The sequence below is a fragment of the Streptomyces sp. NPDC048506 genome (assembly GCF_040651315.1).
Classification (GTDB): domain Bacteria; phylum Actinomycetota; class Actinomycetes; order Streptomycetales; family Streptomycetaceae; genus Streptomyces.
Window position 1 is genome coordinate 115343 of sequence record NZ_JBEZIX010000006.1, and the last position, 57671, is coordinate 173013.

Annotated in this window: 44 protein-coding genes and 3 tRNA genes; 41 read left to right on the plus strand and 6 right to left on the minus strand. The window is 71.0% G+C overall.

Annotated features, from left to right (window positions below; genetic code table 11):
- Positions 1 to 130 precede the first annotated feature (130 nt).
- The 5 genes from AB0C96_RS06400 (at position 131) to clpX (ending at position 4924) form a co-directional block, all read left to right on the plus strand.
- Positions 131 to 207: transfer RNA gene (locus AB0C96_RS06400), tRNA-Pro, on the plus strand.
- Between the two features lie 239 nt (positions 208 to 446).
- Entirely contained in the window at positions 447 to 1829 is a 1383-nt protein-coding gene (gene tig / locus AB0C96_RS06405) for a trigger factor (RefSeq protein WP_362914288.1), read from the plus strand.
- A gap of 285 nt (positions 1830 to 2114) precedes the next feature.
- On the plus strand, positions 2115 to 2717 hold the full coding sequence (locus AB0C96_RS06410; protein WP_362914459.1) for an ATP-dependent Clp protease proteolytic subunit: 603 nt from the start codon (positions 2115 to 2117) through the stop codon (positions 2715 to 2717).
- Positions 2718 to 2782: 65 nt separating this feature from the next.
- Positions 2783 to 3460 carry an ATP-dependent Clp protease proteolytic subunit gene (locus AB0C96_RS06415; protein ID WP_362914461.1) on the plus strand — a complete coding sequence of 226 codons (678 nt, stop codon included), beginning with the start codon at positions 2783 to 2785 and terminating at the stop codon, positions 3458 to 3460.
- A gap of 180 nt (positions 3461 to 3640) precedes the next feature.
- The gene (gene clpX, locus AB0C96_RS06420; RefSeq protein ID WP_362914290.1) at positions 3641 to 4924 is read left to right on the plus strand and encodes an ATP-dependent Clp protease ATP-binding subunit ClpX; all 1284 of its coding nucleotides are present in this window, start codon (positions 3641 to 3643) and stop codon (positions 4922 to 4924) included.
- Between the two features lie 555 nt (positions 4925 to 5479).
- Here the strand turns inward: clpX and AB0C96_RS06425 are convergent.
- Positions 5480 to 6445, minus strand: a complete 966-nt coding sequence (locus tag AB0C96_RS06425; protein ID WP_362914292.1) for a hypothetical protein — start codon at positions 6443 to 6445, stop codon at positions 5480 to 5482.
- A 162-nt stretch (positions 6446 to 6607) separates the two neighbouring features.
- Here AB0C96_RS06425 and AB0C96_RS06430 point away from each other — a divergent pair, with 162 nt between their 5' ends.
- Positions 6608 to 9229: a valine--tRNA ligase gene (locus tag AB0C96_RS06430; RefSeq protein ID WP_362914294.1), complete on the plus strand. Its 2622-nt coding sequence runs from the start codon at positions 6608 to 6610 to the stop codon at positions 9227 to 9229.
- On the opposite strand, the gene AB0C96_RS06435 is transcribed toward AB0C96_RS06430, so the two are convergent.
- Entirely contained in the window at positions 9195 to 10394 is a 1200-nt protein-coding gene (locus AB0C96_RS06435; protein ID WP_362914463.1) for a hypothetical protein, read from the minus strand. The two genes, AB0C96_RS06430 and AB0C96_RS06435, sit on opposite strands and share 35 nt — an antisense overlap.
- Before the next feature lie 284 nt (positions 10395 to 10678).
- Between AB0C96_RS06435 and AB0C96_RS06440 the strand changes: the two genes are divergently transcribed.
- From AB0C96_RS06440 to rodA, 9 genes are all read left to right on the plus strand, one after another.
- A complete protein-coding gene (locus tag AB0C96_RS06440; RefSeq protein ID WP_362914296.1) occupies positions 10679 to 12127 on the plus strand; it encodes a penicillin-binding transpeptidase domain-containing protein in 1449 nt (482 codons plus the stop codon).
- Between the two features lie 141 nt (positions 12128 to 12268).
- A complete protein-coding gene (locus AB0C96_RS06445; protein WP_362914298.1) occupies positions 12269 to 13783 on the plus strand; it encodes a folylpolyglutamate synthase/dihydrofolate synthase family protein in 1515 nt (504 codons plus the stop codon).
- Between the two features lie 2 nt (positions 13784 to 13785).
- Positions 13786 to 14133: a DUF4233 domain-containing protein gene (locus AB0C96_RS06450; RefSeq protein ID WP_362914300.1), complete on the plus strand. Its 348-nt coding sequence runs from the start codon at positions 13786 to 13788 to the stop codon at positions 14131 to 14133.
- A 161-nt stretch (positions 14134 to 14294) separates the two neighbouring features.
- Positions 14295 to 14708: a nucleoside-diphosphate kinase gene (gene ndk, locus AB0C96_RS06455; RefSeq protein ID WP_362914302.1), complete on the plus strand. Its 414-nt coding sequence runs from the start codon at positions 14295 to 14297 to the stop codon at positions 14706 to 14708.
- A gap of 294 nt (positions 14709 to 15002) precedes the next feature.
- A complete protein-coding gene (locus tag AB0C96_RS06460) occupies positions 15003 to 16022 on the plus strand; it encodes a rod shape-determining protein (protein WP_003985182.1) in 1020 nt (339 codons plus the stop codon).
- Between the two features lie 297 nt (positions 16023 to 16319).
- Positions 16320 to 17252: a rod shape-determining protein MreC gene (gene mreC, locus AB0C96_RS06465; RefSeq protein WP_362914303.1), complete on the plus strand. Its 933-nt coding sequence runs from the start codon at positions 16320 to 16322 to the stop codon at positions 17250 to 17252.
- Between the two features lie 3 nt (positions 17253 to 17255).
- Positions 17256 to 17972: a rod shape-determining protein MreD gene (mreD, locus tag AB0C96_RS06470; protein WP_362914305.1), complete on the plus strand. Its 717-nt coding sequence runs from the start codon at positions 17256 to 17258 to the stop codon at positions 17970 to 17972.
- Positions 17969 to 20113, plus strand: a complete 2145-nt coding sequence (gene mrdA, locus AB0C96_RS06475; protein WP_362914307.1) for a penicillin-binding protein 2 — start codon at positions 17969 to 17971, stop codon at positions 20111 to 20113. Before mreD ends, mrdA begins: the two co-directional genes overlap by 4 nt.
- A 29-nt stretch (positions 20114 to 20142) precedes the next feature.
- A complete protein-coding gene (gene rodA, locus AB0C96_RS06480) occupies positions 20143 to 21324 on the plus strand; it encodes a rod shape-determining protein RodA (RefSeq protein WP_362914465.1) in 1182 nt (393 codons plus the stop codon).
- 7 nt (positions 21325 to 21331) lie between these two features.
- Here the strand turns inward: rodA and AB0C96_RS06485 are convergent, their stop codons facing one another.
- Complete coding sequence (locus tag AB0C96_RS06485) at positions 21332 to 21793, minus strand: ATP-binding protein (protein WP_362914309.1); 462 nt, start codon at positions 21791 to 21793, stop codon at positions 21332 to 21334.
- A 194-nt stretch (positions 21794 to 21987) separates the two neighbouring features.
- Here AB0C96_RS06485 and AB0C96_RS06490 point away from each other — a divergent pair, with 194 nt between their 5' ends.
- From AB0C96_RS06490 to obgE, 7 genes are all read left to right on the plus strand, one after another.
- On the plus strand, positions 21988 to 23628 hold the full coding sequence (locus AB0C96_RS06490) for a CYTH and CHAD domain-containing protein (RefSeq protein ID WP_362914311.1): 1641 nt from the start codon (positions 21988 to 21990) through the stop codon (positions 23626 to 23628).
- Positions 23629 to 23752: 124 nt separating this feature from the next.
- Positions 23753 to 25678 (plus strand): TIGR03960 family B12-binding radical SAM protein, encoded by a 1926-nt coding sequence (locus AB0C96_RS06495; protein ID WP_362914313.1) that lies wholly within the window; start codon positions 23753 to 23755, stop codon positions 25676 to 25678.
- Positions 25679 to 26107: 429 nt separating this feature from the next.
- The gene (locus tag AB0C96_RS06500; protein ID WP_362914315.1) at positions 26108 to 26908 is read left to right on the plus strand and encodes a TIGR03936 family radical SAM-associated protein; all 801 of its coding nucleotides are present in this window, start codon (positions 26108 to 26110) and stop codon (positions 26906 to 26908) included.
- A gap of 220 nt (positions 26909 to 27128) precedes the next feature.
- Positions 27129 to 30944: an Rne/Rng family ribonuclease gene (locus tag AB0C96_RS06505; RefSeq protein ID WP_362914317.1), complete on the plus strand. Its 3816-nt coding sequence runs from the start codon at positions 27129 to 27131 to the stop codon at positions 30942 to 30944.
- 224 nt (positions 30945 to 31168) lie between these two features.
- A complete protein-coding gene (gene rplU / locus AB0C96_RS06510; protein WP_018538042.1) occupies positions 31169 to 31489 on the plus strand; it encodes a 50S ribosomal protein L21 in 321 nt (106 codons plus the stop codon).
- Between the two features lie 14 nt (positions 31490 to 31503).
- The gene (gene rpmA / locus AB0C96_RS06515; protein WP_362914318.1) at positions 31504 to 31758 is read left to right on the plus strand and encodes a 50S ribosomal protein L27; all 255 of its coding nucleotides are present in this window, start codon (positions 31504 to 31506) and stop codon (positions 31756 to 31758) included.
- Positions 31759 to 31948: 190 nt separating this feature from the next.
- Complete coding sequence (gene obgE / locus AB0C96_RS06520; protein WP_362914320.1) at positions 31949 to 33385, plus strand: GTPase ObgE; 1437 nt, start codon at positions 31949 to 31951, stop codon at positions 33383 to 33385.
- A gap of 209 nt (positions 33386 to 33594) precedes the next feature.
- Here the strand turns inward: obgE and AB0C96_RS06525 are convergent, their stop codons facing one another.
- A complete protein-coding gene (locus tag AB0C96_RS06525) occupies positions 33595 to 35700 on the minus strand; it encodes a hypothetical protein (RefSeq protein ID WP_362914322.1) in 2106 nt (701 codons plus the stop codon).
- A gap of 471 nt (positions 35701 to 36171) precedes the next feature.
- On the opposite strand from AB0C96_RS06525, the gene proB reads away from it, so the two are divergent.
- The 5 genes from proB (at position 36172) to AB0C96_RS06550 (ending at position 41412) form a co-directional block, all read left to right on the plus strand.
- Complete coding sequence (gene proB, locus AB0C96_RS06530) at positions 36172 to 37308, plus strand: glutamate 5-kinase (protein WP_362914324.1); 1137 nt, start codon at positions 36172 to 36174, stop codon at positions 37306 to 37308.
- A gap of 246 nt (positions 37309 to 37554) precedes the next feature.
- Complete coding sequence (locus AB0C96_RS06535; RefSeq protein WP_362914326.1) at positions 37555 to 38052, plus strand: hypothetical protein; 498 nt, start codon at positions 37555 to 37557, stop codon at positions 38050 to 38052.
- Between the two features lie 119 nt (positions 38053 to 38171).
- The gene (locus AB0C96_RS06540; protein ID WP_362914328.1) at positions 38172 to 39440 is read left to right on the plus strand and encodes a glutamate-5-semialdehyde dehydrogenase; all 1269 of its coding nucleotides are present in this window, start codon (positions 38172 to 38174) and stop codon (positions 39438 to 39440) included.
- 74 nt (positions 39441 to 39514) lie between these two features.
- A complete protein-coding gene (locus AB0C96_RS06545) occupies positions 39515 to 40180 on the plus strand; it encodes a hypothetical protein (protein WP_362914330.1) in 666 nt (221 codons plus the stop codon).
- Positions 40181 to 40287: 107 nt separating this feature from the next.
- A complete protein-coding gene (locus AB0C96_RS06550; RefSeq protein WP_362914332.1) occupies positions 40288 to 41412 on the plus strand; it encodes a hypothetical protein in 1125 nt (374 codons plus the stop codon).
- Between the two features lie 133 nt (positions 41413 to 41545).
- Here AB0C96_RS06550 and AB0C96_RS06555 read toward each other — a convergent pair whose 3' ends face one another.
- A complete protein-coding gene (locus AB0C96_RS06555) occupies positions 41546 to 42649 on the minus strand; it encodes a M48 family metallopeptidase (RefSeq protein ID WP_362914333.1) in 1104 nt (367 codons plus the stop codon).
- Between the two features lie 152 nt (positions 42650 to 42801).
- Here AB0C96_RS06555 and AB0C96_RS06560 point away from each other — a divergent pair, with 152 nt between their 5' ends.
- From AB0C96_RS06560 to AB0C96_RS06600, 9 genes are all read left to right on the plus strand, one after another.
- Positions 42802 to 42951, plus strand: coding sequence for a hypothetical protein (locus tag AB0C96_RS06560; protein ID WP_362914334.1), 150 nt, complete (start codon positions 42802 to 42804; stop codon positions 42949 to 42951).
- A gap of 119 nt (positions 42952 to 43070) precedes the next feature.
- The gene (locus AB0C96_RS06565) at positions 43071 to 43232 is read left to right on the plus strand and encodes a hypothetical protein (RefSeq protein ID WP_362914335.1); all 162 of its coding nucleotides are present in this window, start codon (positions 43071 to 43073) and stop codon (positions 43230 to 43232) included.
- A gap of 52 nt (positions 43233 to 43284) precedes the next feature.
- Positions 43285 to 43896: a nicotinate-nucleotide adenylyltransferase gene (gene nadD / locus AB0C96_RS06570; RefSeq protein ID WP_362914336.1), complete on the plus strand. Its 612-nt coding sequence runs from the start codon at positions 43285 to 43287 to the stop codon at positions 43894 to 43896.
- 24 nt (positions 43897 to 43920) lie between these two features.
- Positions 43921 to 45720: a LytR C-terminal domain-containing protein gene (locus AB0C96_RS06575; RefSeq protein ID WP_362914337.1), complete on the plus strand. Its 1800-nt coding sequence runs from the start codon at positions 43921 to 43923 to the stop codon at positions 45718 to 45720.
- 248 nt (positions 45721 to 45968) lie between these two features.
- The gene (gene rsfS, locus AB0C96_RS06580) at positions 45969 to 46403 is read left to right on the plus strand and encodes a ribosome silencing factor (RefSeq protein ID WP_362914339.1); all 435 of its coding nucleotides are present in this window, start codon (positions 45969 to 45971) and stop codon (positions 46401 to 46403) included.
- Positions 46400 to 47053, plus strand: a complete 654-nt coding sequence (locus AB0C96_RS06585) for a histidine phosphatase family protein (RefSeq protein ID WP_362914467.1) — start codon at positions 46400 to 46402, stop codon at positions 47051 to 47053. The genes rsfS and AB0C96_RS06585 overlap by 4 nt, the downstream gene beginning before the upstream one ends.
- A gap of 113 nt (positions 47054 to 47166) precedes the next feature.
- Positions 47167 to 47239 (plus strand) — tRNA-Ala (locus tag AB0C96_RS06590).
- Between the two features lie 353 nt (positions 47240 to 47592).
- Positions 47593 to 47844 carry a hypothetical protein gene (locus AB0C96_RS06595; RefSeq protein ID WP_362914341.1) on the plus strand — a complete coding sequence of 84 codons (252 nt, stop codon included), beginning with the start codon at positions 47593 to 47595 and terminating at the stop codon, positions 47842 to 47844.
- A gap of 3 nt (positions 47845 to 47847) precedes the next feature.
- Positions 47848 to 48081: a hypothetical protein gene (locus AB0C96_RS06600; protein ID WP_030413843.1), complete on the plus strand. Its 234-nt coding sequence runs from the start codon at positions 47848 to 47850 to the stop codon at positions 48079 to 48081.
- Positions 48082 to 48345: 264 nt separating this feature from the next.
- On the opposite strand, the gene AB0C96_RS06605 is transcribed toward AB0C96_RS06600, so the two are convergent.
- Complete coding sequence (locus AB0C96_RS06605) at positions 48346 to 49689, minus strand: glycosyltransferase 87 family protein (RefSeq protein WP_362914343.1); 1344 nt, start codon at positions 49687 to 49689, stop codon at positions 48346 to 48348.
- A 157-nt stretch (positions 49690 to 49846) separates the two neighbouring features.
- Between AB0C96_RS06605 and AB0C96_RS06610 the strand changes: the two genes are divergently transcribed.
- From AB0C96_RS06610 to AB0C96_RS06630, 5 genes are all read left to right on the plus strand, one after another.
- Positions 49847 to 49919: transfer RNA gene (locus AB0C96_RS06610), tRNA-Ala, on the plus strand.
- 360 nt (positions 49920 to 50279) lie between these two features.
- Positions 50280 to 52238, plus strand: a complete 1959-nt coding sequence (locus AB0C96_RS06615; protein ID WP_362914345.1) for a S53 family peptidase — start codon at positions 50280 to 50282, stop codon at positions 52236 to 52238.
- 316 nt (positions 52239 to 52554) lie between these two features.
- Entirely contained in the window at positions 52555 to 55458 is a 2904-nt protein-coding gene (locus tag AB0C96_RS06620) for a class I tRNA ligase family protein (RefSeq protein ID WP_362914347.1), read from the plus strand.
- Positions 55459 to 55656: 198 nt separating this feature from the next.
- A complete protein-coding gene (locus tag AB0C96_RS06625; protein WP_362914349.1) occupies positions 55657 to 56529 on the plus strand; it encodes a hypothetical protein in 873 nt (290 codons plus the stop codon).
- A 197-nt stretch (positions 56530 to 56726) separates the two neighbouring features.
- Positions 56727 to 57572 (plus strand): DegV family protein, encoded by an 846-nt coding sequence (locus AB0C96_RS06630; RefSeq protein ID WP_362914351.1) that lies wholly within the window; start codon positions 56727 to 56729, stop codon positions 57570 to 57572.
- Positions 57573 to 57671: the final 99 nt, after the last annotated feature.

Genomic DNA, 57671 nt, shown 5'->3' on the forward strand with positions numbered 1-57671 from the left:
CCGCACGCCGCGCCCGGACCGTCCGCGCGGACCCCGGCGGACGCTCCCGCTCCGCACGTCGCCCGCACCGGGCATCCGGATAACTGGCAGCCGTTCTGTCCGCAGCCATGTACCCTACGTGTCGCACCGACGGGGTGTGGCGCAGCTTGGTAGCGCGTCCGCTTTGGGAGCGGAAGGTCGTCGGTTCGAATCCGGCCACCCCGACCAGCAGGTCAGCCCGGCAGTAGCCGCCGGGCGTACCCCCGTCCCGAGCCGCCCGCAAGATCGGCGGGGCGTGCGGGGGCATCCAAGATCACGTTGTCGGCGTCATCCTCCTTGCGGTTACTATGCAAGCTACGTGTCCGTGTGTCTGTGTACCGGGCACGATCGGCCGGACCCGGAACAACCGGGTACTGGTGGATCTCGATCAGCAGAACCCCAGAAGTCAGCCCCAAGGAGACCGAACCGTGAAGAGCGCCGTGGAGACCCTGAACCCGACTCGGGTTCGGCTCACTGTCGAGGTGCCCTTCGAGGAGCTCAAGCCCAGCCTCGACGCGGCGTACAAGAAGATCAACCAGCAGGTCACGGTGCCCGGCTTCCGCAAGGGCAAGATCCCGGCCCGCGTCATCGACCAGCGGTTCGGCCGCGGCGCGGTGCTGGAGGAGGCCGTCAACGACGCGCTCCCGAAGTTCTACACCGAGGCGGTCAACGAGGGTGAGCTCAACGTCCTCGGCCAGCCCGAGGTCGACATCACCGAGCTCAAGGACAACGAGCTGTTGGCCTTCACCGCCGAGGTCGACATCCGTCCCGCCCTGGAGATCCCGGACTACTCCGGCATCGAGGTCGAGGTCGACGCCGTCGAGGTGTCGGACGAGGACGTCGACAAGTCCGTCGAGCAGCTCCGTGAGCGCTTCGCCTCGACCAGCCCGGTGGAGCGCGCCGCCCAGGACGGCGACGTCGTGACGATCGACCTGGAGGCCAAGGTCGACGGCGAGGTCCTGGAGGACGGCGTCGCGAAGGACGTCAGCTACACCATCGGGTCCGGCGAGCTGCTCGACGGCATCGACGACGCGGTCAAGGGCCTGGAGGCCGACGGCAGCGCCACCTTCACCTCCGAGCTCAAGGGCGGCTCCGCCCAGGGCAAGGAGGCCGAGGTCACCGTCAAGGTCACCGAGGTCAAGGTCCGCGAACTGCCCGAGCTGGACGACGACTTCGCCCAGCTGGCCAGCGAGTTCGACACCCTCGACGAACTCAAGGCGGACAGCCGCAAGCGCCTCGAGCAGATGAAGAAGTACGACCAGGCCACCCAGGCGCAGGAGAAGGTCCTGGACGAGCTGCTCAAGCTCGTCGAGGTGCCGATGCCGGAGAAGCTGCTCGCGGACGAGATCCAGACCCGCAAGCACAACCTGGAGCACCACCAGCTCGGCCAGATGGGCCTCGACCTCGCGAAGTACCTGGAGATCCAGGGCAAGACCGAGGAGGAGTTCGACGCCGAGACCAAGGAGCAGGCCGAGAAGGGCATCAAGACCCAGTTCATCCTCGACGAGCTGGTCAACAAGGAGAAGCTGAACGTCAGCCAGGAGGAGCTCACCGAGCACCTCATGCGCCGGGCGCAGTCCTCCGGTATGAGCCCCGACCAGTTCGCCCAGGCCGTCGTCGAGGGCGGCCAGGTGCCGATGCTCGTCGGTGAGGTCGCCCGCGGCAAGGCGCTCGCGGTGGTCGTCGAGGCCGCCACGGTCAAGGACACCAACGGCGAGGTCGTCGACATGGCCGACGAGGACGAGGCCGAGGTCGCCGAGGCCGTCGTCGCCGAGGCCGAGGGCGAGGGCGAGGAGAAGACCGAGGCCTGAGCCCCGGTACGATCGCCGATCGACTGATCACGGGCCCGAACACGCACGTCCGCGTGTTCGGGCCCGTGTGTCGTACCGGCCGGTGAGCCTGCGCTCACAGCGAACAGTTCTCGATGCGGGATGGCGTTGTCCGACCTGCGCGTTAGGGTCCGTAGATACGAGGGCAGGGGAGTCCCTGAAACCGCGCCGGGGCAGGATGCGGCGGCGGTCCCCGCGCCCCAGAAGACGACGCTGAGACGGCCCCAGGCCGTCCGACAACGAGCAGGTGGACACGTGACGATCCCGATGCCTTCCGCCGCCGCTGAGCCGACCATCGGTGGCCTCGGCGACCAGGTCTACAACCGGCTGCTCGGCGAGCGGATCATCTTCCTCGGCCAGCCGGTCGACGACGACATCGCCAACAAGATCACGGCGCAGCTGCTTCTCCTCGCCGCGGACCCGGACAAGGACATCTACCTCTACATCAACTCCCCGGGCGGCTCGATCTCGGCCGGCTTGGCGATCTACGACACCATGCAGTACATCAAGAACGACGTGGTGACGATCGCGATGGGCCTGGCCGCCTCCATGGGGCAGTTCCTGCTGAGCGCCGGCACCCCGGGCAAGCGCTTCGCGCTGCCGAACGCGGAGATCCTCATCCACCAGCCCTCCGCGGGCCTGGCCGGCTCCGCCTCGGACATCAAGATCCACGCCGAGCGTCTGCTGCACACCAAGAAGCGGATGGCGGAGCTGACGGCCTTCCACACCGGCCAGACCGTCGAGCGGATCACCCAGGACTCGGACCGCGACCGTTGGTTCTCCGCGGACGAGGCCAAGGAGTACGGCCTGATCGACGATGTGATGACCTCCGCTTCCGGCGTTCCGGGCGGGGGCGGCACCGGGGCCTGAGCCCCGCAGCACTCGCCCCAGCCACCCCAGCCCACTTGATCGCCACCAGGACGGTGAACACCACGATGAACAACTTCCCCGGCAGCGGCCTCTACCAGCGCGCCGAGTCCGAGTTTTCCGGCCCGCGGGCCGAGTCCCGCTACATCGTCCCGCGTTTCGTCGAGCGCACGTCGCAGGGCGTGCGCGAGTACGACCCGTACGCCAAGCTGTTCGAGGAGCGAGTGATCTTCCTCGGCGTGCAGATCGACGACGCCTCGGCCAACGACGTCATGGCGCAGCTGCTGTGCCTGGAGTCGATGGACCCGGACCGTGACATCTCGATCTACATCAACAGCCCCGGCGGCTCCTTCACGGCGCTCACGGCCATCTACGACACGATGCAGTTCGTGAAGCCGGACATCCAGACGGTCTGCATGGGCCAGGCGGCCTCCGCCGCGGCCGTGCTGCTCGCGGCCGGTACCCCCGGCAAGCGGATGGCGCTGCCGAACGCGCGGGTGCTGATCCACCAGCCCTACAGCGAGACGGGCCGCGGTCAGGTCTCCGACCTGGAGATCGCCGCCAACGAGATCCTGCGGATGCGTTCGCAGCTGGAGGACCTGCTGGCCAAGCACTCCTCCACGCCGATCGAGAAGATCCGTGATGACATCGAGCGTGACAAGATTCTGACCGCCGAGGAGTCCCTGGCGTACGGTCTGGTCGACCAGATCGTCTCGACGCGCAAGTCGTCGGTCTCGATCGGTTAGGGATCTGCTCGCGATCTTCGCGAAGTGAGCCGGAGCGTTGCCCCCTTGGACCGGTACGGGATCGAGTGAACCGAGTCGGTCCAAGGGGGGCCCGTACGGGGGGCCCGGCAAGGTACCGTCGATAGGCAAGCACCCGGGTCCGTGGAGCAATGCGGATCCCAGGCGAAGGGGAAGCACCTCGTGGCACGCATCGGTGACGGCGGCGACCTGCTCAAGTGCTCGTTCTGCGGAAAGAGCCAGAAGCAGGTGAAGAAGCTCATCGCGGGACCTGGTGTGTACATCTGCGACGAGTGCATCGACCTCTGCAACGAAATCATCGAGGAGGAGCTCGCCGAGACCTCCGAGGTGCGGTGGGAGGAGCTCCCCAAGCCCCGGGAGATCTACGAGTTCCTGAACGGCTACGTCGTCGGCCAGGATCCCGCGAAGAAGGCGCTCTCGGTCGCCGTCTACAACCACTACAAGCGGGTGCAGGCGGGCGAGAACGGCCCCGGGCGCGGTGACGAGGGCATCGAGCTCGCCAAGTCCAACATCCTGCTGCTCGGCCCGACCGGCTCCGGCAAGACCCTGCTCGCGCAGACCCTCGCCCGGATGCTGAACGTGCCGTTCGCGTTCGCCGACGCCACTGCCCTGACGGAGGCCGGGTACGTCGGCGAGGACGTCGAGAACATCCTCCTCAAGCTCATCCAGGCCGCGGACTTCGACATCAAGAAGGCCGAGACCGGCATCATCTACATCGACGAGATCGACAAGGTCGCCCGCAAGAGCGAGAACCCGTCGATCACCCGGGACGTCTCCGGCGAGGGCGTCCAGCAGGCGCTGCTGAAGATCCTGGAGGGCACCACCGCCTCCGTCCCGCCCCAGGGCGGCCGTAAGCACCCCCACCAGGAATTCATCCAGATCGACACCACGAACGTCCTGTTCATCGTGGGTGGCGCGTTCGCCGGCCTGGAGAAGATCATCGAGGCCCGGTCCGGCGCCAAGGGCATCGGCTTCGGCGCCACGATCCGCTCCAAGCGGGAGATCGAGTCCAAGGACCAGCTCCAGGACGTGATGCCGGAGGACCTGGTGAAGTTCGGGATGATCCCGGAGTTCATCGGCCGTCTCCCCGTCCTCACCTCCGTCCACAACCTCGACCGCGAGGCGCTGCTCCAGATCCTGGTCGAGCCGCGCAACGCCCTGGTCAAGCAGTACAAGCGGCTCTTCGAACTCGACGGCGTGGAGCTGGACTTCGACCGCCCGGCCCTGGAGGCCATCGCCGACCAGGCCATCCTCCGCGGCACCGGCGCCCGCGGCCTGCGCGCCATCATGGAGGAGGTCCTCCAGGCGGTGATGTACGAGATCCCGTCCCGCAAGGACGTCGCCCGCGTCGTCATCACCGCAGACGTCGTTCACTCGAACGTGAACCCGACCCTGGTCCCGCGCACCCGCGGCGACTCGGGCGAGCCGCAGGAGAAGAGCGCGTAGGCGCGCCCGTTCCGGACACACGAGAGCCGCCCGGCAGCTTGGCTGCCGGGCGGCTCTGTGCCACTGCGTATGCCGCTCAGCGATTCAGTTGAAGCGCCCGGCCTGCTGGCAGGCAATGTCTGCGAGGTCCGGCCGGATGTTGAGCGACAGCAATCCCATCAGGCACGCACCGTAGTTCTGCACGGCCCCGCTCCCGATGGAGCAATTGCCGTGGATCTTTGGTCCGACTTTGTACCCGGCTCCGGCGAGAAATGTCTCGCACTGTTTGGTAGTGGCCTGAGCTGGTGTTGTCGCCAAGATGGGAAGTGCGGCTGCCGCTACTAACGTTGCCGTCACCGTCGCCAAGCGGCGTACTGCATTGCGCACGACAATCCCCTCGTTGTTGATCTTTTAGTCGGCATGAACATATCAGCCGAGAGATCCGGCCTTAGGTCGGAAAGGGGTTTCGGTCACTGATTGGCCAGGGTGCGTGGTTTCGTCGACTGACAAAGGAAAGCGCTCGACGAGGGCAGATCCTCGTCGAGCGCTCGGAATCCTCAGGTCGGAGTGGTGCCGCTACTTCTCCTTGCGGACCTCGTTGCGGATCTTTGCGGTCTTCTCCGAGAGCTGCTCGGCGGAGAGCGGATCGCCGCCGGTCTGGATGCCGCCCGAGGCCGACGGCGGGGAGGGCGCCGACTGGACGATGCCGATCGCGCTGCTGTCACCCCAGACGCAGACGGAAACCTTCTGGGACGCGGTGACGCCTCCCATCGACACGGTCGCCTTCTGTTCCTTGCACTTCATGACGGCGCCGTCGAAGTCGCTCGGTGAGAACTCGGTCACCGGCGTCACCGTTTCGATCTTGGCGCCGCTCGCGTTCTTCTGCTGGTTCTCGTCGAGCTTGGCGTACAGCTGGTCCACAGCGCTCTCCGGGTCGTTCACCTTCCCGTAGATGCCCGCCACTCCGAGGACCAGCTTGCTGGCGTTGGTGTATCCCCCCTGCACGACCTTGCCGTCCGTGACCCCCATCGCCCGCAGTTCCTTGTCGTCGGAGAGGTCCTTCGGCGCTGCCGCGGCCGGGTTGCCCGGTGACTTGCTGTACTCGTTGTTGAGCAGCTTCTCCGGCATCGAGATCGTGTAGGGCTTCACGTCCCCGCCCGACCCGAAGACGAAGTACGCGCCCACGCCGATCGCGGCGACGACGGCGACCGCGCCGATGATGAGGCCGATCTTCTTGCCGCTGCCGCCGGTCTCCGGCGCGCCCTGCGGGATCATGCCGTAGGGGGTCTGCTGGCCGCCGTACGGGGCCTGCTGGCCGTAGCCGGGCTGGGCGGGCTGCTGGGGGTAGCCGTAGCCCTGTTGCGGGGGCACCTGGCCGCCTTGCTGGGGGTAGCCGTATCCGGGCTGCGGAGGCACCTGGCCGCCCTGCTGCGGGTAGCCGTAACCGGGCTGCGGAGCCGGCGGCTGCTGCGGCTGGCCGTACGGTCCGGGCTGCTGGGGCTGCTGCCCGTACGGGCCGGGAGGCGGCTGGTTGAAGCTCATGGAGCGGTTCCCCTCGTGACAACTGAGGACAGTTGAGTTCTGCGTGTGAAGTTCTGCGGTGTTTATGCGCTGCCGACATCCTGTACGACGTGGCTGACAGCCGTTGCCCCGGGGGCGAAACCGATTCGAAGCTGGTACATCCCCGCCCGTACACTGTCCGTCGTGACCGAGAACACTCAGCAGAGCAACCACAGCGCCCCCGAATTGCCGACTCAGTACACGCCGGCCGACGTAGAGGGGCCGCTGTACGAGCGCTGGGTAGAGCGTGGTTACTTCGAGGCGGACGAGAAGAGCGACAAGCCGCCGTACACCATCGTCATCCCGCCGCCGAACGTCACCGGCTCGCTGCACCTGGGGCACGCCTTCGAGCACACCCTGATCGATGCGCTCACCCGGCGTAAGCGGATGCAGGGGTTCGAGACGCTCTGGCAGCCGGGCATGGACCACGCGGGTATCGCCACCCAGAACGTGGTCGAGCGGGAACTCGCCAAGGAGGGTGCGTCGCGGCACGACCTGGGGCGCGAGGCGTTCGTCGAGCGCGTCTGGCAGTGGAAGGGCGAGTCCGGCGGGCAGATCTCCGGCCAGATGCGGCGGCTCGGTGACGGCGTCGCATGGTCGCGCGAGCGGTTCACCATGGACGAGGGCCTGTCGAAGGCCGTCCAGACGATCTTCAAGCGGCTCTACGACGACGAGCTGATCTACCGCGCCGAGCGGATCATCAACTGGTGCCCGCGCTGTCTGACCGCCATCTCGGACATCGAGGTGGAGTACCAGGACGACGACGGCGAGCTGGTGTCGATCCGGTACGGGGAGGGCGATGCATCGATCGTCGTCGCCACCACCCGCGCCGAGACGATGCTCGGTGACACCGCCGTGGCCGTCCACCCGGACGACGAGCGGTACGCCCATCTGGTGGGCACCGAGATCGAGTTGCCGTTGACGGGCCGGCGGATCCCGGTCGTCGCGGACGAGCATGTCGACCCGGAGTTCGGCACCGGCGCGGTGAAGGTCACGCCGGCGCACGACCCGAACGACTTCGAGATCGGGCGGCGGCACGACCTGGCCAGCCTGGCCGTCCTCGACGAGCGCGGCATCATCACGGCGCACGGCCCGTTCCAGGGGCTGGACCGCTTCGAGGCCCGTTCGGCGATCGTCGGTGCGCTGCGCGCCGAGGGCCGGATCGTCGCCGAGAAGCGCCCGTACACGCACTCCGTCGGGCACTGCTCGCGCTGCAAGACGACCATCGAGCCGCGGCTGTCGATGCAGTGGTGGGTCAAGGTCGGCCCGCTGGCGAAGGCCGCGGGTGACGCGGTCCGCGAGGGCAAGGTCGCGATCCACCCCAAGGAGATGGAGTCGCGCTACTTCGGCTGGGTGGACAACCTCCACGACTGGTGCATTTCCCGGCAGTTGTGGTGGGGTCACCGCATTCCGGTCTGGTACGGGCCGAACGGTGAGGTCGTCTGCGTCGGTCCGGACGAGGAGCCGCCGAGCGGCGAGGGCTGGCACCAGGACACCGACGTCCTCGACACCTGGTTCTCGTCGGGCCTGTGGCCGTTCTCCACGCTGGGCTGGCCCGAACAGACCCCGAGCGTCGAGAAGTTCTACCCGAACTCGGTGCTGGTCACCGGCTACGACATCCTCTTCTTCTGGGTCGCCCGGATGATGATGTTCGGGCTGTACGCGATGGACGGCACCCCGCCGTTCCACACCATCGCGCTGCACGGCATGGTCCGCGACCAGTTCGGCAAGAAGATGTCCAAGTCCTTCGGGAACGCGGTCAACCCGCTGGACTGGATGGACAAGTACGGCTCCGACGCCGTCCGCTTCACGCTGGCCCGCGGCGCGAACCCGGGCGTGGACGTCCCGATCGGCGAGGACTGGGTCCAGGGTTCCCGCAACTTCGCCAACAAGATCTGGAACGCCACCCGGTTCGCGCTGATGAACGGTGCGACGGTGGAGGGCGACCTCCCGCCGGCCGAGCAGCTGTCGGCGACCGACCGGTGGATCCTCTCACGGCTGAACTCGGTCGTCGCCGAGGTCGACGCGTACTACGACGACTACCAGTTCGCGAAGCTGTCGGACGCGCTCTTCCACTTCGCCTGGGACGAGGTCTTCGACTGGTACGTGGAGCTGTCCAAGACCACGTTCATGGCGGGCGGGCCGGCCGCCGACGCCTCGCGCCGGGTGCTGGGCGAGGTCCTGGACGTCACGCTGCGGCTGCTGCACCCGGTCGTCCCGTTCGTCACGGAGACCCTGTGGACGACGCTGACCGGTGGGGAGTCGCTGGTCATCGCCGACTGGCCCGGCGACTCAGGCTTCCGGGACGAGGCCGCGGAGCGGGAGATCGAGACCGTCCAGCAGGTCGTCACGGAGGTCCGCCGGTTCCGGTCCGACCAGGGGCTCCAGCCCGGCCAGAAGGTCCCGGCGCGGCTGGACCTGTCCGGTACGGCGCTGACGGCGCACGAGGCCGCGATCCGCTCGCTGCTGCGGCTCCAGCCGGCCGGTGACACCTTCAGCGCCACCGCCTCACTGCCGGTCGCGGGCGCCACGGTCGCCCTGGACCTGTCCGGTGCGATCGACGTGGAAGCGGAGCGGAAGCGGCTGACGAAGGACCTGGCGGCCGCCGAGAAGGAGAAGGCGCAGGCCACCGGCAAGCTCGGCAACGAGGCGTTCCTCGCCAAGGCGCCGGAGAAGGTCGTGGACAAGATCCGCGGCCGTCTGGAGGCCGCGGAGGCGGACATCGTCCGGATCACCGCGCAGCTGGCGGCCCTGCCCACGGCGTAGTCCCGGTAGCTCCGGAAGCCTGCGCAGGCCCCTCGTCCGTACGGGCGGGGGGCCTGTGGCGTCCCCGCTCCTGCCCCCTGCCCCTGCCCCGCCGGCCGCGTTCGCGGACCGGCCAGAGCAGGACGTACGCCGTCGAGACGGCCACGAAGGCCAGGCGGATCAGGCCGCGGGCGGAGTCGTCGGGGACGGCGAAGACGCTGCCGTAGAGGATCAGCAGGGCCAGCCAGCTCCACCAGGGGACCAGCCGGCGCTGCCCGATGACGTCCCAGAGCAGGGTGCCCAGCAGGACGGACGCGGTGTAGTACGTGTAGACGCTGGGGTCGAGGACGATCCGCGCGTTGGCGCCCAGCAGGACCACCGCCGCCCAGCGGCCGCGCCAGACGGCGATCGAGCCCAGCGTGAGGCCGAGCGCGGCCTGGGCGGGGCGGTCCCAGCCGGGGGTCTCCGGGTCGCCGACGCCCAGCCAGCGCAGGGCGGACGCCGGATGGTTGGGTATGGCGAACTTCGCGGCGGCGAAGGACTGCGAGTCGCCGACGAAGAACGGCAGCCAGGCCAGCGCCACCAGGCCCGCGCACCACAGGCCGGCCCGCAGCCACCTCTCCCGGGGGAGCGCCAGCAGCAGGGGCAGGAAGGCCAGTGCGGTGGGCTTGGAGTCCATCGCCAGGGCCAGGAAGACACCGGTGTGGGCGGCGTTGCCGCGGGTGACGGCGCGTACCGCGAGGGCGGTGAAGAACAGCGCGAGGACGTCGTCGAGGTGCCCGAAGCGGACCGCGACCTCGATCCACATGGGGATGAAGGCCAGCCCGGCGATCAGCACGCGCTGCCGCAGCCGCTGGTGGTTGGTGCCGGTGCCCAGGAAGTGGTGGGCGGCGCTGCGGCCGGCCAGGACCAGGATGACCAGGCCGAGCAGCGACATCAGGGCCGCGGCGAGGAACTGCCCGGTGGCCTCCGGGAAGGGGTTGAACAGGCCGGCGGTCAGGAAGCTGAGCGGGCCCATCTGGAGCTCGGGGTGGTGCGCGTAGAGGTTGAGGCCGCCGGTGCCGTCGCCCGTGTCCTGGTAGATCAGTTCGCCGCCGGTGCGCAGATAGTGCCAGGAGAATCCGCCGTGCGGTTCGACGAGGGCGAACCACAGCACGGTCCAGGCGGTGAGCAGCACCAGGTGCATCCGCTGACTGATTGCCGGCACGCGTCCTCAGCTCCTGCCTCTCCGTTCGCCGTGTGCGGGCGTCCGCCGGGGCGCACCGCTGCCGGTGGCCTCCGGGTGCGCACGGCCCTTAGTCGAAGAGGGGCACAGGGGGCAGAGGGTTGTTCCGACCGGCGGATTCGGCCGATTCGGCCCGTTCTCATGGCGCTCTCATGAAGCCGGGGCACCGTGGGGCGGAATGGCGGGATCCCGGAATGCCGGACTTCCCGTGGAACCGCACGTCCAGCACCGAGGAGTCGCGCCCGATGAACAAGCCACTGCGACGGGTCTCGGTCTTCTGCCTCGCCCTGGTCCTGGCGTTGATGGGCTGGGCCACCTGGATCCAGGGCGCCAGGGCCAGTGACTACAAGGAGGACCCGCACAACCCGCGGGTCGTGATCGGCAAGTACGCGGCGCCGCTCGGCAACATCCTGGTCGACGGGGAGCCGATCACCGGCTCCGCCCGCACCTCCGCCACGCTGAAGTACAAGCGGACCTACAAGGACGGTCCGCTCTACGCGCCGGTCACCGGCTTCACCTCGCAGATCTTCGGCAGCAACCAGCTGGAGAGCCTCTACGGCGACCTCCTGGACGGCTCCGACAGCCGGTTGCAGAGCCCCGCCGACGCGCTGACCCGTACCCGCGCCAAGGGCGGCGACGTGGCCACCAGCATCGACGCGAAGGTCCAGAAGGCCGGCTATCAGGCGCTGGACGGCAAGAAGGGGGCGGCGGTCGCCATGGACCCGGCCACCGGGCGCATCCTCGGCATGGTCAGCACCCCGTCGTACGCCCCGGGGAGGTTCGCCGGGTCCTCCGCCGCCGACCAGAAGGCCTGGCAGCAGCTGTCCGCCGACCCGGACCACCCGGAGGTCAACCGGGCGTTGCGGCAGCCGCTGCCGCCCGGCTCCACCTTCAAGCTGGTGGTCGCCGCGGCCGCGCTGGAGAACGGCCTGTACTCCTCGGTGGACGAACCCACCGACAGCCCTGACCCGTACACCCTCCCGCACACCCGCACCACGCTGAAGAACGAGAGCGCCTCCGCGCCCTGCAAGAACGCGACCATCCGCACCGCGCTCCAGTACTCCTGCAACACCGTCTTCGCGAAGATGGCCGTCGACCTGGGCAAGGACGAGGTCAAGGCGCAGGCCGAGAAGTTCGGCTTCAACGACCACGCGGTGGACACCCCGGTGCGGGCGGCCACCAGCGTCTACCCCTCGGACATGGACGAGGCGCAGACCGCGCTCTCCGGCATCGGCCAGTTCAACGACCAGGCGACCCCGCTCCAGATGGCGATGGTCGCCTCGGCCATCGCCAACGGCGGTGAGCTCAAGGCCCCGCAGCTGGTCGACGCGCTGACCGACGGGGGCGGCAACACCGTGCAGCAGAACTCCCCGCGGACCTACGGCCGGACCATGTCGGCGCGGACCGCTGAGCAGCTGCGGTCGGCGATGCGCACCGTCGTCGACCAGGGCACCGGCTCCAACGCGAAGATCGACGGGCTGACCGTGGGCGGCAAGACGGGCACCGCACAGCACGGCGTCGACAACAGCGGTACGCCTTACGCGTGGTTCGTGTCGTACGCCGAGGACGGCCACGGGCGCCGGGTGGCGGTCGCCGTGATGGTCGAGGACGGCCATGCGGCCCGCAACGAGGTCTCCGGCAACGGGCTGGCGGCGCCGGTCGCGCGGGCGATGATGAAGGCGGCGCTGGGGTAGTCCGGACCGAGGCGCGGGCGGCGGCCGGCGTGCGGCGCGGCGGTGGCCGACGTGGGGCGGGGCCCGGTGCGGGCGACCGGCGGGTGGCGCGGTGGACGGCGCAGCGCACCGCTGTCAGTGGCGCCTCGTAGACTTGTCGTCGTGAGCGAGCGCCCCGGAAACGACGACCCCGACCCGACCGACGCCTTCGACGAACTGGTCGAGGCGGAGACCGACCGTGACCCCGATCTCGCGGTGATCGAGGCCGGTAGCCGCACCCTGCGCGCGCAGGCCGGACCGCCGCAGGGGGAGCCGGTCCCGGCCCGGCCGACCGACCCCGAGGTCGACCGCGCGCTGCGCGCCGTCGAGGAGGAGCTGGCGGGCCGCTGGGGCGAGACCAAGCTCGACCCGTCGGTCCAGCGCATCGTGGCGCTGCTGGACATCCTGGGCTCCCCGCAGCGGGCCTACCCGTCCATCCACATCACCGGCACGAACGGCAAGACCAGCACGGCCCGGATGATCGAGGCCCTGCTGGGCGCCTTCGAGCTGCGCACCGGTCGCTACACCAGCCCGCACGTCCAGTCGATCACCGAGCGGATCAGCCTGGACGGCAGCCCGATCTCCGCCGAGCGGTTCATCGAGACCTATCAGGACATCGCGCCGTACCTGGAGATGGTCGACGCCCAGCAGCAGTACCGCCTGTCGTTCTTCGAGGTACTGACGGCGATGGCGTTCGCCAGCTTCGCGGACGCGCCGGTGGACGTCGCGGTCGTCGAGGTCGGCATGGGCGGCACCTGGGACGCGACCAACGTGATCGACGGCGACGTCGCCGTGATCACCCCCATCTCGCTGGACCACACCGACCGGCTGGGCGAGACGCCCGAGCAGATCGCCGGTGAGAAGTCCGGGATCATCAAGAAGGACGCCACCGTCGTGCTGGCGCAGCAGCCGGTGGACGCGGCGTCGGTGATGCTCAAGCGCGCGGTCGAGGTGGACGCCACGGTCGCCCGCGAGGGCATGGAGTTCGGCGTGCTCTCCCGCGAGGTCGCGGTCGGCGGCCAGATGCTGACGCTGCGCGGGCTGGGCGGCGAGTACCCGGAGATCTTCCTGCCGCTGTACGGCGCCCACCAGGCGCACAATGCCGCGGTGGCGCTCGCCGCGGTCGAGGCGTTCTTCGGCGTCGGGTCGGAGCAGGCCCGGTCGCTCGACATCGACACCATCCGCTCCGCGTTCGCCGCGGTCACCACGCCCGGCCGGATGGAGGTCGTCCGCCGGAGCCCGACGGTGGTGCTGGACGCGGCGCACAATCCGGCGGGCGCGCAGGCGACGGCCGAGGCGGTCACCGAGGCGTTCGGATTCAGCCGGCTGATCGGCGTCGTCGGCGCCAGCGACGACAAGGACGTCCGGGGCCTGCTGGAGGCGTTCGAGCCGATCTTCGCCGAGGTCGTGGTGACGCGTAATTCCAGCCATCGTGCGATGGATCCCGATGAGCTGGCGGCGGTCGCGGTGGAGGTCTTCGGCGCCGAGCGGGTCCAGGTCGAGCCGCGCCTCGACGACGCGCTGGAGGCGGCGATCACGCTGGCCGAGGAGGAAGGCGAGTTCTCCGGGGCGGGCGTCCTGGTGACCGGTTCGGTGATCACGGTCGGCGAGGCCCGACTGCTGCTGAGGAGGAGCTGACCGTGCGCACGCTGTGTGCCAGCACCCTGATAGGCGAGTTCTTCGTGATCGGCTTCGCCGGTCTGGTCGCGATGCAGATGACCGCTCTCTCGACGGCCGTGATCTGGACGGTCAGCGGGATCGCGATGCTGCTGAGCATCCTGTTGTGCGGGATGCTGGGCCGTCCCGGCGGGGTCCAGCTCGGCTGGGCGCTGCAGATCGCGCTGATCGCCAGCGGGTTCGTGGTGCCGACGATGTTCTTCCTGGGTGTGGTGTTCGCCGCCCTGTGGTGGGCGTCGGTCCACTTCGGCCGCAAGGTCGACGCGGCCAAGGCCCGCTGGGCCGCCGAAGCGTCCGCAGAGCCGGCCTGACCGCTGACCGCTGACCGCGCCGACCGTCCCGCGCCGCGGCCACGGTCGGCGCGCGGCGCCGGCGGCCGACGGGGAACGCAGGGGAGCGGCGCGGTGCTGTACAGGGGCCCTGTAGCCTCAGTGCACCCGCTGACCGTCGTACGTATACAGGGAGCCCCTTCGTGAGCCAGCGCACGCTCGTCCTTCTCAAGCCCGACGCCGTTCGCCGTGGTCTGATCGGCGAGATCATCGGCCGTATCGAGAAGAAGGCCGGCTGGACGATCAGCGCGCTGGAGCTGCGCAGCCTGGACCGCGAGATCCTTGAACAGCACTACGCCGAGCACGTCGGCAAGCCGTTCTACGAGCCGCTGGTGGAGTTCATGTCCTCCGGACCGGTCGTTTCGATGGTCGTCGAGGGTGAGCGGGTGATCGAAGGCGTACGGACGCTGGCCGGTCCGACTGACCCGATTGCCGCGCCAAGTGGGTCCATTCGTGGGGACTTCGGAACGATCACCCGGGAGAATCTGATCCATGCATCGGATTCCGAAGAGTCCGCCGAGCGCGAGATCAAGATTTTCTTCCCTGGGATTTCCTGACGCTTCATCAGCTGTACACCCCTCGTGACCAGGGGCGACCGAAAATTTCCTCGGTCGCCCTTTGGTGTATGCGACACGATCGGGGGAACGCTTCACCGCGACACGACGTCACCATTAAGGGGGGCGGGTGCGTGTACGGCTGACAATGGCGGAACAGCCTCCCGACGTGTTCGAGTGGGCGCACTACGAACTACGATGGAGGCTTCCGCGCCTCACAGCGCATCACCTCCTGCCGACCTCCAGTAAGCATTCGCTCCAGTTGGGAAGGCCAGACGTATCCTCATGGGGAACAACATGTCGTTCATCGGCCGTGACATGGCTGTCGACCTCGGGACCGCCAACACGCTGGTGTACGTCAGGGGCCGCGGAATCGTCCTCAACGAGCCGTCGGTCGTGGCCATCAACACCAACACCGGCGGCATTCTCGCGGTGGGTGCTGAGGCGAAGAAGATGATCGGGCGCACGCCCGGCAACATCGTCGCCGTACGGCCCCTGAAGGACGGCGTGATCGCCGACTTCGAAATCACCGAGCGGATGCTCCGCTACTTCATCCTCAAGATCCACAAGCGGCGCTATCTGGCGCGCCCGCGGGTCGTGGTGTGCGTTCCCTCCGGTATCACCGGAGTTGAGCGCCGCGCGGTCATCGAGGCCTCGACCCAGGCCGGTGCGCGCCAGGTGCACATCATCGAGGAGCCGATGGCGGCCGCGATCGGCTCCGGCCTGCCGGTCCACGAGGCCACCGGCAACATGGTCGTGGACATCGGCGGCGGTACGACCGAGGTCGCGGTCATCTCGCTGGGCGGCATCGTCACCGCCCAGTCCATCCGGGTGGCCGGCGACGAGCTCGACAACGCCATCATCCAGCACATCAAGAAGGAGTACAGCCTTCTGCTGGGCGAGCGCACCGCCGAGAGCATCAAGATCACCATCGGCTCGGCGTACGACCTCGAACAGGACGAGCACACCGAGATCCGCGGCCGCGACCTGGTCTCCGGCCTGCCGAAGACCGTCGTCATCTCGGCCGCCGAGGTGCGCAAGGCCATCGAGGAACCGGTCAACTCCATCGTCGACGCGGTCAAGACGACCCTCGACAAGTGCCCGCCGGAGCTGTCCGGTGACGTCATGGACCGCGGCATCGTGCTCACCGGAGGCGGCGCCCTGCTCCGCGGCCTCGACGAGCGACTGCGCCGCGAGACCGGCATGCCCATCCACATCGCCGAGGACCCGCTCGACTCCGTCGCGCTCGGTTCCGGCAAGTGCGTCGAGGAGTTCGAGGCGCTCCAGCAGGTCCTCGACTCCCAGCCCCGTAGGTAACGACCCCTGGTTCCCGCCCGCGCCGCGGCCGTCGTGTCCGGCGTCCGCGGCGGTCGGGCATCAGGGCGGAAGCAGTCGGTCCGCCCCGTTCCACGGAAAGGGTCCGCGCAGGCGAATCCCCCGATACGGATCGTTGATGCGGATCGTTGATATACAGGCACAACATCTCGACAGACACGGTGTGCTGACGCTCCACCGCTCGGCACCGTCACAGCAAGGCACAACGCTCAACTCCCGAACGAGACCGGCGGGGCCCGCAGCCGGCCGGTCCTACGAGGAAGGACACGGCCGCCGCACGTGAGGGACACACGAGAGAGCCGGCTGCTGCTGGTGCTGCTGGTCGCGATCGCGTTCGCGTTGATCACGGTCGACATCCGCGGCGGCGAACAGTCCCCGCTGGACGGTGCCCGGCAGGCCGCCGCCTCCGCCTTCGGCCCGGTCGAGAGCGGCATCGCCCGCGTCGTCGACCCGGTGGGCAACGCCGTAGGCGCCGTACGGGACTCCGGCCGGCGGCACGGCCGGATCGCCACGCTGGAGCACGAGAACGAGGCGCTCAAGGCCAAGCTCGGCTCCTCCGACCGCAACCGCAGCCGCGCCGCCGAGCTCGACAAGATCCTCAAGATCGCGGGCACCGGTCAGTACGCCATCAAGGGCGCCCAGGTCATCGCCATCGGCTCGGCCCAGGGCTTCTCCTGGACCATCACCATCGACGCCGGCAGCCGCGACGGCATCGCCCGCGACATGACCGTGCTCAACGGCGACGGCCTGGTCGGCCGGGTCACCACCGTTGGCGCCGAGACCTCCACCGTGCTGCTCGCCGCCGACCCGGACTTCACCGTCGGCACCCGCATGGAGAAGACCAACGAGATCGGCTTCGCCAACGGGCAGGGCGTCAACTCGCTGCGCGTTCAGCTCCTCAACGGCCGGGCCGGGGTGAAGAAGGGCGACCGGCTGGTCACCTTCGGCTCCAGCAAGGACAAGCCGTTCGTGCCCGGCGTGCCGGTGGGCCGGGTGGTCAAGGTCGAGCCCTCCAACGGCGATCTGACCCGTACCCTCCAGGTCCGGCCGTTCGTCTCGTTCTCCCAGCTCGACATCGTCGGCGTGGTCGTCCAGCCGCCCCGCGAGGACCCGCGCGACACCGTCCTGCCGCCCAAGCCCGCGAAGCCCAAGCCGGCGCCGACGGTCACCGTCACGGCCACCCCCTCCGCGAGCGCCTCCCCCAGGAGCTGACCGATGCGCATCAACCGGATCCTGCTCTCGGCCCCGCTGGTGGTCGTCGCCCTCGTCATCCAGGTCACCGTCCTCGCGCGGCTCCAACTGCCGGGCGCCGTACCGGACCTGCTGCTGCTCGTCGTCCTCGGGCTCGCCCTGGTCTACGGCCATGTCGCCGGCTCGCTCATCGGCTTCTTCGCCGGGCTGCTGGCCGACCTCGCTCCGCCCTCCGACCACGCCATCGGCCGCTACGCGCTGGTGCTCTGCGTCATCGGCTACATCGCCGGACTGGCCAAGCCGGACACCGGCCAGCACCGCTCGGCGACGCTCCCGCTGATGGTCGTCATCGGCGCCGCCCTCGGCTCGACGCTGATGTACGCCGCGGTCGGCTCCCTGGTCGGCGACACCGCCGCCCGGCACGTCGGCCTCGTCGGACTGTTGCTCAGCGCCACCCTCTACGACCTGCTGCTGGCGCCGTTCACCGTGCCGCTGGTGATGGCGCTGGCCCGCAGAACGGAACACGAATCGGTGATCGGTGACGGTACCGGCAGCCCCAGCGGCACGGCGACCAGCGACTCCGCGTACGGCTGGCTCACCACCGGCACCGGTCTCAAGGCCAGCCGCGGCGCCATGAAGTCCGTGCGCATGGGGGCGCGCATCGGCAGCCAGCGCGGTGGACTGCTCGGCAAGTCGGCCCGCGACAAGGTGGGCCGCATCAAGGGGGTCAAGCGTCTGTGACCAATCTTCCGCAAACCCGGACGTCGCGGGTGACGGTCCGGCTCATCGCGATCCAGATCCTTGTCTTCTCCCTGCTGCTCACCCTCGGCGGCCGGCTCTGGTACCTCCAGATCCGCAACGGCCAGGAGTACGCGAACGAGGCGCGGAGCAACCACGTCCAGCAGGTCATCGACCCCGCAACCCGCGGCTCCATCCTCGACGCCCGCGGGGTGCCGCTGGCCGACAACCAGACCCGCCTGGTCGTCTCCGCCAGCCGTACCGACCTGTTGAAGATGAAGGACGACGGCAGGGCCGTCCTCGGCCGGCTGGCCAAGGTGCTCGGTATGTCGGAGAAGGAGATCCGCAACAAGGTCCGGCTGTGCGACTCCAAGACGCCGCAGCCCTGCTGGAACGGCTCGCCGTACCAGCCGATCCCGATCACCGACGAGGCCACCACCCAGCAGGCCCTCCAGATCCGCGAGCGCTCCGAGGACTTCCCCGGCATCAGCGCCGAGCCCACCGCCGTCCGCCGCTACGCGGCCCCCGGCGACGCCAACACCGCCCAGGTCCTCGGCTACCTCTCCCCGGTCACCGACGAGGAGATCAACAAGGCCAAGAACAGCCGCTCGCCGCTGCTGCGCTCCGACCAGATCGGCCGGTCCGGGCTGGAGCGCCAGTACGACAGCTATCTGCGCGGCAAGGCCGCCGTCACCCGTTACGAGGTCGACAACCTCGGACGGGTCATCGGCCAGGCCAACAGCGACAAGGGCCAGGCCGGCGCCAGCCTGATCACCAGCATCGACGCCCGCGTGCAGGCCATAGCGGAGAAGCAGCTGGACCAGGCGATGAAGGACGCCCGGAAGACGATGGACCGGAACACCGGCACCAACTACAAGGCCGACTCGGGCGCCGTGGTCGTCATGGAGGCGAAGACCGGCCGGGTGGTCGCGATGGCCTCCAACCCCAGCTACGACCCCAACGCCTGGGTCGGCGGGATCTCCGGCAAGGACTACGCCCGCCTGACCGGCAAGTCCTCCAACTACCCGCTGCTCAACCGCGCCATCCAGGGCCAGGCCGCCCCCGGCTCGATCTTCAAGGTCATCTCGACCTCGGCCGCGGTCAACGCCGGCTACGACTTCGACGGCCACTACCCGTGCACCAGCTCGTACAGCATCGGCGGCCAGGTCTTCAGGAACTTCGAGGGCAAGGACAGCGGCGACATCAACCTCGGCCGCGCCCTGGAGGTCTCCTGCGACACCGTCTTCTACCGGCTCGGCCACGAGGAGTGGAAGAAGGACGGCGGGGACAAGCCCAAGAAGAACCCCAACGACTGGTTCTACAAGACCGCGCACCAGTTCGGCCTCGGCAAGGAGACCGGCATCGACCTGCCCAACGAGGTCCGCGGCCGGGTCCCCGACCGCGCGTGGAAGAACGCCTTCTGGAAGGCGAACAAGGGCTCCTGGTGCGAGCAGGCCAAGGCCTGGCCGAAGAACAAGGATTTCACCACCAAGCTCGCCCGTGAGGGCTGCCTCGAAGGCATGAAGCTGCACGCCTACGACTCGATCAACTACGCCATCGGACAGGGCGACACCCTCGTCACCCCGATCCAGATGGCGACCATCTACGCCGCGCTCAGCAACGGCGGCACGCTCTTCAACCCGACCGTCGGCAAGGCGCTCGTCAGCCCCGACGGCAAGCAGATCAAGATGATCAAGCCCACGTCGCACGGCAGGCTGCCCGATACGCCCAAGACGCTCAAGCAGATCGACGCGGCGCTGGCGGGCGTCGCCGAGCGCGGCACCGCCGCCTGGCGCTTCCAGGGCTGGCCGCAGGACAAGATCCCGATGCACGCCAAGACCGGTACCGCCGAGGTCTACGGCAAGCAGACCACCTCGTGGTTCGCGACGTACACCAAGGACTACACGATCGTCATGACGATCTCCCAGGGTGGTACCGGCTCGGGTGCCTCCGGTCCGGCCGTGCGCAACCTCTACAACGCCCTCTACGGCGTCGACGAGAAGGGCGGCATCAACCCCAAGGCCGCGCTGCTCCCGAAGCCGCAGGCCAAGCTCCCCAAGATCGAGAGCGACGGCACGATCGAGGCCCAGCCGATCAAGCCGTACGTCCTGCCGTCGCCGTCACCCTCGGGGAGCCCACAGTGACGACCAGCCACACCTCCCGGGCGTTCTCCATCCGGCGCTACACCCCCGAGCTCGGCACCTGGGGCAAACTGACCGCGCGTGACTCGGTGCTGCGCAAGCTGGACTGGATACTGCTGCTGTCCTGCCTGCTGCTGTCCCTCATGGGCTCGATGCTGGTCTTCTCCGCCACCCGCAACCGCACCGAGCTCAACCACGGCGACGAGTACTACTTCTTCCTGCACCACCTGCTCAACCTCGGCATCGGACTGGCGCTCGCCGCCGGCACGATCTGGCTCGGCCACCGCACCCTGCGCGGCGCCATCCCGGTGCTGTACGTCCTGTCGGTCATCCTGGCGCTGCTGGTGCTGACCCCGCTGGGTGCCACGATCAACGGTTCACGGTCCTGGCTGGCGATCCCCGGCGGATTCTCGCTCCAGCCCGCCGAGTTCGCGAAGATCACCATCTCGCTCGGCATGGCGATGGTCCTGGCGTCCCGGGTCGACGCGGGCGACCGCCCGCAGCCCGACCACCGGACCGTCGTCCAGGCGCTGGGCCTCGCCGCGGTCCCCGTCGTGGTCATCCTGCTGATGCCCGACCTCGGTTCGGTCATGGTGCTCGGGGCCGTGATCCTCGGCGTCCTGCTCGCTTCCGGCGCCTCCAACCGCTGGATCCTCGGCCTGGTGGGCACCGGCGTCGTCGGTTGTGTCGCCATCTGGCAGCTCGGGCTGCTGGACGCCTACCAGATCGCGCGCTTCGCGGCGTTCGCCAACCCGAGCCTCGACCCGGCCGGCGTCGGCTACAACACCAACCAGGCCCGGATCGCCATCGGCGGCGGCGGACTGACCGGCTCCGGACTCTTCCACGGCAGCCAGACCACCGGTCAGTTCGTGCCCGAACAGCAGACGGACTTCATCTTCACCGTCGCCGGGGAGGAGTTGGGCTTCCTGGGTGCGGGCCTGATCATCGTCCTGCTCGGCGTCGTCATGTGGCGCGCCTGCCGGATCGCCCGCGAGTCCACCGAGCTCTACGGCACGATCGTGGCCGCCGGCATCATCGCGTGGTTCGCCTTCCAGTCCTTCGAGAACATCGGCATGACCCTCGGCATCATGCCCGTCACCGGTCTCCCGCTGCCGTTCGTCTCGTACGGCGGCACCTCGATGTTCGCGGTCTGGATCGCCATAGGGCTGCTCCAGTCGATCCGCGTCGGGCGCCCGCTGTCGGCCTCGCGCTGAGGTCGCGTCAGCGCCCGAGGTGCAGCTCGAACCAGAGCGAGGTGGACCGCGGTACGCCCGCGTAGGGCGTGGTGCCCCAGTCGTCGGCGAGCTGGCTGGTGAGCAGCAGCCCGTACTCGGCCTGCTGCTCACCGGCCGCCGGGGCGGACGGCCAGGTGGCCGGTGCCGGGAGGCGGACCGGCGCCTCGTCGTGCACGCTGATCCGCAGCCCGTGCCGGGCCGTCAGCAGCCGTAGCAGGATCTCCGCCGAGCGCGGGGTCCGCAGGTGGGAGCTAGTGACCGCTTCCGAGGTGAGCAGCACCGCGGAGTCCAGGAGCGGGGCGAGCCGGGTACCGCGCAGCACCGCCCGGACGAAGTCCCGGGCCACCTTCGGCGTGGTGGGTTTGCTCGGCGCCGCCAGCAGGAACGGACGGGCGCCCGCCGCGACACGGATGGTGGTCCGGGCGACGGCTGTGGAGTTGGGGTGCACGGATGTCTCCCTCCCCGAAGGGTCGAGTGGGCGCCAACTGCCACACCGCGCGGCACGTTCGCCACTCTGTGTGGGCGCTCCGTGACACACCGTAAGTCACCTGTCGTGGCAAATGCCACCCGCTCTTCCGGATACCGGCCACCCCGCGGGCACGGTGGGTGGTCCCGGGTGGGGTCGGTGACTAGATTCGATGCATGGCGGACACCGTGCGCGAGATCGAGCGGAAGTACGAGGCCGACGACGACACACAGCTGCCCGACCTGGCCGGCGTCGACCGGGTCGCGACCGTGGTGGAGCGGGGCGTCGAGTCCCTGGACGCCCTCTACTACGACACCGCCGACCAGCGCCTCGCCGCGGACGGCATCACCCTGCGGCGCCGCACCGGCGGCAAGGACGCGGGCTGGCACCTGAAGCTGCCGGTCGCCCCCGGGGTACGGGACGAGATCCGGGCCCCGCTGTCCGATGCGCCGCCCGCGGAACTCACCGCGCTCGTACGGTCCCGGGTGCTGGACCGGGAGCTGACCCCCCTCGTACGGCTGCGCACCCGCCGTACCGTCCGGGTGCTCAAGGACGCCACGGGCGCACCGCTCGCCGAGGTCGCCGAGGACGTGGTGCGGGCCCGGCGGGTGGGGGAGTCCGGCGGTTCCGAGGGATCCGGGGAGGGCCCTGCCGAGGCGCGGTGGCGGGAGATCGAGGTGGAGCTGGCCGGCGAGGACGGCGGGGACGCCGGGCTGCTGGACGAGGTCGGCCGGGCGCTCGCCGCGGCCGGTATGCGTCCCGCCGCCGCGGCGTCGAAGCTGGCCCGGGCGCTGGCCGAGACCGGCCGGGACGGAGCCCGGCCCGGACGGCGCGGCGGCAAGAAGCGCGGCGCCGGAAAGAAGGCGGGAAAGGCTGGAAAGAAGGGGGTGAAGGGGAAGGCGGGGGAGAAGGGGCGCGGTGGCAAGGAAGGCGGCACCGCCGGGGACGTCGTGCTGCGCTACGTCCGCGAACAGGTCCGCGTGATCGTCGCACTCGATCCCGCGGTACGGCGCGATCTCCCCGACTCCGTGCACCAGATGCGGGTCGCCACCCGTCGGTTGCGCAGCTCCTTCCGCTCGTACGGCAAGGTCCTCGACCGTGCCGTCACCGATCCGATCGGCGTCGAACTCAAGTGGCTGGCCGCGGAGTTGGGGGTGGACCGGGATCGCGAGGTGCTGACCGAGCGGCTGCGGGACGCGCTGTCCCAGGTACCCCGGACGCTACGGCTCGGTCCGGTCGCGGCCCGGCTGCGCATCTGGGCGCAGCGGCGCCGGGCCGGCTCGCGCGGTCGGCTGCTCGCCGTCCTGGACGGCGACCGCCACCTCGCGCTCCTGAAGGCGCTGCACGCCCTGTTGGAGGAGCCGCCGCTGCGCCCGGGCGCCGCCCGGCCGGCGCCCGGGGTGGTGGCCCGGGCCGTCCTGAAGGACTACCGACGGCTGGCCCGCCGTATGGAGGCGGCGCTGGACGCCCCGGCCGGGCAGGGGCGGGACGAGCTGCTGCACGGCGCCCGCAAGGCGGCCAAGCGGACCCGGTACGCGGCGGAGGCGGCCTGCCCGGCGCTCGGCCGCCCGGCGGAGCGGTTCGCCCGGCGCGCCAAGCAGGTGCAGCAGCTGCTCGGCGACCACCAGGACAGCGTGGTGGCCCGCGGCGCCCTGCGCGAGCTGGCTACCCAGGCCCAGCGGGCCGGCGAGGGCGGCTTCACCTTCGGCCTCCTCTACGGCCGCGAGGAGGCGTTGGCGGCCGACCGGGAGCGGGAGCTGCCGGGGCTGTGGAAGAAGGTCTCGCGGCCCGGACTGCGGGCCGCGCTGCGCCCGTGACCCGCCCCTCACGGGACGTGTCCGGGCCCCGTCCGACCTGCACCGCAGGCGACGCGTCAGGGCACCCTCGCCGAGCACGTTAGGCTTGAGGGTCACCCCTGCCCGCTGATGAAAGATCACCACGATGTCTGTCGAGTCGGTCTTCCCGCGCCTGGAGGCCCTCCTCCCGCACGTGCAGAAGCCCATCCAGTACGTCGGCGGCGAGTTGAACTCCACAGTCAAGCCGTGGGACTCCTGCGACGTCCGCTGGTCGCTCATGTACCCCGACGCGTACGAGGTCGGCCTGCCCAACCAGGGCGTCATGATCCTCTACGAGGTCCTCAACGAGCAGGAGGGCGTGCTGGCCGAGCGCACGTACAGCGTGTGGCCGGACCTCGAAGCGCTGATGCGCGAGCACGGCGTCCCGCAGTTCACCGTCGATGCGCACCGCCCGGTCAGCGCCTTCGACGTGCTCGGCGTCTCCTTCTCCACCGAGCTCGGCTACACCAACCTGCTCACCGCGCTGGACCTGGCCGGCATCCCGTTGGAGTCCAAGGACCGCACCGAAGAGCACCCGCTGATCCTCGCCGGCGGCCACGCCGCCTTCAACCCCGAGCCGATCGCGGACTTCCTCGACTGCGCGGTCGTCGGCGACGGCGAGCAGGCGGTGCTGGAGATCACCGAGATCATCCGCGCCTGGAAGAACGAGGGCCGCCCGGGCGGGCGCGACGAGCTGCTCTTCCGCCTCGCCAAGACCGGCAGCGTCTACGTCCCGAAGTTCTACGACGTCGAGTACCTGGCCGACGGGCGCATCTCGCGCGTCGTGCCCAACCGCTCCGGCGTCCCGTGGCGGGTGTCCAAGCACACCGTCATGGACCTGGACGAGTGGCCCTACCCGAAGCAGCCGCTCGTCCCCCTGGCCGAGACCGTCCACGAGCGGATGTCGGTCGAGATCTTCCGTGGCTGCACCCGCGGCTGCCGCTTCTGCCAGGCCGGCATGATCACGCGCCCCGTACGGGAGCGAAGCATCACCGGCATCGGCGAGATGGTGGACAAGGGCCTGAAGGCCACGGGATTCGAGGAGGTCGGCCTGTTGTCGCTGTCCTCCGCGGACCACACCGAGATCGGTGACATCGCGAAGGGGCTCGCCGACCGGTACGAGGAAGACAAGATCGGTCTGTCGCTGCCGTCGACCCGCGTCGACGCCTTCAACATCGATCTTGCCAACGAGCTGACGCGCAACGGCCGCCGCTCGGGTCTGACCTTCGCGCCCGAAGGCGGCTCGGAGCGCATCCGCAAGGTCATCAACAAGATGGTCTCGGAAGAGGACCTGATCCGGACCGTCTCCACGGCCTACGGCAACGGCTGGCGGCAGGTGAAGCTCTACTTCATGTGCGGTCTGCCGACCGAGACCGACGAGGACGTCCTCCAGATCGGCGACATGGCGGTCAAGGTCATCGCCGAGGGCCGCAAGGTCTCCGGGCAGAACGACATCCGCTGCACGGTCTCCATCGGCGGTTTCGTGCCCAAGCCGCACACCCCGTTCCAGTGGGCGCCGCAGCTGTCGGCGGAGGAGACGGACGCCCGTCTCGAAAAGCTCCGCGACAAGATCCGCGGCGACAAGAAGTACGGCCGCTCCATCGGCTTCCGCTACCACGACGGCAAGCCCGGCATCGTCGAGGGCCTGCTCTCGCGCGGCGACCGCCGGGTCGGCGCGGTCATCCGCGCGGTCTACGAGGACGGCGGTCGCTTCGACGGCTGGCGGGAGCACTTCTCCTACGACCGCTGGATGCGGGCCGCGGAGAAGGCGCTGCCGGAGTTCGGCGTGGACGTCGCCTGGTACACCACCCGTGAGCGGGAGTACGAGGAGGTCCTGCCCTGGGACCACCTGGACTCCGGCCTGGACAAGGACTGGCTCTGGGAGGACTGGCAGGACGCCCTCGACGAGACCGAGGTCGAGGACTGCCGCTGGACCCCGTGCTTCGACTGCGGCGTCTGCCCCCAGATGGACACCCAGATCCAGATCGGCCCGACGGGCAAGAAGCTGCTGCCGCTGACCGTCGTCAAGTAACGCCTCCCGCAAGGGACTTCGGCCCGGCTCCGCAGTGTGCGGGGCCGGGCCGCCGGGTAGCTCGTCCGGTGGACGGCGGTGGTACCGGCCGTCGCCCTGTGGCGGTACGTTCCCCCGCCCGTGCGGCGGTGCGGCGGGCCCCCGGAACGGCCCGGTGCGCCCGGTTCGTCGGGCCCGCCGAGGCGCGGCGAACCGGCGCCGTACCGCCCCGCCGGGAACCCGAGGGTCCCCGGGCACGTACTCTAGGTAAGAAGTCCGGGCGCGACACGGCCCCGCGCAGGCGGGGGTGATCCGGACCGGGCGACGCCGGCAGAGCGTCATCCGGAACAGTCCCCGCACCTGCGCGGGTGGCGTCCAGTAGCGCCCTCACACCAAGGAGAAGTAACACTGGGCAAGCGACAGCCCGAAGGCCCGCCGCCCGCACCGGCGGTGCAGCGCATCCGACTGCGCTACACCAAGCGCGGCCGCCTCCGGTTCACCAGCCACCGCGACTTCCAGCGCGCTTTCGAGCGGGCGCTGCGCCGCGCCGAGGTCCCCATGGCGTATTCGGCGGGCTTCACCCCGCACCCCAAGGTGTCGTACGCCAACGCGGCCCCGACCGGTACCGGCAGCGAGGCCGAGTACCTGGAGATCCAGCTCACCGAGCGCCGCGATCCGGACACGCTGCGCACCCTGCTCGACGTGTCGCTGCCCGCCGGCCTCGATGTGATCGACTCCGTGGAGGCGCACACGAGCGGACTGGCCGACCGGTTGCAGGCCTCGGTGTGGGAGATCCGGCTCGACGGGGTCGAGGTCGAGACGGCCCGGCGCGCCGTGGAGGCGTTCCTCGCCGCCGAAGAGGTACTGGTGGAGCGCCGGACGAAGAACGGCATGCGAACCTTCGACGCGCGGGCCGCAGTGGCGCGCCTGGAGGCCGCAGGTCGTGAGGGCGATAGGCCCGACGGCAATGCCTGTGCGATACTGCGGCTGGTTGTTCGGCATGTGACACCCGCCGTTCGACCCGACGACGTCCTGTCCGGCCTCCGAGCTACGGCCGACCTGGCGCCGCCGGTCCCCGCTGCGGTGACCAGGCTGGCGCAGGGGCTGCTCGATGAGGAGACCGGCGCGGTGACTGACCCGCTAGCGCCCGACCGCGACGCTGCCACGGCCGCCCCACCCACGGCCGCCGGGCTGAGTGCCGCGAAGGCGTCGAGTGGGGCCTCCCCGACAGCCGGGGAAGGCACTGCGTAGGACCGCCGTCGACGCGTTGCCGATCAGCCTGGGAGCCACCCCGGCCCGGCAGACGCACTGACCAGGAGACTTTCGCCGGTCCCCGCCCCAAGGGGCCCGGCGAGCGAGACGACAGCTCCCGTGCGGCGCCCCCGCCCCGGGCAGCGGGCCCGCGCTCATCACGCGGACCGCGGCCGGAATCAGGCGCGGCGCCCGGGAGCGTGACGGGAGAACCGCCCGCATGCTCGAATCCATTGAGCCCACCGAATCCACGCCGTCCGCGGACCGTGGCATCGAGGACAACAACAACTCACCCAGCGACACGCTGCCGCCGCGCCGCCGGCGCCGTGCGGCTTCCCGCCCGGCCGGCCCGCCGACAGCCGGTGGCGCCGCGGAGACGTCCGTGGTGAGCACGGACCCCGCCCCCGCCGCCGATCCGGCGCCCGCCGAGGAGCCCGCGGTCACCACGGGGGACGAGGCCAAGCCGGCCCGTACGCGTCGCCGTGCGACCCGCAAGGCCACTTCCCCGGCCGGGTCCCCGCAACCGGCCGCGGAGCAGCCGGCCGAGGCCCCGGCTGCCGCCGAGGCGCCCGCCGCCGCTGCCGAGGTGCCCGCCGAGGCGCCGCAGGCCGAGGAGGCCGCGCCGCGCCGCACCCGCCGCCGGGCGACCCGCAAGGTGTCCGCCCCCGCCGGCTCCCCGCAGACCGAGGCCGCCGCGGAGCCGCTCGCCGTCGAGGTGCCCGCCCCGGTCGTCGAGGAGGAGGCCGCCGCGCCGGCTCCCGCCGAGGAGGCCAAGCCGGTTCGTACGCGCCGTCGTGCCACCCGCAAGGCCACCGCTCCGGCCGGTGCCCCCCAGGTGAGCGCCGTGGAGGAGCCCGCCGCCGTGACGGTCGAGAGCGCCGCTCCGGCCGCCCCGGTCGTCGAGGAGGAGGCCGCAGCGCCGGCCGCCGCGGAGGAGGCCAAGCCGGCTCGTACGCGCCGTCGTGCCACCCGCAAGGCCACCGCCCCCGCCGGCCCGCCCCAGGCCGCCGTGGCGGCTGAGGCCGCCGAGGAGACCGAAGAGGCCGAAGAAGCCGGGCAGACCGCAGCGGCCGCAGCGGCGCCGGTCGCCGAAGCGGCCGCCGAGCCCGTCGAGGCGCCCCGTCGCCGGTCGCGCCGCCGTGCCGAGCGCCCCGCCGAGCCGGTCGCCGAGGCGCCGCGGGCCGAGGCCCCGCGTGGTGAGGAGGAGCCCGCCCAGGAGGCGCCGGTCCGTGGCCGTCGCCGGGCGCAGCGCCCGCCGACCGCCGTCTTCCAGGCGCCGGTCTTCACCGAGCCGATGTTCCAGACTCCGGAGAGCGCGGCCGCCGCCCACGCCGCCGCCCGCCAGGAGGAGGCCGTCGCCGAGCCGGTCCAGGAGGAGCAGCCCGCCGCCGGCTCGCGCCGTCGTCGCCGCCGGGGTGCGCCGGTCGAGGCCGAGCAGGCGCCCGCCGCCGTGGCCGAGGAGCAGGAGGCCGCGGAGGCGGTCGAGGCCGAGGTCGAGGCCGAGGCCGAGCCGGGCGAGCCCGAGCACGGCGAGGAGGAGTTCGCCGAGCGTCCCTCGCGCCGCCGTCGCCGCGGTGGCCGTCGACGCCGCCGCGGTGAGGCCGCGGAGGGCGCCGAGGAGCACGCCGCCGAGGGCGCCGAGGAGGAGGCCGAGGAGGCTGAGCCCGAGGAGGGCGAGGAGCACGCCGCCGAGGAGGAGGCCGAGGAGGCCGAGGGCCAGCCGGCCGGCGGCTCCAGCAGCAGCCGTCGTCGCCGTCGTCGCCGCCGCCGCAGCGGGGAGGCCGCCGAGGTGGAGGCCGCGCACGCCGACGACCCGGAGCGTACGGTCGTCAAGGTCCGCGAGCCCCGCAAGAAGGAGGAGGGCACCAGCGCGGACGAGGTGCAGTCGATCAAGGGGTCGACGCGCCTGGAGGCCAAGAAGCAGCGCCGCCGTGAGGGCCGCGAGCAGGGCCGGCGCCGGGTGCCGATCATCACCGAGGCGGAGTTCCTGGCGCGCCGCGAGGCCGTCGAGCGGGTGATGGTCGTCCGCCAGACCGGCGAGCGCACCCAGATCGGCGTCCTTGAGGACAACGTGCTCGTGGAGCACTTCGTCAACAAGGAGCAGGCCACCTCGTACGTCGGCAACGTCTACCTGGGCAAGGTGCAGAACGTCCTGCCGTCGATGGAGGCCGCCTTCGTCGACATCGGCAAGGGCCGCAACGCCGTGCTGTACGCCGGCGAGGTCAACTTCGAGGCGCTGGGCATGGCCAACGGCCCGCGCCGGATCGAGACCGCGCTGAAGTCCGGCCAGTCGGTGCTGGTGCAGGTCACCAAGGACCCGATCGGCCACAAGGGCGCCCGGCTGACCAGCCAGGTGTCGCTGCCCGGCCGCTACCTGGTGTACGTGCCCGAGGGCTCGATGACCGGTATCAGCCGCAAGCTCCCGGACACCGAGCGGGCGCGCCTGAAGCAGATCCTCAAGAAGATCGTCCCCGAGGACGCGGGCGTCATCGTCCGTACCGCCGCGGAGGGCGCGAGCGAGGACGAGCTGGCGCGCGACGTCCAGCGCCTCCAGGCGCAGTGGGAGGAGATCCAGAAGAAGGCGAAGTCCTCCTCCACCAGCGCCCCGACCCTGCTCTACGGCGAGCCGGACATGACCGTCCGGGTCGTCCGCGACATCTTCAACGAGGACTTCTCGAAGGTCATCGTCAGCGGTGACGAGGCCTGGGAGACCATCCACGGCTACGTCTCGCACGTCGCCCCGGACCTCGTGGACCGCCTCCAGAAGTGGACCTCGGAGGTCGACGTCTTCGCGACGTACCGCATCGACGAGCAGCTGATGAAGGCGCTGGACCGCAAGGTGTGGCTGCCCAGCGGCGGCTCGCTGGTGATCGACCGGACCGAGGCGATGGTCGTGGTCGACGTCAACACCGGCAAGTTCACCGGCCAGGGCGGCAACCTGGAGGAGACGGTCACCAGGAACAACCTGGAGGCGGCCGAGGAGATCGTGCGTCAGCTGCGGCTGCGCGACCTCGGCGGCATCATCGTGATCGACTTCATCGACATGGTGCTGGAGTCCAACCGGGACCTGGTGCTGCGCCGCCTGCTGGAGTGCCTGGGCCGGGACCGTACGAAGCACCAGGTGGCCGAGGTCACCTCGCTCGGCCTGGTCCAGATGACCCGCAAGCGGGTCGGCCAGGGCCTGCTGGAGTCCTTCTCCGAGTCGTGTGTGCACTGCAACGGCCGTGGCGTCCTCGTCCACATGGAGCAGGCGACGTCGACCGGCGGTGGCGGCAAGCGCAAGAAGAAGGGCAAGGCCGCACAGGTCGAGCCGCACGTCCACGAGGCGGAGGCGGCCGCGCCGCTGCCCGACGGCGCCGGCCCCGAGCTGGAGCCCGCCCCGGTGACCGAGGCCGAGTTGCAGCCCGCGGTGGCGGACACCGACGAGTGGTTCAGCAGCCCGGAGGAGGCCGAGGCGGCCGCCGGACGGGCCCGTGGCCGCCGTCGGGTGAGCCGGAAGGCGTCCGCTCCGGCGGGTGCCCCGAAGGCCGCCGAGGAGCCCGCCGCGATCGTGGTGCCGGCCGAGCCCGAGCCCGTCGCCGAGTCGGTGCCGGCCGCGGAGCCGGTCGCCGAGGCGCCGGTCGCGGAGCCCGCCCCGGCCCGCCCGCGCCGCCGGGTGACCCGGAAGGTGTCCGCTCCGGCGGGCTCGCCGGAGGCCGAGGCGGCCGCCGCCACGGTGGTCATCACGACGCCCGCGGCGGAGCCGGAGCAGGCTGCCGAGCCCGCGCCGGTCGAGGTCGCGGAGCCGGAGGCGGCGCCCGCGGCCAAGAAGACCGCGAAGAAGGCGGCGGCGAAGAAGACCACCACCGCCAAGAAGACCGCGGCGAAGAAGACCACGGCCAAGAAGGCGGCGGCGAAGAAGACCACCACCGCCAAGAAGGCCACGGCGAAGAAGACCACCACGAAGAAGGCGACGACGAAGAAGGCCGCGGTCAAGAAGACCGCCGCCGCCGAGCAGGCCTCGGCCCCGTCGGTGTCGGCTTCCACGGAGGACTGAGCAGCACGACCGTGCCCCGGACCGTCAACGGTCCGGGGCCGGTTTGACCCCCTGGTCAAGGCCCCGTAACCTTGACCGTCGGTGTCTGAGGCACCGAACCCCTGAGCAAACACCTCTCGGTCCGCCGAGGGAGGCCGCTCGTCCACTCGGATTCCACGGGCCGTCCCGAGCCCGTGAGAGCGGCTGGCATCAGAGGATCCGTTTCTAGCGAAAGAGAGTTCCGCGTGTACGCGATCGTGCGCACCGGCGGGCGCCAGCAGAAGGTTGCTGTCGGCGACGTCATCGAGGTTGACCGCATTTCCACCAGCAAGGTCGGCGACACCGTCGAGCTCTCCACGCTGCTGGTCGTCGACGGTGACGCGGTCACCAGCGACCCGTGGGTCCTCGCCGGCGTGAAGGTCCAGGCCGAGGTCGTGGACCACCACAAGGGCGACAAGATCCGGATCCAGAAGTACAAGAACAAGACCGGTTACAAGAAGCGGATCGGCCACCGCCAGCTCCACACGGCGCTGAAGATCACCGGCATCGACGCTCCGGCGAAGTAAGGGACTGAGGAGACATGGCACACAAGAAGGGCGCATCGTCCACTCGGAACGGTCGCGATTCCAACGCTCAGCGGCTCGGCGTGAAGCGCTTCGGCGGTCAGGCCGTCCTCGCCGGTGAGATTCTGGTCCGCCAGCGTGGCACCCACTTCCACCCGGGCACGGGCGTCGGCCGCGGCGGCGACGACACCCTGTTCGCCCTCCAGGCCGGTGCGGTGCAGTTCGGCACCCACCGTGGCCGCAAGGTCGTGAACATCGTCCCGGTCGCCTAGTAGTTCCGGCCCGGACGTAGCACAGCAGCACCTCAGGGGCGGACCGCCTTTTCTCGCGAGAGCGGGAAGGCCGGTCCGCCCTTGGCGTGTTACGACAGAGACAACGACACAGACAACTCAGCAGTACTCCTGCGTACTCCCCGTGGCACGGGGGTCGCAGACCACCCCGCTCACCTGGAGGCACCCCACCATGACCACCTTCGTGGACCGCGTCGAACTGCACGTCGCCGCGGGTAACGGAGGCCACGGCTGTGCCTCCGTACACCGGGAGAAGTTCAAGCCGCTCGGCGGCCCGGACGGCGGCAACGGCGGCCGTGGCGGCGATGTGATCCTGGTCGTCGACCAGGACGTCACCACCCTCCTCGACTACCACCACCACCCGCACCGCAAGGCCACCAACGGCCAGCCCGGCGCCGGTGACAACCGTGAGGGCAAGAACGGCAAGGACCTGGTCCTGCCGGTGCCGGACGGCACCGTCGTGCTCGACAAGAACGGTGAGGTCCTCGCCGACCTGGTCGGCCAGGGCACCACGTTCATCGCCGGCCAGGGCGGCCGCGGCGGCCTCGGCAACGCCGCGCTCGCCTCCGCCCGCCGCAAGGCGCCGGGCTTCGCGCTGCTCGGCGAGCCCGGTGAGAGCCGTGACATCGTGCTGGAGCTGAAGACCGTCGCGGACGTCGCGCTGGTCGGCTACCCCAGCGCCGGCAAGTCCTCCCTGATCTCGGTCCTCTCCGCGGCCAAGCCCAAGATCGCCGACTACCCGTTCACGACGCTGGTGCCGAACCTCGGCGTGGTGACGGCCGGCGCGACGGTCTACACCATCGCGGACGTACCGGGCCTGATCCCCGGCGCCAGCCAGGGCAAGGGCCTGGGCCTGGAGTTCCTGCGCCACGTGGAGCGCTGCGAGGTGCTGGTGCACGTCCTGGACACCGCGACCCTGGAGTCGCACCGTGACCCGCTCTCCGACCTCGACGTCATCGAGGAGGAGCTCGCCCAGTACGGCGGCCTGGAGAACCGGCCGCGGGTGGTCGTCCTCAACAAGGTCGACATCCCCGACGGCAAGGACCTCGCCGACATGATCCGGCCCGACCTGGAGGAGCGCGGATACCGCGTCTTCGAGGTGTCGGCGGTCGCCCACCAGGGCCTCAAGGAGCTCTCGTACGCGCTCGCCGACATCGTCGCCAAGGCCCGCGCCGCCAAGCCCGTCCAGGAGGCCACCCGGATCGTGATCCGGCCCAAGGCGGTGGACGACGCGGGCTTCACGGTCACGCAGGAGGGCGAGGGCTTCTTCCGCGTGCGGGGCGAGAAGCCCGAACGCTGGGTCCGCCAGACCGACTTCAACAACGACGAGGCGGTGGGCTACCTCGCCGACCGGCTCAACCGCCTCGGCGTGGAGGACGCGCTGCTCAAGGCGGGCGCCCGGGCCGCGGACGGCGTGGCGATCGGCCCCGAGGACAACGCCGTGGTCTTCGACTGGGAGCCGTCGATGTCGGCCGGCGCGGAGATGCTCGGCCGCCGCGGCGAGGACCACCGCTTCGACGCCCCGCGCCCGGCCACCCAGCGCCGCCGGGACCGCGATGCGGAGCGCGACGAGGCGGCCCAGGAGTACGAGGGCTTCCGCCCGTTCTGAGCATCCTGGGCATCTGAGCAGGGGGCCGGTGCCCGGACCCGGCACAAAGGGGCAGGCCCCGGGAGGTTCGCTTCCCGGGGCCTGCCCCTTGTGCTCGTTCCTGCTCGGTTTGCGCGCCCGCCTCGTTCCTCGGCCGCGCGGCGCCGCTCGTGCGGCCGTCTGCGGCCGCACAGGAACGCCCTGCGCGGCCGCAGACGGCCCGCTGCGGCCTAGACGGCGGCCGTTGCGCCCGAGGTGCCGTTGGTGCCGCGTTCGGTCGTCTCGGAGGCGTCCACGGCTTCCATCTCCTCCTGCGAGCGCTGACCGGGGATGCCGGACAGTCGCTTCTCCATCCGGATGCGGCGCTCGTCCGCCTTGGCGCACAGCGCCAGCGCGGCCTGGTTGAAGCGGACCGACGACGGCGGGTCCGACGGGCCCAGCAGGTGCTCCTTGAGCTCGGCCCGCGCCGCGGCGAGGGTGTCCTTCTCCGGGTTGCGGACCGCGTCGAGCAGACCGGCCGTCCCCGCGGCGTCGGGCGCGAGGATCGTGGCGGCCCGGACGGTCGGGAAGTTCGCCCGGAAGTCGTCCTCCGACATCCCCGAGGTGTTGGCCACCGCGTACGGCTTCTCGCTGGTCAGGTAGTCGGAGACGACGCTGGAGACGTCGCTGATCAGCACGTCCGCCTGGTTGAAGCAGCCGAAGATGCCGGGGCGGGCGGTGGTGATGACCAGGTGCTCCCACTCCGCGAAGGAGTTCCAGTACGCCTCTTCCCAGGCCTCGTCGGCGTCCTGCACGGCGGCCGCCCGACCCTCCTCGGGAGTGCCCTGGAGCCGCATCCGCTCCAGTTCGTCCGCGCTCTTGCGGAACGACGAGGTGGTCAGCGCCTCCAGCTCGTCGGTGCGACGGGCCAGTTCGGCGGCGGCCTCGGGGCCGGGCCGCGCCCCGCTGCGCCGGGCGGTGGCCTCCATGATCATCGCCTGGATGCGGGCGTTGGCGGCGCCGGCGCGCGGGTCCACGGAACCGGTCATCGGGTGCGGCTTGTACAGCAGCCGCACGTTCTCGTCGGCGAGCAGCTCGCGCACGATGTTCTCGCCGGCCAGGATCACCGAGGTGTTGCCCGGGTTGCCGTCCCAGCCCTCCCAGGTCGGGGCGTACAGCACGGTGGTCAGCCGGCCGGCCGGGGCGCTGTCGTGTCGCCGGAGCGGCCGGATCGGGGCCAGCTGCGGGCGGCCGACCTCGATGACGTCCTTGTCCTCGACGCCGATGTCGGCGAGCTGGTAGCGGTCACGGGCCGCCGGGCCCGCCACCCAGACCTCGTCGTACGCCTTGGCGTACGGGTTGCAGGAGGACAGCTTGTCGCTCTCGCCGTGGTTGGTGAAGGCGTGCTTGATGGACGGGATGCGCAGGATCTGCGAGGTCTTGCCGGAGTTCGCCGGGTGCAGCAGCACCTTGAGCGTGGAGTGCTCCAGGCGCATCAGGTTGGCGACCTTCGGGATGCAGAGGATCGGTACGTCCGTGGCCTCGATCTTCTGCACCATGAAGCGCTCGCGGAGCACGATGATCGGCTTGCCGTCGAGCGCGGCCAGGGTGCTCAGCCACATGTTGGCCTGATAGGCGGAGGAGGAGCCGCCGGAGAAGTACATGCCGACCGTCGGCTGGTACTCGGCCAGCCAGCGGTCCAGCCACTCCAGCGCCTGCTTCTCGCCCACCACCCGCTTCTTCGGCAGCAGCCAGGTGCCCAGGTAGAGCGTGCCGCCGGCGGAGAGGGCCAGCGAGACGGCGAGGCCGACGCCGCCCCAGTAGGCGTCCGTGGTGATCGCGGTGATCATCATGCCCGTCGTGGTGGGAACCGAGAAGCGCAGCAGCCGCCGGCCCGTCTGGCGGGACAGGATCCGCGGCGGCGCGTCGTGCAGCCGCAGCGCGCTCGCGTCGATGTTGCGGGTCACGAACGGCAGGCTGCGGGTGCGGCGGACCAGCACCGCGACCGCCTGGCACACGAAGTGGGTGCCGTAGAAGAGCAGCAGCGTGATGGTGAGCGGCGCTTGCTCCTCCAGCGGGTTGATGCCGTCGATGTGCAACAGGCCGACCAGTATCAGCATGTCGCGCAACAGCTGGCGCACCGTGACGTCGAACCGGATCCGGCCCAGCACCGCGAGCAGACCGGGCTGCTTGTGCTGGAGGATCAGGTCGAGGCCCAGGTTGACCACGGACGCGGCGATGAACAACGGAATGACGGGCAGCAGCGCACCGACGAGCTGGGCGGTGAACGCGACCATCATCGCGAGGAGTGCCGCGAGCTGTACGGCTCGGCGGGGAACGATTCCGGCGGAAGGCACGGGGGAGGGCTCCTGGCAGCAAAGAAAGGTCAGGGGGGAGGCCGAGGGGGGCGGCCGGGTCCCGCGCTGCGACGCCGCCGGGGCGGCGAAACGGGACCGATGGACACCCGACCGTATGACCTTGTTGGCCTTGGTGACAATCTGCTGTGGCTCTCATCACCGCGAAAGCGGACCAATCGAACGCAACCTCTTGGCCTCGGCTTCCGTCTTAAGAAAATCCGAATGGGCCGGTTCGCTCGGGCTCCCCGGGCGTGGCGACCGGTGCGATCTCTCCGGCGCCTCGTCCCCGGGAGCGGCGGCGCAGCCCGCCCCGGCCGTCTCGCGGCGCGTCCGCCAGGCGATATCAGCACGCGCCCACCGGCCGCACTGCCGTAGATTGCGCCCGTAGGGACGCAGTACGGGACGAGCCGGGACCGACGCGGCGGGATGGCCGTACGGCAGCGGGACCGGGAAACACAGGGGTACGGACACATGGCAGGCGCTTCAGGCGCAGCAGGTGCGAGGCAGGAAGTGGCGGACGCCCGCCGGATCGTGGTGAAGGTCGGCTCGTCGTCGCTGACCACGGCCGCCGGAGGCCTGGACGCGGACCGTGTGGACGCCCTGGTGGACGTGCTGGCCAAGCACCAGGACAAGGAGATCGTGCTGGTCTCCTCCGGCGCCATCGCGGCCGGGCTGGCGCCCCTGGGGCTGGAACGACGGCCCCGCGACCTGGCCCGCCAGCAGGCGGCCGCGAGCGTCGGCCAGGGCCTGCTGGTGGCCCGCTACACCGCGTCCTTCGCCCGCTACGGGCGCCGGGTCGGCCAGGTCCTGCTGACCTCCGACGACACCAGCCGCCGGGCCCACTACCGCAACGCCTACCGGACCCTCGACCAGCTGCTGGCCATGGGCGCGGTGCCGATCGTCAACGAGAACGACACGGTCGCCACCGACGAGATCCGCTTCGGGGACAACGACCGGCTGGCGGCGCTGGTCGCCCACCTCGTCCGCGCCGACCTGCTGGTCCTGCTCTCCGACGTGGACGGCCTGTACGACGGCGATCCGGCCAAGCCCGGCACGTCCCGGATAGCGGAGGTCCGCGGTCCCGAGGACCTGGAGGGCGTCTCCATCGGCAGCGCCGGCAAGGCCGGGGTCGGCACCGGCGGCATGGTCACCAAGGTCGAGGCGGCCCGGATCGCGGCCGCAGCCGGCATCCCGGTCGTGCTGACCTCGGCCGTGCACGCCGCGGAGGCGCTGGCCGGCGGCCCCACCGGCACCCACTTCCGGCGCACCGGCCGGCGCTCCGCCGACCGGCTGCTGTGGCTCGCGCACGCCTCCACGCCGCGCGGTGCGCTCGTCCTGGACGACGGGGCGGTGCGGGCCGTCGTCGAGCGGCACTCCTCGCTGCTGCCGGCCGGTATCGCGTCCGTGGAGGGCGAGTTCTCCGCGGGCGACCCGGTGGAGCTGCGGGACGGAGCCGGCCGTGCGGTGGCCCGCGGACTCGTCAATTTCGATGCCCGGGAAATCCCCCGTTTGATTGGCCGTTCGACCCGGGATCTTGCCCGCGAGCTGGGTCCGGCGTACGAGCGCGAGGTCGTACACCGCGACGACCTGGTGTTGCTGCACCACTGACGTCGTGCTGCCCGTCCGACGGCCGGCACGGGCCGTGCACGCCCTCCGGGAGCGACGCGCGGACCAGCCTTTCCCGCGGCACCTTGGCGAAAACGCCCCCGCGAGCCCCCGCGGACTGGTCAACTTTGTTGCGGGGCGCCGAGGGAGCGACGCCCTCAGTGCGCAAGCGCACACGCCGAAGTACGACCGCACCAATCGGTTCCGCACCCCCGAGGGCGGAGCGATTCGCATCACAGGAGGCCGCCGGTGAGACGAGGGCGCCCGGGCGTACCGCCCCGCGGGACGGTGGAGCGGACACTGACCAGCGTCGGAACCGGCGGGGACGCCGGCCGGCCGGACGACGACGAGCGCGCGGAGCGGCACGGGACGGCGCTGCGGGCACCGGAGGTCGAGCGCCGGGAGGCGTCCCGGCTGTGGCACATCACGCTCAGCGTCTCGGGCGCTGAGGCCCCGCTCAAGGAGGTCCGGCGGTCGCTGGAACAGCTCGCCCACGACCACCCCTTCCTGCTCACCAGCCGGTACGCCAACGACCACGCGGAGATCCGCTACTGGGAGGAGGCGCGGGACCTGCACGACGCCGCGGCGGTCGCGCTGCGGCTGTGGGGCGAGCACCGCTCCACGGCCAAGCTGCCGCCGTGGGAGATCGTCGGCCTGGAGGTCATCGACCGCGAGACCTACCACCAGCGCATCGCCGAGGGGTACGGCCCGCCGCCCGCCTCACCGGTCGGCGTCCACCCCTTCTGACGGCCGGGACTGCCTGCCGGTCCGACGGACGGGTCTGCCTGTCGGGCACGCCGTCCCGCGCTGTGAGACGGTCCGCTCTCCGGCGCTTCCGCGGCCTGCCCGCCCGCTAGGCTGCGGCCATGACCAGCAGCGCATCGCACTCCTCACCCGTTCTCGACACCGCCCGCCGCGCGCGGGAGGCGGCCGCCGTCCTGGCGCCACTGCCGCGGACGGCCCGCGATGCCGCGCTGCTCGCCATCGCCGACGCCCTGGTGGAGCGGGCCGACACCATCGTCGCCGCCAACGCCGAGGACGTCGCCAAGGCCCGTCAGGCCGGCACCGCCGAGTCGATCGTGGACCGGCTCACCCTCACCCCGGAGCGGATCGCGGCGATCGCCGCGGACGTCCGCCAGGTCGTGGCGCTGCCCGACCCGGTGGGCGAGGTGGTGCGCGGCTCGACCCTGCCCAACGGCCTCGACCTGCGCCAGGTCCGGGTCCCGCTCGGTGTGATCGGGATCATCTACGAGGCCCGCCCCAACGTGACCGTGGACGCCGCCGCGCTCTGCCTGAAGTCCGGCAACGCCGTGCTGCTGCGCGGTTCGTCCTCCGCGTACGCCTCCAACAGCGCCCTGGTGGACGTGCTGCGCGACGCCGTGCAGAGCGCCGGGCTGCCCGCCGACGCGGTGCAGCTGGTGCCCGGCGAGAGCCGCGACTCGGTGCGCGAGCTGATGCGCGCCCGTGGCCTGGTCGACGTGCTGATCCCGCGCGGCGGGGCCTCGCTGATCCGCACGGTCGTCGAGGAGTCCACTGTCCCGGTGATCGAGACCGGCACCGGCAACTGCCACGTCTACGTCGACGAGGCCGCCGACCTCGACATGGCGATCGACATCCTGATCAACTCCAAGGCCCAGCGGCCCAGCGTCTGCAACGCCGCGGAGACCGTGCTGGTGCACGCCGGGATCGCCGAGAAGTTCCTGCCGCGCGCCCTGGAGGCGCTCACCCAGGCCGGCGTGGTCGTGCACGGTGACGCCGCCTGGCAGCAGGCGGGCCCCGGGCTGGTGGCCCCGGCCACCGACGAGGACTGGGCGACGGAGTACCTCTCGTACGACATCGCGGCCGCCGTGGTGCCCGACCTGGACGCGGCGGTGGCGCATATCCGCCGCTGGACCTCGGGGCACACCGAGGCCATCGTCACCGGCTCGCAGGCCGCCGCCCGCCGGTTCACCCAGTTGGTGGATTCCACCACCGTCGCGGTCAACGCCTCGACCCGTTTCACCGACGGCGGTCAGTTCGGCTTCGGCGCGGAGATCGGCATCTCGACGCAGAAGCTGCACGCCCGTGGCCCCATGGGACTGCCGGAGCTCACGTCGACGAAGTACATCGTCACCGGCGACGGCCACACCCGCTGAGGCGTCACGGATCCGCCGGTCTCTCTCCCGGCATCTCCCTGCCCAAAGCGACCGCCCGGGGCTAACCTGGACGGGTGCCGGACGACGTGGGGGGCAAGCCGTTCCCGGACGGCGAAGAGCCCGACGAGCACCACCACGGGAACCACGGAAGCGCGGACGAGGAGTTCGCTTCCGTGGTCTTCGACGAGGAGTTCGTCCGGTCCGCACAGATCCACGAGCCCTCGGCGGTCGAGCGCATGCTGGCCGCCGCCGAGGCGCGCGCCGAGGCCGAGGCGGCCCGCTCGGGGCCCGGCTTCGGGCCCGACGGCGACGACCCGGACGCGATCGGCGGCCGGGCCCGCCGCGGCCCGGGAGCGGACGCCTACGACGCGTACGGCGACGCGGAGTACCCGGACGACGGTGAGTACGGCGACTACGGCGAGTACCGGACGCGCAGCCCGTACGGCCCCTACGGCGGTGCGCTGCGCCCCTATCGCGGCAGCACCCGCTGGCACCGCCCGGTCGCCTGGGTGCTGGCCGTGGTGATGGGCATCGGGCTCGTGGCGCTCGCCTTCAGCGCCGTCTACCGGGGCGCCTCGGGACGGAACCAGAGCCCGGCGCCGGCACCCACCTCCAGCGGTGTGGACGCCCCCGGCCCGGGCAGTGCGGACGGCGTTCGCACGGCGCGGCCGGGCCTGCCGTCGCTGCCGTCGACGGGGCCCGTGCGCCCGTCGATATCCGCCGTCCCCCGGCCGCAGTGACGGCGTGTCGCTCTGCCCGTGGAACGGGTGTACGAAACGTCACGATCCGCTGAAGTTGGCCGACGCCCCGGCGTTTACCTTCGCCTTCGCCGACCTACTCTTGTTGTATGAGCGGGCCTGGTGACCCTCCCGAAGGGACGCCCAACGGCGCCCCGGGAGGCGGTGAGGACGAGTACCGATCCGTTGTCTTCGACGAATCGTTCGTGCGCGCTGCCCGCTTGCAGGAGTTCTCCGCGGACGAGCGGCTCGGCGAGCACCATTCACCCGCCGTGAAGACCCGGCACGCATGGGTGCGGCTCGGCGGCTCCCGGCAGGCCATCCTGCTGGTCCTGTTGATCATTCTCGCCTTCGGCACGGCCGTCTACATGGGCGTACGGCATCCGTACAAGGCCCCGGAGCCGGCACAGGCGCAGCCGCTGCGGTCCGCCGTGGTGCCGCTGGCGCCGGTCGGGGACGTACCGGGCGGGACCCCCGAGGACCTCTTCGCGCACAGCCCCGCGGCCGACTACCGGATCGGTGCCGCGGGCGTCAACCTGCCCACCGTCGTCCGGACCCAGCACTTCTCCGACGGCCAGATCGTCTCCGCCCTGACCCTCGCCAAGGAGTACCTCGTCCGCTCCTCGGTGGACCCGGCGACCCTCACCGGAGGGTCCGTGCGGCCGCTCCGGCTGCTGCTCGACACCGCCCAACTCGACCAGTTCGACCGGAGTCTGGCGCACCCCGACGACAACGGCCGCCATGCGGCGACCGGTTGGCTGGTCCGCTTCGACCCCAAGGAGACCCGGCTCGCCGACCACAACGTACGCGTCGACGGCACCCTGTCCGCCGCGGAGTTGAGCCCCGAGGCGATCGAGGTCACCGCCGACTACACCTTCGTCTACGCCGTGCGACCCGCCCCCGGTGCCCAGCAGGACACGGCGGGGCAGCACATCGGCAAGGCCACCCCGGGCGCGTCCTCGCTCGTCACCGTCCGGCGTGAGATGCACTTCAGGATCGGCCGCGACGACCTCAACGACCACCGGCTGGAGGTGCTCCAGAGCAGTCTCCAGGCCGGGCCGCTGGCCTGCTCCCCGCAGCCGGCCGACGCACTCCACCCGCTGTTCGCGGGCCAGCACGCCGGCAACGACCGGCCCGCGGGCACCGACCCCTACGCCAGGGACCGGGCCAACCCGTCCCTCTGCGGTGAGCTGGCGCCCTCCGCCCAGCCGAAGCCGAGCCACCCGATCCGCTAGGCGCGAGCCGCGGCGCGCGGTGCGCCTTCCCCGGGACGCATCCGCCCCCGGAACGCATCCGCCCCGGAACGCATCCGCCCGGCGCGACGAGCGTCGTCGCGCCGGGCGGTGCTTCGTCGCACCGGGCGATCCGTCAGGAGCCGTCCGAGCCGCTCGCGCCACCGTCGGAACCGTTGGCGCTGCCCGTGCCGCCCGTGCCACCGGGGCGCGAGCCGCCACGGAAGACCGTGTCCCGCAGCTTGCCGCCCAAGTCGCCCGCACCGCCCGCGATGTCGCGGACCAGGCCCATCAGCGGGTCCTTGCTGTTGCGCACCGAATCGGCGTAGTGCGCCGCGGAGTCCCGGAACGAGTCGGAGACCGACGCGTCCTTGTCCTCGTCCCGGCGCGGGTAGTGACCGTCCATGATCCGCTGGTAGTCACGGCTGGCCGCCCACTTCTTCAGCTCGGCCGCCCGCACGGTGGTGAACGGGTGGCTGCGCGGCAGCAGGTTGAGGATCTTCAGCACGGAGTCGCGCAGATCGCCGCCGGACTCGTACTCGTCCGCCTGCTTGAGGAAGGCGTCCACGTTCATCTCGTGCAGGTGGTTGCCGCCGGCCAGCTTCATCAGACCGCGCATCGAGGCCTGTAGGTCCTGCCCGACCAGCAGCCCGGCGCGGTCCGCGGACAGCTCCGACTTGCGGAACCACTCGCGCAGCGCGGTCACGATCGCCATGATCGCGACATTGCCCAGCGGGATCCAGGCGACCTTCATGGCCAGGTTCGTCAGGAACAGCAGGATCGTGCGGTAGACGGCGTGCCCGGACAGCGCATGGCCGACCTCATGGCCGATGACCGCCCGCATCTCCTCCTCGTCGAGCAGCTCGACCAGGCCGGTGGTGACCACGATGATCGGCTCGTCCAGACCGATGCACATGGCGTTGGGCTGCGGGTCCTGATTGACGTACATCGGCGGGACCTTCTCCAGGTCCAGGATGTAGCAGGCGTCCCGCAGCATGTCGTTGAGGTGCGTGAACTGCTGGTCGCCGACGCGCACCGAGTCCGACAGGAACAGCAGCCGGAGGCTGCGCTCCGGCAGCAGGCCGCTGAGCGTCTTGAAGACGGTGTCGAAACCGCTCAGTTTGCGCAGCGCCACCAGCGCCGAGCGGTCGGCCGGGTGCTCGTACGACCGTGAGGAGATTCCGGGGAATCGCCGCCGGTCCCGGCTCGGTACGTTCGCGCCGTCTGGGCTCTCCGTCATTGGGGCCTCCCCCTGTTCGACTGCGTGTGTTTCAGCCTAGAGGACGCCACCGACAGGCGATTGGATGCTCGGGCGTACGCTGGCGATCGCACCACCGACCGCACAGGCCCGTCCGTCCGACCCTCGGGCCGGTACCCAAGGAGCGCATCGTCATGCCGCATCCGAGCATGCTGCTCGCCGCCGCCCAGGAGTCCGCCCAGCAGGGGGGACCCGGATGGATCCTGCGCACCGTGATCATCGTCGGCGTCCTCGGCGCCGCGCTGCTCGCCTGGTTCCTGCTGCGCGGCTACGGCCAGGACTGAAGTCCCCGCGGCCGGCTCCGGGCCCGCCGGGTGGAGTCGGCGTGGGCCCGCAGTGAGCCGACGCTTACGATGTGGTCGAAGTCTCTGCCCGACACCAGCCCGGATTGGTCCTGCCGACGATGAGCCTGCACAGCACCGCACAGTCCCTGGTCTCCCTCGCCGCCGAACCCGGACACGAGGGCGGTCACGCCAGCCTCAGCCCGTTCGTGACCGGCGGTGGCGCCCTGTTTGTCCTGCTTCTCATGCTCTGGATCACCACGCGCTTCAACCGGGACCGCTGAGCCCCGGCACCCGGCCCCCGGCATCGCGCGTCGCCCAGTAGGGTCTGCACGCATGGGAGAGCACACAGGGCCCGTGAAGCGGCGACTCGGAGTGATGGGCGGGACGTTCGACCCGATCCACCACGGACACCTGGTCGCCGCCAGCGAGGTGGCCAGCCAGTTCCACCTCGACGAGGTCGTCTTCGTGCCGACGGGGCAGCCGTGGCAGAAGAGCCACAAGAAGGTGTCCCCCGCCGAGGACCGCTATCTGATGACGGTCATCGCCACGGCCTCGAACCCCCAGTTCTCCGTCAGCCGGATCGACATCGACCGTGGCGGCAAGACGTACACGATAGACACGCTGCGTGATCTGCGGGCGGAGCACCGCGACGCGGACCTGTTCTTCATCACCGGCGCCGATGCGCTCAGCCAGATCCTCACCTGGCACGATGCCGCGGAGCTCGTCTCACTCGCCCACTTCATCGGGGTGACCAGGCCCGGCCACGTCCTCGCGGACCCCGGGCTGCCCGAAGGAGCGGTCTCTCTGGTCGAGGTGCCGGCACTGGCCATCTCCTCGACCGACTGCCGGGCGCGCGTCGCCCAGGGGGATCCGGTCTGGTACCTGGTGCCGGACGGTGTGGTGCGCTACATCGACAAGAAACAGCTGTACCGCGACGACCGCTGACGGGGCTGACGGAAAGGGGCGCCGGTGAGCGACCGACAGGATCCGTACGGGCCGCAGGACCCGTACGCCCACGACCCGTACGCCCAGGAGCAGCAGGGGCAACCGGGCTACACCTACGACGCGTACGGCCGGCCCGTGTACCACGACGCCGCACAGCCGTCGTACGGGCAGCACTACGACGCGTACGGCCAGCAGGCCGCCCCGTCCGGCTACCAGGGCTACGACCCGTACGGCGGACACCAGGGGCAGCAGCCCCACACCGGTCAGCCGGAGTACGGCTACGACGCCTACGGCAGCCAGCAGGTGCAGGCCCAGCCCGGCTACCCCCAGCAGTACGACCCGTACGCCCAGCCCCAGCAGCAGCCCCACCCGCAGCAACCGCAGCAGGAGTGGATCCCGCAGCAGGCCCAGCAGCCGCCCTACGAGCCGGCCTCCTACGGCGAGCAGCCGCAGCCGCAGACGGTCCGGCGCCGGGGCCACGAGGCGGGCACCGAGGAGCCGGTGCACCGCGGGGGCGCCACCGGGACGGACCCCGCGTCCGCTCCGTCCGCCGCCGCCTCGACGGACCCGGACTACCACACCGAGCAGTTCTCCTTCATCGAGGAGCCGGACGAGGACTCCGAGGACGTCATCGACTGGCTGAAGTTCACCGAGAGCCGCACCGAGCGGCGCGAGGAGGCCAAACGGCGCGGCCGCAGCCGGATCGTCGCGCTCTCCGTCGTCCTGGCCCTGCTGGCCCTCGGCAGCGTCGGCTACCTGTGGTGGGCGGGCAAGCTGCCCGGACTGGCCGGCCCGCAGAGCGGCCAGGAGGCCGCGGCCGGCGGTCAGAAGCGCGACGTCCTCGTCGTCCACCTGCGGGACACCAAGAGCGGGAACAGCTCCACGGCCCTGCTCGTCGACAACGAGACCACCCACAAGGGCACCACCGTCCTGCTGCCCAACAGCCTCGTCGTCCCCAAGGACGACGGCACGTCCACGACGCTCGGCAAGTCCGTCAAGGACGACGGCGCCGAGCCGACCCGCGACTCCCTCAACAGCCTTCTGGGCGCCGACATGAAGGCCACCTGGCGGCTGGACACCCCCTACCTGGAGAACCTCGTCGAGACGGTCGGCGGGATCACCCTCGACACCGACGCCACGGTGCCCGGCGCCAAGAAGGGCGCCTCCCCGGTGGTCAAGCAGGGGCGCGCCCAGGACCTGGGCGGCCAGGCGGCCGTCGCCTACGCCACCTACCAGGCGCCCGGCGAGCCCCAGACCCGGCAGCTGCAACGGTTCGGTCAGGTCATGCAGGCGACCCTGAAGAAGGTCTCCAGCGACGCCGACGGTGCCACCGCCACGGTCAAGGCGCTGCTCCAGGTGCTCGATCCGCCGCTCACCGAGGGCGAGCTGGGCAGCTCGCTGGCGCAGCGGGCGGAGCTGGCGAAGACCGGCGCGTACACCACGACCCTGCTGCCGGTGCAGGCGAACGGCACGCTCGGCCAGTCCACCGCGGCGGGCGTGGTCAAGGACGTGCTCGGCGGCTCGGTCAAGAAGACCGCGCCCGACGCGACCGCCCGGGTCGTGGTCCGCAGCGCCACCGGCACCAAGGCGGCCACCGGAAAGGCACAGGTCGCGCTCCTCAACGGCGGTTACACCTTCGTCGACGGCGGCACCGACGGCGCAGCCCGGACCACCTCGCAGGTCAGCTACGCGGACGCCGCCCAGAAGGCGAAGGCCACCGAGGTCGCCAAGACGCTGGGCCTGTCGGCGGGCGCGGTCAAGCAAGGCAAGGTCGCGGAGAACGCCGACATCCAGGTCGTGCTGGGGCAGGACTTCAAGGGCTGACCGCCGGGGCCGCCCGTCCCCGGCCGGGACGGGCGGCCCCCGGAACGCCGCTGACCAGCGCGGACACCGGACCTGACGGACGGGTTCGAAAACGCTGCCGGGAGTGTCGGTGGTCCGTGAGACCCTTGAGGGGTACCTGACCGCTGATCCGGTTGGCCCATGGGGACCGCGACGCGCGCAGCGGCTCAGCCGAGCGCCGTCCGCCCCCGGCCGGCCGGAGAGGCCGCCCTCGACCCGGAAAGCCCCTTGTGACCGCCACGGACCGCTCCATCGAGCTCATCAACGCCGCCGCCCAGGCCGCGGCCGACAAGCTCGCGCACGACATCATCGCGTACGACGTCAGTGACGTCCTCTCGATCACCGACGCCTTCCTGCTCGCCTCGGCACCCAGTGACCGCCAGGTCAAGTCGATCGTCGACGAGATCGAGGAACGGCTCACCAAGGACCTGGGCGCCAAGCCGGTCCGCCGCGAGGGCGACCGCGAGGCCCGCTGGGTGCTGCTCGACTACGTCGACGTCGTCGTGCACGTCCAGCACAGCGAGGAGCGCGTGTACTACGCGCTTGAGCGGCTGTGGAAGGACTGCCCCGAGATCGACCTCCCGGAGGACGCCAAGGCGACCCGCGGCAAGGCCGCCGCGCACGCCGAGGCCACGACCGGCGGGCAGGACGGAGATCTGCTCTGAACGGCACCAAGCGCGCCACGGGCCGCCGCATCGTCCTGTGGCGCCACGGCCAGACGGCGTGGAATCTGGAGCGCCGGTTCCAGGGTTCGACGGACATCGAGCTGACCGAGACGGGTCGGACCCAGGCGCGGCGTGCGGCGCGGCTGCTCGCCGCGCTGCGGCCGGACGCGATCATCGCCTCCGACCTCCAGCGGGCGGCGGACACGGCCTGCGAGCTGGCCGCCCTGACCCGTCTCGACGTGACGCACGACGCCGCCCTCCGGGAGACCTACGCGGGCTCCTGGCAGGGGCTCACGCACGACGAGATCCTCGCCCGCTACGGCGAGCAGTACACCGCCTGGAAGCGCGGCGAGCCGGTCCGCCGCGGCGGCGGCGAGTTGGAGACGGAGGTCGCCAACCGGGCCGCCCCCGTCGTGCTCAACCACGCCGACAAGCTGCCCGAGAACGGCACCCTGGTCGTCGTGAGCCACGGCGGCACGATCCGCACCACCATCGGCCGGCTGCTCGGCCTGGAGGCCCACCACTGGGAGGGCCTGGGCGGGCTGTCGAACTGCTGCTGGTCCGTTCTCGGCGAGGGCGCGCGCGGCTGGCGTCTGTTGGAGCACAACGCCGGAACCCTGCCGGAACCGGTGCTCGGCGACGACGACTGAGCCCCGCAGGGCGGCCCGGCCGGACCGGATTTCACATCTGGGCAGGTCGCAGGCTAAAGTTCTTCTTGTTCGCGGCGCCGCCGGGGGAAACCCGGAGGGGCGGAACAAGACCCGGGGCTATAGCTCAGTTGGTAGAGCGCCTGCATGGCATGCAGGAGGTCAGGAGTTCAATTCTCCTTAGCTCCACAGCCCGGATGATCCCGCCTCCAGATGGAGGCGGGATCTCTGCGTTGTCGGGGTCGGTGTGGTCCGGGGTGGTCCTCGCGCGGGCATCGGCGGCGCCGATCCACGGGCCTGGCGCCCTGTGAGGTGTGTCACCCGAGGGCCGGCGCTCGCTCAACTCCGGCCGGAGGCAACGGCGATGGCGTGGGCGCGGCGTTCACCAGGCCGGAATCCCGTCGGGCGCCGTGCCGTGGGGGCACTCTTCGTGCATCGCACGAGGCGGCGGGGTGTGGGTGCGGTGGCGTGAAGGTGGACCTGACCTGGTCGACGGTCCGTGGCAGAATCGGACGGCGCCGGCAGGGGAGGAGAAGATCGCGATGCCCATGAGCATCCTCGTCGAGGAGGTCGTCGACCTGCTCGAAGTGGACGATGCGCAGGGCTGCGACCAGCTGCCGGGATACGCACTCCGCCTCACCTCCCCTGTTGACGCTCCCGCGTCCGTATGCGGCCACGAAGCCGCTTGCGCCCTGCAATGCCCGTCGTGCGGCTCGTCCCACGTGGCGCAGGTGCTGGGTGACAATGGCGGCATTTCCTTCGTCTGCACGGCCTGTGGCCACAGTTGGAGCTGATGGATGGGCGCCCACAGCAGGAAGTGTGACTGGTGCGGTAGCGGAACGCCGATCGTCCGCGACATGGAACCGGTCAACACCGACTATCAGTACTGGTGCGAGGAGTGCGCCCGCGCCCTGGTCATAAAGGGCGACCCCATCGAGACCTACCGGGAGCTCGACGGGGAGCCGATCTACGGGCGGCTGCTGGACGAGCACTGCACGCTGAAGCGGTTCTATTCGTTCGCGACGGCCTGAGCGGGCGACCGCTCCGGACACCCTCAGGCATCGGTGCCGGTGCCGGTCTCCCGTCGCCGCCAACCGGCCGGCCGGCACGTGCCGCTGGGCCCCGGCCTCTCCAAGTCCGCTGGGCTGCCCGCTATCTGGCGCCCGTTCCGAAACCGTTCGGACATCGCGGGGCGGATGCGGACAGTTCCATGCAGTTCCGGGCGGTTGGAACTGCTGCCGGCGTACCGGGCGTTGGACCGGACAGTGCGCCGCTGACCGCTCGCATCCGCCCGCTCACCTCCCCGGTGCGGATGTGCGGTTCCTCGGCCACAGGCGGACGCCGGCCAGCACCAGCACCACGGCACCGGCGATCGGATAGACGTCGGAGAGCAGCATCTGGAGGCCGTTCTGGTGCAGTTCCTCATGCTGGTGCCAGCGGTGCGGCACCCACCACAGGGCGAACGAGGCGAAGAGGAGGCCCAGCGCGACGGTCGTCGTCCACCAGCGACGGGCGCCGGTGCCGGCGCGGTGCAGCGCCTCGGAGCCGAGCAGGATCAGCATCGGCACGCACCACACCCAGTGGTGCGACCAGGAGATCGGGCTGACCAGGAGGGCGGTCGCCGCGCAGACCACGGCCGCCCAGGCGCGTCCCGGGGCTTCGGCCGTGGGCGCCCCCGCCTCCACTCCGCGCAGCAGTGAGCCGGCCGCCAGCGCCAGGCCGAGGACGGCGGTCAGGCCGGCGACGACGATCCAGGCGGTGCCCGGGTCGTGGGTGTGCAGCAGCCGGGCGAGGACGCCGCGCAGCGACTGGTTCGCGGTGATCTCCACCTCACCGACCCGGTCCGCGGCGAAGACGATCTCGGTCCAGAAGCGGTGCGAGTCGCGCGGCAGCGCGAGCGCGGAGAGGAGTGCGGTGGCGAGGAAGGTGGCGGTGGCGACGGCGGCCTGCCGCAGCCAGGGGTTCCAGGCGGCGCGTGCCCCGGCGCCGGAGCGGAGCCGCTGCCCGGCCCGGACGACGCCGGCCAGCGCCAGGAACACGGCGAACAGCGCCGGCGTCAGCTTGAGGCCGGCCGCGATGCCGATACCGATGCCGGCGAGCCGGTTGGCGTCCTTGCGGGTCAGGTCCCACAGGACCAGGGCGGCCAGTAGCAGGTTGATCTGCCCGTAGCGCAGCGTCGTCCACACCGGCTCGCACCACACCAGCAGCGCGGAGACCGCCAGGGTCGCCGCGGGCCGGGGGAGGCTTCGGGGCCGGCCGACCAGGCGCAGCGAGAGGTGGACGACGGCGACGAGCAGCAGCAGGTTGCCGGCGGTGGCGACGGTGCGCATCAGCGGGACGTCGAGGAGGGTGAGCGGGGTGAACAGCAGCGCGGCGAAGGGCGGGTAGGTGTTGGGCAGGTGCGCCGAGGTGGCGACCATGTCGTAGAGGGATCCGCCGGCGCGGACGGTGAGGCCCTCGGCGCGGTAGACCATGAGGTCGATCATGGTCACGTGCGCGAGGCGCTGCGCTGTCCAGAAGGCGGCGAAGGAGACCAGGCAGGCCAGGGCCGCCGCGGGGATCGGGTGCCGGCGGACGATGCCCCTGCCGGGGTGCGTGCCGCCGAGGTCGGTGGACTCTTCGAGCTCCAGCGCGGTCACGGCGTACGGCTCCCCCAGGACGAATCGGACACGGCCTGCCCGACAGTACCTCGGGTCGCGCCGGAAGGTCCCTGGCGGAGCGATTTGGCAGAAGCCGGGGAGGTCCGTGTAATGTAGGCGATGCCGCAGCGGGGAACCGGAGCGGAAAACAAGACCTGGGGCTATAGCTCAGTTGGTAGAGCGCCTGCATGGCATGCAGGAGGTCAGGAGTTCAATTCTCCTTAGCTCCACAAACACAGAGCAGGCCGTCCATCGCGGACGGCCTGCTCTGTTGTGCGTATCGCCGTCCCCGTGGCGTAGGGGGGCGCCGGCCGGGGTGGCCCCTCCGGGGTCGTGCTGACATCCGGTCAGTCGGCCGTCCGCTATGACGAGTTGATCGTTCGCTCACCGCCCATCCCTGACCGGTCCTTACCGTTCCTTGGTCTTTTCTTGGTGATCGCATGTCCCTGACATGAACGGTTCACCGAAAGAGTGGCGAATCGCGTGAGCGTCACATCCAACGCATTCACCGCTCGTGAGGTGCCGCGCATCGGCGCATCGGCGCACCGCGTCACCCCGTAGCGCACCGCATCGCCACAACAGGGGGTTACATGAGATCAAGCCGTACCAGATCACTGCGCGCCCGCGCCGGTCTGGCCTGGGTGGCGGCGCTGCCGCTGGTCGCCGGCGCACTCGCGCTCGGTGCACCCGCCGCCGACGCCGCGGGCCACGACGACGGTCGGCACGCGCTCCAGGGCACCAAGCCCCTGTGGGCCACCCGGCAGACCGACCAGGGCGCCACCGCCGCCTCCACTGCCGTCACCGCCCGCGTCTACCTGGCCGGCCGCGACGCCAAGGGCCTCGCGGACTACGCCAGGGCCGTGTCCGACCCGCACTCCGCCACGTACGGGAAGTACCTGAGCCCCGCCCAGGTGCATGCCCGCTACGGTGCCACGCGCGACCAGATAGCCAAGGTGACCGACTGGCTGGAGAAGTCCGGTCTGACGGTCACCGGCAGCGCCGACCGCTACCTCACGGTCAAGGGCGACGCGGCCGCCGCCGAGCGCGCCTTCGCCACCGACCTGCACAACTACCGCAAGGGCGGCCACACTTACCACGCGCCGTCCACCACCGCGTCCGCGCCCGCCGCGCTGGCCGACGCCGTGCTGACGGTCACCGGCCTGGACAACGCGCCCAAGCTCGCCAAGCACCACTCCGGGGAACTGCCGCCACCGGAGGGCGTCTTCCGCAACTCCGGCCCGTTCTCCTCGTACTACGGCTCCAAGACCAACACGGAGCTGCCGTCCGCCTACGGGCGCAAGGCGCCGTACGCGGTCAAGGGGTACACCGGCAAGCAGCTGCGCGCCGTCTACGGGGCGAAGAAGTGGACCGGCAAGGGCGTCACCGTCGCGATCACCGACGCCTACGCCTCGCCGACCATCGCCAAGGACGCGGACACCTACGCCGCCCGCAACGGCGACCCCCGCTACCGCAAGGGCCAGCTCTCCCAGGTCCTGCCCAAGGCCTACACGCACATCGACGAGTGCAAGGCCGCCGGCTGGTACGGCGAGGAGACCCTCGACGTCGAGGCGGTGCACGCGGTCGCACCCGCGTCCGACATCGTCTACCTCGGCGCCGCCTCCTGCATGGACGACGACCTGCTCGACACGCTCGGCAAGATCGTCGACGGGCACCTCGCGGACATCGTCTCCAACTCCTGGGGCGACATCGAGGCGAACGAGACCCCTGACGTGGCGGCTGCCTACGACCAGGTCTTCCAGCAGGGCGCCGTACAGGGCATCGGCTTCTACTTCTCCTCCGGTGACAACGGCGACGAGGTCGCCAACACCGGCACCAAGCAGGTCGACACCCCGGCGAACTCCGCATGGGCGACCGCGGTCGGCGGCACCTCCCTCGCCGTCGGCAAGCACGACAGCTACCTGTGGGAGACCGGCTGGGGCACCCAGAAGGCGCTCCTGGCCAAGGACGGCAACAGCTGGGCCGGCTTCCCCGGCACCTTCAACGGCGGCGCCGGCGGCGGCGTCAGCAAGACCGTGGCGCAGCCCTTCTACCAGCGCGGAGTCGTCCCCGACGGGCTCTCCAACGCCGCCGGCAAGGGCGCCATGCGCACCGTGCCGGACATCGCCGCGGTCGCCGACCCCAACACCGGCTTCCTGGTCGGCCAGACCCAGACCCTGCCGAACGGCAAGCTCGGCTACGACGAGTACCGCATCGGCGGCACCTCCCTGGCCGCGCCGGTGATCGCCGGTGTCCAGGCGCTCGCCCAGCAGGCCCGCCACGGCATCGCCATCGGCTTCGCCAACCCCGCCATCTACCAGCGCTACGGCACCGCCGCGTACCACGACGTCACCGACCACCCGCTGGGCGCCGGCCGTGACCTGGCCGTCGTCCGGGTCGACTACGTCAACGGCACCGACGACAGCAAGGGCACCACGACCTCGCTGCGCAGCCTGGGCAAGGACAGCTCCCTGCACGCCGGCGTCGGCTACGACGACGTCACCGGCGTGGGCACCCCGGGCGCCGGATACGTCAGCTCCTACCGTCCCTGACGCAGGAGCGCGGCACCGCCTCCCGGCGCCGTCCATGACCCAGTGGAGCGGCGGCAGGAGGAACGGGTAACGGAGACGGGGCCCGCGTTGGGGTAATCCTCAGCGCGGGCCCCGTACGCCCTGCGGTACCCTGACGCCATGCGTGCCGTACGCCTTCTGCTTAGCGGGCCGCGCTGATCAGTACCGACGGATGACAGATCCCGTCGGAATCGGCGCGGCGTCCCCTCCTGTGCGAGGGGTCTTTTTGTTTCCGGGAAATGCCGGGGACGAGGCGTGTTTTCCGCAGGCAGAGACGATCGATGGAGCTTTGAGGACGATGAGCGAGACGACCACCGCTGCCGAGGTGGCAGCGCCGCACCGCTACACGGCCGCGCTGGCCGCCGACATCGAGTCACGCTGGCAGGACTTCTGGGAGGAGCACGGGACCTACGAGGCCCCGAACCCGAGAGGTGACCTGGCCGGGGACCCGGAGCAGGTGGACCGCCCCAAGAAGTTCATCATGGACATGTTCCCGTACCCGTCCGGTGCGGGCCTGCACGTCGGCCACCCGCTGGGCTTCATCGCCACCGACGTCTACGCCCGCTACCAGCGCATGACGGGCCACAACGTCCTGCACACCCTGGGCTTCGACGCCTTCGGCCTGCCCGCCGAGCAGTACGCCGTCCAGACCGGCACCCACCCGCGGGTCTCCACCGAGGCCAACATCGTCAACATGCGGCGCCAGCTGCGCCGCCTGGGCCTGGGCCACGACCAGCGCCGCTCGATCGAGACGATCGACCCGGCGTACTACAAGTGGACCCAGTGGATCTTCCTGCAGATCTTCAACTCCTGGTACGACCCGGAGGCGGACGCGGCCCGCCCCATCGACACCCTGGTCACCCAGTTCGAGGCCGGCACCCGCCAGACCCCCGACGGCCGCCCCTGGAGCGAGCTGAGCGCCGTCGAGCGCGCCGACGTCCTGGGCCAGTACCGCCTGGCGTACGCCTCCGACGCCCCGGTCAACTGGTGCCCCGGCCTGGGCACTGTACTGGCCAACGAGGAGGTCACCGCCGAGGGCCGCTCCGAGCGCGGCAACTACCCGGTCTTCAAGGCCAAGCTGCGCCAGTGGAACATGCGCATCACCGCCTACGCCGACCGGCTGCTGACGGACCTGGACGCACTGGACTGGCCGGAGGCCATCAAGCTCCAGCAGCGCAACTGGATCGGCCGCTCCGAGGGCGCCCGCGTCGACTTCCCCGTCGGCGACTCCGACCGGATCACCGTCTTCACCACCCGCCAGGACACCCTGTTCGGCGCGACCTACATGGTGCTGGCCCCCGAGCACCCGCTGATCGCCGGCTCCGAGAACGGCAGCGGCGTCGGCTCCATCGTCCCGGACGCCTGGCCCGAGGGCACCCACGAGGTGTGGACCGGCGGCCACGCCACCCCCGCCGAGGCGGTCGCCGCGTACCGCAAGCAGGCCGCCTCCAAGTCGGACGTCGAGCGGCAGGCCGAGGCCAAGGACAAGACCGGCGTCTTCACCGGCGTCTTCGCCACCAACCCGGTCAGCGGTGAGCGCGTCCCGGTCTTCATCGCCGACTACGTGCTGATGGGCTACGGCACCGGCGCGATCATGGCCGTGCCCGCGCACGACACCCGCGACTTCGCCTTCGCCCGCGCCTTCGAGCTGCCGATGCGCTGCGTCGTCGAGCCGACGGACGGCCGCGGCACCGACCCGGCCACCTGGGACGACGCCTTCGCCTCCTACGACGCGAAGATCATCAACTCGTCGGGCGACACGGTCGCGCTGGACGGCCTGGGCGTCGCGGAGGCCAAGGCGAAGATCACCGAGTGGCTGACCGCGCAGGGCATCGGCGAGGGCACCGTCAACTTCCGGCTGCGCGACTGGCTGTTCAGCCGGCAGCGCTACTGGGGCGAGCCCTTCCCGATCGTCTACGACGAGGACGGCGTGGCGCACCCGCTGCCCGCGTCGATGCTGCCGCTGGAGCTGCCCGAGGTCGAGGACTACTCCCCGCGCACCTTCGACCCGGACGACGCCGACACCCAGCCGGAGACCCCGCTGTCCCGCAACGAGGACTGGGTCAACGTCGAGCTGGACCTGGGCGACGGCCGGGGCGTGCGACGCTTCCGCCGCGAGACCAACACCATGCCCAACTGGGCGGGTTCGTGCTGGTACGAGCTGCGCTACCTGGACCCGCACAACGACGACGCGCTGGTCGACCCGGCCGTCGAGCAGTACTGGATGGGTCCGCGCGAGGGCCAGCCGCACGGTGGCGTCGACCTGTACGTGGGCGGCGCCGAGCACGCCGTACTGCACCTGCTGTACGCCCGTTTCTGGTCCAAGGTGCTGTACGACCTGGGGCACGTCTCGTCCGTCGAGCCGTTCCACAAGCTGTACAACCAGGGCATGATCCAGGCCTACGTCTACCGGGACACCCGCGGCATCGCCGTCCCGGCGGCGGAGGTCCAGGAGCACGACGGCGGCGTCTTCTACTACGAGGGCGGCAAGGTCTCCCGACTGCTGGGCAAGATGGGCAAGTCCCTGAAGAACGCCGTCACGCCGGACGAGATCTGCGTCGAGTACGGCGCGGACACCCTGCGCCTGTACGAGATGGCGATGGGCCCGCTGGACGTGTCGCGCCCGTGGGACACCCGGGCCGTCGTCGGCCAGTACCGCCTGCTCCAGCGCCTGTGGCGCAACGTGGTGGACGAGGCGACCGGCGAGGTCACCGTCGTCGACGCCGAGCCGGGCGAGGCCACCCTGCGCGCCCTGCACAAGGCCATCGACGGCGTCACCCAGGACATGGCGAACCTGCGCTTCAACACCGCCATCGCCAAGGTGACCGAGCTGAACAACCACCTGACCAAGGTGGGCGGACCGGTGTCGCGGCCGGTCGCCGACCAGCTGGTGCGGCTGATCGCCCCGCTGGCCCCGCACATCGCCGAGGAGCTGTGGCGCCGGCTGGGCCACGGCGAGTCCGTGGTGCACGCCGACTTCCCGGTCGCCGACCCGGCGTACGTCGTGGACGAGACGGTGACCTGCGTCGTCCAGATCAAGGGCAAGGTCAAGGCCCGCCTGGAGGTCGCCCCGTCGATCTCCGACGCGGACCTGGAGGCGGCGGCACTGGCCGAGCCGGCCGTGGTCGCGGCGCTGAACGGCGCCGGCATCCGGAAGGTGATCGTCCGGGCGCCGAAGCTGGTGAACATCGTGCCGGCGTAACCGTCCGGCCGGCGCCCATGGACCGGCGCCGCGGGCCTCGGACCAGTGATGATCCGGGGCTCCGCGCGGCCATGGGGGATGTCCCCTACGGGCAGGTTGGGGGTTCGTCAGGAACCCGCAACCTGCCCGCGCCGTTTACCGTGGAGATACCGGGCGCGGGTGAGGGACCAGCGCCGTCGACACGTCTGGGGAGAGCCCATGGAACCCGCCGCCGCCATCCTCGGACTGCTCTTCGTGCTGTTCGTCGTGGCCGGGGTGTTCGTCACCGTCAAGGCGGTGCAGGCGGCCAAGCGCGGCGTGGACCGCACGGTTGCCCAGGCTCGCCGGACGGTCGAGGACACCACCCTCCGGGCCCGGCAGCTCGCCCAGCCCGGTGTGGTCGGCGAACTGGCCCAGCTGCGACTCTCGCTCCGCACGTCCATGCGCGCCACCCAGGACGAGTTGTACGGCGGGGCCAAGGACGACCCCTCGCTCAGCGAGGCGATCGGACTCTTCGAGCGGCTGAGCGCCCACGGCCATGAGTTGGACGCCGAACTCAAGCGCCTGGAGCGGGAGCCCGACCGGGCCACCATCGCCGGTCGCCTCCCCGAGCTCCGCGAGCGCCTGGAGCGGATCACCCACTCCGCCGAGTCGCTGCGCTGGGCCGCCCGCGATCGGGCCCGCAAGTTCGCGGACGACGACCTCGCGGCGCTGAACGACCAGATCGATGTGGAGACGGGTGCACTGCGGCACTGGACCCGCGAGCCCGGCGCCACGGACCCGCTGGACGAACCGGTGCCGGACGGCCCGGCCCGAGCGGCTTCCGCCGACGGCCCCGCGTCCGCCGACGGCCGTCCGGGTGCGGCGGCCTCGGAACCGGCAGCCCGCGGCTACTCCTGGGGCCCGGTCCCCGAGGACCCGCCGGCCCTCACCGCCCGCGACCCCCGCACCCAGCCGACCCATCCGTGGCAGAAGTCCCCGCGGGCCGAGGGGCACCACCCGGACGCCGAGGCACACCACCGGGACGCCGAGGGGCACCGCCGCGGCACGGAGGCACACCGAGGGGGCACGGAGGCACAGCGCCGGGAGTGAACGACAACGGAGCGAGGGGGTGGGGCGGGGGCGGGGCGGGGCCCCGGGAAGGCCGTCCCGACACCGCCGTCATCCGGCCCCGAGAGCCATGACGACCCCGTCCGAGGGCCTCTTGGCAGAGCCTTGGTGAAACCTGGAGGATCTTGGGGAGGGGCCCGCACTGTGCGGCATCCCGATCCCCGGATAATCTCCAAGTCATGTCCCGCCATGTCGCGATCGTCACCGATTCCACGGCCTACTTGCCGCGGGCGGCCATCGAGCGCCACCGCATCACGGCCGTGCCGCTGACCGTCGTCCTGGGGGACCAGGCCCTGGAAGAGGGCACCGAGATCTCCGCCAGATCCCTCGCCCAGGCGCTACAGAAGCGCCGCCCCGTGACGACCTCGCGGCCCGGCCCCAGCGTGTTCGCGGAGACCTACCGAAAGGTCGCGGCGGCCGGTGCCGGCGCCATCGTCTCGTTGCACCTCTCCTCGGAGTTCTCCGGTACCTACGACGCGGCGGTGATGGCGGCCAAGGACGCACCGGTGCCCGTACACGTCGTGGACACCGGCATGGTCGCGATGGCGCTCGGCTTCTGCGCACTCGCCGCCGCCGAGGCCGCAGAGGCCGGCGGGGACGCGGACGACGCGGTGGCCGCCGCGGAGAAGCGGGCCGCCGGCACCTCCGCTTACTTCTACGTCGACACCCTCGACTACCTGCGACGCGGCGGCCGCATCGGAGCCGCGCAGGCCCTGCTCGGCTCCGCGCTCGCCGTCAAACCGCTCCTTCAACTGGCCGACGGGCGGATCGAACTCCTGGAGAAGGTCCGTACGGCATCGAAGGCCATCGCGCGGCTCGAGGAGATCGCCGCGGAGCGGGCGGGGGAGGGCCAGGTCGACATCGCGGTGCACCACCTTGCTGCCGCGGAGCGGGCGGAGGCGCTGGCACAGCGGCTGCGCGAGCGGGTGCCGGGGCTGAACGAGCTGCACGTGAGCGAGGTCGGTGCGGTCATCGGTGCGCACACCGGGCCGGGGCTGCTGGGGGCTGTGGTCTCACCGCGGTGAGCGGGGCGGCAGAAGTGCCCTGTGGGTGACGACGTTATCCACAACTGGGGCGTCGTCCACGGAATGTGAGGCGGCTCAGCGGGATCGGTGCGACGTGCC

What these genes read in the sequence shown, in the direction of transcription:
- AB0C96_RS06565 (WP_362914335.1), top strand. Translation starts at nt 43,071, where the DNA reads ATGAGCCTGCACAGCACCGCACAGTCCCTGGTCTCCCTCGCCGCCGAA.
- AB0C96_RS06615 (WP_362914345.1), top strand. Translation starts at nt 50,280, where the DNA reads ATGAGATCAAGCCGTACCAGATCACTGCGCGCCCGCGCCGGTCTGGCC.
- mreD (WP_362914305.1), top strand. Translation starts at nt 17,256, where the DNA reads ATGCGCATCAACCGGATCCTGCTCTCGGCCCCGCTGGTGGTCGTCGCC.
- AB0C96_RS06505 (WP_362914317.1), top strand. Translation starts at nt 27,129, where the DNA reads ATGCTCGAATCCATTGAGCCCACCGAATCCACGCCGTCCGCGGACCGT.
- AB0C96_RS06490 (WP_362914311.1), top strand. Translation starts at nt 21,988, where the DNA reads ATGGCGGACACCGTGCGCGAGATCGAGCGGAAGTACGAGGCCGACGAC.
- AB0C96_RS06620 (WP_362914347.1), top strand. Translation starts at nt 52,555, where the DNA reads ATGAGCGAGACGACCACCGCTGCCGAGGTGGCAGCGCCGCACCGCTAC.
- AB0C96_RS06415 (WP_362914461.1), top strand. Translation starts at nt 2,783, where the DNA reads ATGAACAACTTCCCCGGCAGCGGCCTCTACCAGCGCGCCGAGTCCGAG.
- proB (WP_362914324.1), top strand. Translation starts at nt 36,172, where the DNA reads ATGGCAGGCGCTTCAGGCGCAGCAGGTGCGAGGCAGGAAGTGGCGGAC.
- obgE (WP_362914320.1), top strand. Translation starts at nt 31,949, where the DNA reads ATGACCACCTTCGTGGACCGCGTCGAACTGCACGTCGCCGCGGGTAAC.
- nadD (WP_362914336.1), top strand. Translation starts at nt 43,285, where the DNA reads ATGGGAGAGCACACAGGGCCCGTGAAGCGGCGACTCGGAGTGATGGGC.
- AB0C96_RS06440 (WP_362914296.1), top strand. Translation starts at nt 10,679, where the DNA reads ATGAACAAGCCACTGCGACGGGTCTCGGTCTTCTGCCTCGCCCTGGTC.
- AB0C96_RS06540 (WP_362914328.1), top strand. Translation starts at nt 38,172, where the DNA reads ATGACCAGCAGCGCATCGCACTCCTCACCCGTTCTCGACACCGCCCGC.
- AB0C96_RS06595 (WP_362914341.1), top strand. Translation starts at nt 47,593, where the DNA reads ATGCCCATGAGCATCCTCGTCGAGGAGGTCGTCGACCTGCTCGAAGTG.
- rpmA (WP_362914318.1), top strand. Translation starts at nt 31,504, where the DNA reads ATGGCACACAAGAAGGGCGCATCGTCCACTCGGAACGGTCGCGATTCC.
- AB0C96_RS06625 (WP_362914349.1), top strand. Translation starts at nt 55,657, where the DNA reads ATGGAACCCGCCGCCGCCATCCTCGGACTGCTCTTCGTGCTGTTCGTC.
- AB0C96_RS06495 (WP_362914313.1), top strand. Translation starts at nt 23,753, where the DNA reads ATGTCTGTCGAGTCGGTCTTCCCGCGCCTGGAGGCCCTCCTCCCGCAC.
- AB0C96_RS06550 (WP_362914332.1), top strand. Translation starts at nt 40,288, where the DNA reads ATGAGCGGGCCTGGTGACCCTCCCGAAGGGACGCCCAACGGCGCCCCG.
- AB0C96_RS06630 (WP_362914351.1), top strand. Translation starts at nt 56,727, where the DNA reads ATGTCCCGCCATGTCGCGATCGTCACCGATTCCACGGCCTACTTGCCG.
- AB0C96_RS06425 (WP_362914292.1), bottom strand. Translation starts at nt 6,445, where the DNA reads ATGAGCTTCAACCAGCCGCCTCCCGGCCCGTACGGGCAGCAGCCCCAG.
- AB0C96_RS06460 (WP_003985182.1), top strand. Translation starts at nt 15,003, where the DNA reads ATGTCGTTCATCGGCCGTGACATGGCTGTCGACCTCGGGACCGCCAAC.
- AB0C96_RS06410 (WP_362914459.1), top strand. Translation starts at nt 2,115, where the DNA reads ATGCCTTCCGCCGCCGCTGAGCCGACCATCGGTGGCCTCGGCGACCAG.
- AB0C96_RS06435 (WP_362914463.1), bottom strand. Translation starts at nt 10,394, where the DNA reads ATGCACCTGGTGCTGCTCACCGCCTGGACCGTGCTGTGGTTCGCCCTC.
- AB0C96_RS06555 (WP_362914333.1), bottom strand. Translation starts at nt 42,649, where the DNA reads ATGACGGAGAGCCCAGACGGCGCGAACGTACCGAGCCGGGACCGGCGG.
- AB0C96_RS06600 (WP_030413843.1), top strand. Translation starts at nt 47,848, where the DNA reads ATGGGCGCCCACAGCAGGAAGTGTGACTGGTGCGGTAGCGGAACGCCG.
- AB0C96_RS06560 (WP_362914334.1), top strand. Translation starts at nt 42,802, where the DNA reads ATGCCGCATCCGAGCATGCTGCTCGCCGCCGCCCAGGAGTCCGCCCAG.